This is a genomic window from Chishuiella changwenlii, assembly GCF_900142565.1.
GTDB classification, from domain to species: domain Bacteria; phylum Bacteroidota; class Bacteroidia; order Flavobacteriales; family Weeksellaceae; genus Empedobacter; species Empedobacter changwenlii.
This window is the reverse complement of sequence record NZ_FRBH01000010.1, coordinates 1-56,803: the sequence shown is the minus strand read 5'-3', so window position 1 is coordinate 56,803 and position 56,803 is coordinate 1. Positions and strand designations below refer to the sequence as shown.

Annotated in this window: 62 protein-coding genes, 1 rRNA gene and 1 pseudogene (1 of these 64 cut by a window edge); 36 read left to right on the top strand and 28 right to left on the bottom strand. The window is 28.8% G+C overall.

The features are described from left to right. On the top strand, positions 1-318 hold the 3' portion of the coding sequence (locus tag BUA86_RS12845; RefSeq protein ID WP_072933279.1) for a thiol-disulfide oxidoreductase DCC family protein. The gene continues 84 nt to the left of window position 1, outside the view; the window shows 318 of its 402 coding nt (coding positions 85-402); the start codon falls outside the window, past its left edge; the stop codon is at positions 316-318. A gap of 47 nt (positions 319-365) precedes the next feature. Here BUA86_RS12845 and BUA86_RS12840 read toward each other — a convergent pair whose 3' ends face one another. Both BUA86_RS12840 and hisE read right to left on the bottom strand, forming a co-directional pair. Beyond that, entirely contained in the window at positions 366-794 is a 429-nt protein-coding gene (locus BUA86_RS12840; RefSeq protein WP_072933277.1) for a hypothetical protein, read from the bottom strand. A gap of 185 nt (positions 795-979) precedes the next feature. Continuing rightward, the gene (gene hisE / locus BUA86_RS12835; RefSeq protein ID WP_072933276.1) at positions 980-1,303 is read right to left on the bottom strand and encodes a phosphoribosyl-ATP diphosphatase; all 324 of its coding nucleotides are present in this window, start codon (positions 1,301-1,303) and stop codon (positions 980-982) included. Between the two features lie 206 nt (positions 1,304-1,509). Between hisE and gcvP the strand changes: the two genes are divergently transcribed. The 3 genes from gcvP (at position 1,510) to BUA86_RS12820 (ending at position 5,397) form a co-directional block, all read left to right on the top strand. Next, a complete protein-coding gene (gene gcvP / locus BUA86_RS12830; RefSeq protein WP_072933274.1) occupies positions 1,510-4,365 on the top strand; it encodes an aminomethyl-transferring glycine dehydrogenase in 2,856 nt (951 codons plus the stop codon). A 232-nt stretch (positions 4,366-4,597) separates the two neighbouring features. Next, positions 4,598-4,996 carry a hypothetical protein gene (locus tag BUA86_RS12825; protein ID WP_143147328.1) on the top strand — a complete coding sequence of 133 codons (399 nt, stop codon included), beginning with the start codon at positions 4,598-4,600 and terminating at the stop codon, positions 4,994-4,996. A gap of 2 nt (positions 4,997-4,998) precedes the next feature. Then, positions 4,999-5,397: a hypothetical protein gene (locus tag BUA86_RS12820; RefSeq protein WP_072933270.1), complete on the top strand. Its 399-nt coding sequence runs from the start codon at positions 4,999-5,001 to the stop codon at positions 5,395-5,397. Between the two features lie 79 nt (positions 5,398-5,476). Here the strand turns inward: BUA86_RS12820 and BUA86_RS12815 are convergent, their stop codons facing one another. After that, the gene (locus tag BUA86_RS12815; protein WP_072933268.1) at positions 5,477-6,658 is read right to left on the bottom strand and encodes a pyridoxal phosphate-dependent aminotransferase; all 1,182 of its coding nucleotides are present in this window, start codon (positions 6,656-6,658) and stop codon (positions 5,477-5,479) included. Between the two features lie 113 nt (positions 6,659-6,771). Here BUA86_RS12815 and tpx point away from each other — a divergent pair, with 113 nt between their 5' ends. Next, entirely contained in the window at positions 6,772-7,272 is a 501-nt protein-coding gene (gene tpx / locus BUA86_RS12810) for a thiol peroxidase (protein WP_072933266.1), read from the top strand. 59 nt (positions 7,273-7,331) lie between these two features. On the opposite strand, the gene BUA86_RS12805 is transcribed toward tpx, so the two are convergent. The 3 genes from BUA86_RS12805 to BUA86_RS12795 form a co-directional block, all read right to left on the bottom strand. Next, complete coding sequence (locus BUA86_RS12805) at positions 7,332-8,222, bottom strand: 3-hydroxyacyl-CoA dehydrogenase family protein (RefSeq protein ID WP_072933264.1); 891 nt, start codon at positions 8,220-8,222, stop codon at positions 7,332-7,334. Next, complete coding sequence (locus tag BUA86_RS12800) at positions 8,219-8,539, bottom strand: hypothetical protein (protein ID WP_072933263.1); 321 nt, start codon at positions 8,537-8,539, stop codon at positions 8,219-8,221. Before BUA86_RS12800 ends, BUA86_RS12805 begins: the two co-directional genes overlap by 4 nt. A 270-nt stretch (positions 8,540-8,809) precedes the next feature. Continuing rightward, positions 8,810-9,814 carry a Gfo/Idh/MocA family protein gene (locus tag BUA86_RS12795; protein ID WP_072933261.1) on the bottom strand — a complete coding sequence of 335 codons (1,005 nt, stop codon included), beginning with the start codon at positions 9,812-9,814 and terminating at the stop codon, positions 8,810-8,812. A gap of 71 nt (positions 9,815-9,885) precedes the next feature. Between BUA86_RS12795 and BUA86_RS12790 the strand changes: the two genes are divergently transcribed. The 4 genes from BUA86_RS12790 (at position 9,886) to BUA86_RS12775 (ending at position 12,709) form a co-directional block, all read left to right on the top strand. Beyond that, a complete protein-coding gene (locus tag BUA86_RS12790) occupies positions 9,886-10,533 on the top strand; it encodes a protein-L-isoaspartate(D-aspartate) O-methyltransferase (RefSeq protein ID WP_072933259.1) in 648 nt (215 codons plus the stop codon). Between the two features lie 123 nt (positions 10,534-10,656). After that, positions 10,657-11,238 carry a GDP-mannose pyrophosphatase NudK gene (gene nudK, locus BUA86_RS12785; RefSeq protein ID WP_072933257.1) on the top strand — a complete coding sequence of 194 codons (582 nt, stop codon included), beginning with the start codon at positions 10,657-10,659 and terminating at the stop codon, positions 11,236-11,238. Positions 11,239-11,250: 12 nt separating this feature from the next. After that, positions 11,251-11,961, top strand: a complete 711-nt coding sequence (locus BUA86_RS12780) for a DUF2071 domain-containing protein (protein WP_072933255.1) — start codon at positions 11,251-11,253, stop codon at positions 11,959-11,961. A gap of 37 nt (positions 11,962-11,998) precedes the next feature. Continuing rightward, a complete protein-coding gene (locus BUA86_RS12775; RefSeq protein ID WP_072933253.1) occupies positions 11,999-12,709 on the top strand; it encodes a hypothetical protein in 711 nt (236 codons plus the stop codon). A gap of 39 nt (positions 12,710-12,748) precedes the next feature. Here BUA86_RS12775 and BUA86_RS12770 read toward each other — a convergent pair whose 3' ends face one another. From BUA86_RS12770 to BUA86_RS12760, 3 genes are all read right to left on the bottom strand, one after another. Beyond that, positions 12,749-13,177 (bottom strand): PepSY-like domain-containing protein, encoded by a 429-nt coding sequence (locus tag BUA86_RS12770; RefSeq protein WP_072933251.1) that lies wholly within the window; start codon positions 13,175-13,177, stop codon positions 12,749-12,751. Positions 13,178-13,241: 64 nt separating this feature from the next. After that, the gene (locus tag BUA86_RS12765; RefSeq protein WP_072933249.1) at positions 13,242-14,519 is read right to left on the bottom strand and encodes a sensor histidine kinase; all 1,278 of its coding nucleotides are present in this window, start codon (positions 14,517-14,519) and stop codon (positions 13,242-13,244) included. 1 nt (position 14,520) lies between these two features. Then, on the bottom strand, positions 14,521-15,192 hold the full coding sequence (locus tag BUA86_RS12760; RefSeq protein ID WP_072933247.1) for a response regulator transcription factor: 672 nt from the start codon (positions 15,190-15,192) through the stop codon (positions 14,521-14,523). A gap of 97 nt (positions 15,193-15,289) precedes the next feature. Between BUA86_RS12760 and BUA86_RS12755 the strand changes: the two genes are divergently transcribed. Continuing rightward, entirely contained in the window at positions 15,290-16,315 is a 1,026-nt protein-coding gene (locus BUA86_RS12755) for a threonine aldolase family protein (RefSeq protein WP_072933245.1), read from the top strand. 66 nt (positions 16,316-16,381) lie between these two features. Here the strand turns inward: BUA86_RS12755 and BUA86_RS12750 are convergent, their stop codons facing one another. Both BUA86_RS12750 and BUA86_RS12745 read right to left on the bottom strand, forming a co-directional pair. Continuing rightward, positions 16,382-16,759, bottom strand: coding sequence for a VOC family protein (locus BUA86_RS12750; protein WP_072933243.1), 378 nt, complete (start codon positions 16,757-16,759; stop codon positions 16,382-16,384). A gap of 82 nt (positions 16,760-16,841) precedes the next feature. Further along, positions 16,842-18,014, bottom strand: coding sequence for a trans-sulfuration enzyme family protein (locus tag BUA86_RS12745; RefSeq protein WP_072933241.1), 1,173 nt, complete (start codon positions 18,012-18,014; stop codon positions 16,842-16,844). Between the two features lie 236 nt (positions 18,015-18,250). On the opposite strand from BUA86_RS12745, the gene BUA86_RS12740 reads away from it, so the two are divergent. After that, the gene (locus tag BUA86_RS12740; RefSeq protein WP_072933239.1) at positions 18,251-19,393 is read left to right on the top strand and encodes a DEAD/DEAH box helicase; all 1,143 of its coding nucleotides are present in this window, start codon (positions 18,251-18,253) and stop codon (positions 19,391-19,393) included. Between the two features lie 81 nt (positions 19,394-19,474). Beyond that, positions 19,475-20,683, top strand: coding sequence for an acyltransferase family protein (locus BUA86_RS12735; protein WP_072933238.1), 1,209 nt, complete (start codon positions 19,475-19,477; stop codon positions 20,681-20,683). Positions 20,684-20,750: 67 nt separating this feature from the next. On the opposite strand, the gene BUA86_RS12730 is transcribed toward BUA86_RS12735, so the two are convergent. Then, entirely contained in the window at positions 20,751-21,431 is a 681-nt protein-coding gene (locus BUA86_RS12730; RefSeq protein ID WP_229731825.1) for a helix-turn-helix domain-containing protein, read from the bottom strand. Between the two features lie 76 nt (positions 21,432-21,507). Here BUA86_RS12730 and BUA86_RS12725 point away from each other — a divergent pair, with 76 nt between their 5' ends. The 9 genes from BUA86_RS12725 to BUA86_RS12685 all read left to right on the top strand — a co-directional run bounded on the left by BUA86_RS12725 (position 21,508) and on the right by BUA86_RS12685 (position 32,544). Beyond that, positions 21,508-21,900: a type III secretion system chaperone family protein gene (locus tag BUA86_RS12725; protein ID WP_072933237.1), complete on the top strand. Its 393-nt coding sequence runs from the start codon at positions 21,508-21,510 to the stop codon at positions 21,898-21,900. Between the two features lie 11 nt (positions 21,901-21,911). Continuing rightward, complete coding sequence (locus BUA86_RS12720) at positions 21,912-22,613, top strand: PspA/IM30 family protein (RefSeq protein WP_072933236.1); 702 nt, start codon at positions 21,912-21,914, stop codon at positions 22,611-22,613. An 82-nt stretch (positions 22,614-22,695) separates the two neighbouring features. Beyond that, on the top strand, positions 22,696-23,376 hold the full coding sequence (locus tag BUA86_RS12715; RefSeq protein WP_072933235.1) for an OB-fold-containig protein: 681 nt from the start codon (positions 22,696-22,698) through the stop codon (positions 23,374-23,376). A gap of 118 nt (positions 23,377-23,494) precedes the next feature. Then, the gene (locus BUA86_RS12710; protein ID WP_072933234.1) at positions 23,495-25,579 is read left to right on the top strand and encodes a flotillin; all 2,085 of its coding nucleotides are present in this window, start codon (positions 23,495-23,497) and stop codon (positions 25,577-25,579) included. A gap of 72 nt (positions 25,580-25,651) precedes the next feature. Next, positions 25,652-30,484, top strand: coding sequence for a DNA repair ATPase (locus tag BUA86_RS12705; protein WP_072933233.1), 4,833 nt, complete (start codon positions 25,652-25,654; stop codon positions 30,482-30,484). After that, entirely contained in the window at positions 30,484-30,681 is a 198-nt protein-coding gene (locus BUA86_RS16075; RefSeq protein WP_072933232.1) for a GldL-related protein, read from the top strand. Before BUA86_RS12705 ends, BUA86_RS16075 begins: the two co-directional genes overlap by 1 nt. Before the next feature lie 248 nt (positions 30,682-30,929). Then, a complete protein-coding gene (locus tag BUA86_RS16070) occupies positions 30,930-31,520 on the top strand; it encodes a hypothetical protein (RefSeq protein WP_143147326.1) in 591 nt (196 codons plus the stop codon). A gap of 63 nt (positions 31,521-31,583) precedes the next feature. Further along, on the top strand, positions 31,584-31,793 hold the full coding sequence (locus BUA86_RS12690) for a hypothetical protein (RefSeq protein WP_143147325.1): 210 nt from the start codon (positions 31,584-31,586) through the stop codon (positions 31,791-31,793). A gap of 157 nt (positions 31,794-31,950) precedes the next feature. Continuing rightward, the gene (locus tag BUA86_RS12685; protein ID WP_072933229.1) at positions 31,951-32,544 is read left to right on the top strand and encodes a hypothetical protein; all 594 of its coding nucleotides are present in this window, start codon (positions 31,951-31,953) and stop codon (positions 32,542-32,544) included. Positions 32,545-32,777: 233 nt separating this feature from the next. Here BUA86_RS12685 and BUA86_RS16295 read toward each other — a convergent pair whose 3' ends face one another. Next, a complete protein-coding gene (locus BUA86_RS16295; RefSeq protein ID WP_229731822.1) occupies positions 32,778-33,350 on the bottom strand; it encodes a helix-turn-helix domain-containing protein in 573 nt (190 codons plus the stop codon). Positions 33,351-33,753: 403 nt separating this feature from the next. Here BUA86_RS16295 and BUA86_RS12670 point away from each other — a divergent pair, with 403 nt between their 5' ends. Continuing rightward, complete coding sequence (locus tag BUA86_RS12670) at positions 33,754-33,951, top strand: hypothetical protein (protein WP_072933226.1); 198 nt, start codon at positions 33,754-33,756, stop codon at positions 33,949-33,951. Positions 33,952-34,035: 84 nt separating this feature from the next. Here BUA86_RS12670 and prfH read toward each other — a convergent pair whose 3' ends face one another. Beyond that, positions 34,036-34,653: a peptide chain release factor H gene (gene prfH, locus BUA86_RS12665; RefSeq protein ID WP_072933224.1), complete on the bottom strand. Its 618-nt coding sequence runs from the start codon at positions 34,651-34,653 to the stop codon at positions 34,036-34,038. 6 nt (positions 34,654-34,659) lie between these two features. Then, positions 34,660-36,051, bottom strand: a complete 1,392-nt coding sequence (locus BUA86_RS12660; protein ID WP_072933222.1) for an RtcB family protein — start codon at positions 36,049-36,051, stop codon at positions 34,660-34,662. Positions 36,052-36,614: 563 nt separating this feature from the next. Between BUA86_RS12660 and BUA86_RS12655 the strand changes: the two genes are divergently transcribed. The 3 genes from BUA86_RS12655 to lepA all read left to right on the top strand — a co-directional run bounded on the left by BUA86_RS12655 (position 36,615) and on the right by lepA (position 39,438). Beyond that, the gene (locus BUA86_RS12655) at positions 36,615-37,028 is read left to right on the top strand and encodes a hypothetical protein (RefSeq protein ID WP_072933220.1); all 414 of its coding nucleotides are present in this window, start codon (positions 36,615-36,617) and stop codon (positions 37,026-37,028) included. Positions 37,029-37,100: 72 nt separating this feature from the next. Then, positions 37,101-37,538, top strand: coding sequence for a hypothetical protein (locus tag BUA86_RS12650; RefSeq protein ID WP_072933218.1), 438 nt, complete (start codon positions 37,101-37,103; stop codon positions 37,536-37,538). 103 nt (positions 37,539-37,641) lie between these two features. Continuing rightward, entirely contained in the window at positions 37,642-39,438 is a 1,797-nt protein-coding gene (gene lepA / locus BUA86_RS12645) for a translation elongation factor 4 (protein WP_072933216.1), read from the top strand. Between the two features lie 76 nt (positions 39,439-39,514). Here lepA and BUA86_RS12640 read toward each other — a convergent pair whose 3' ends face one another. Then, positions 39,515-39,967 carry a ferritin-like domain-containing protein gene (locus BUA86_RS12640; RefSeq protein ID WP_072933214.1) on the bottom strand — a complete coding sequence of 151 codons (453 nt, stop codon included), beginning with the start codon at positions 39,965-39,967 and terminating at the stop codon, positions 39,515-39,517. A 152-nt stretch (positions 39,968-40,119) separates the two neighbouring features. Between BUA86_RS12640 and BUA86_RS12635 the strand changes: the two genes are divergently transcribed. The 3 genes and pseudogenes from BUA86_RS12635 to BUA86_RS12625 all read left to right on the top strand — a co-directional run bounded on the left by BUA86_RS12635 (position 40,120) and on the right by BUA86_RS12625 (position 41,854). After that, entirely contained in the window at positions 40,120-40,905 is a 786-nt protein-coding gene (locus BUA86_RS12635; RefSeq protein ID WP_072933212.1) for an alpha/beta fold hydrolase, read from the top strand. A 224-nt stretch (positions 40,906-41,129) separates the two neighbouring features. Next, positions 41,130-41,489, top strand: a pseudogene (locus BUA86_RS16405) (TPM domain-containing protein); the annotation flags it as partial. 5 nt (positions 41,490-41,494) lie between these two features. Next, on the top strand, positions 41,495-41,854 hold the full coding sequence (locus BUA86_RS12625; protein WP_072933452.1) for a bleomycin resistance protein: 360 nt from the start codon (positions 41,495-41,497) through the stop codon (positions 41,852-41,854). A 10-nt stretch (positions 41,855-41,864) separates the two neighbouring features. Here the strand turns inward: BUA86_RS12625 and BUA86_RS12620 are convergent, their stop codons facing one another. After that, entirely contained in the window at positions 41,865-42,203 is a 339-nt protein-coding gene (locus tag BUA86_RS12620) for a winged helix-turn-helix transcriptional regulator (RefSeq protein WP_072933211.1), read from the bottom strand. Positions 42,204-42,366: 163 nt separating this feature from the next. Between BUA86_RS12620 and BUA86_RS12615 the strand changes: the two genes are divergently transcribed. From BUA86_RS12615 to BUA86_RS12585, 7 genes are all read left to right on the top strand, one after another. Then, the gene (locus BUA86_RS12615; RefSeq protein WP_072933209.1) at positions 42,367-42,999 is read left to right on the top strand and encodes a redoxin domain-containing protein; all 633 of its coding nucleotides are present in this window, start codon (positions 42,367-42,369) and stop codon (positions 42,997-42,999) included. Positions 43,000-43,003: 4 nt separating this feature from the next. Then, positions 43,004-43,798 carry a DNA alkylation repair protein gene (locus BUA86_RS12610; RefSeq protein ID WP_072933207.1) on the top strand — a complete coding sequence of 265 codons (795 nt, stop codon included), beginning with the start codon at positions 43,004-43,006 and terminating at the stop codon, positions 43,796-43,798. Positions 43,799-43,877: 79 nt separating this feature from the next. Further along, entirely contained in the window at positions 43,878-45,299 is a 1,422-nt protein-coding gene (locus BUA86_RS12605) for a S41 family peptidase (RefSeq protein ID WP_072933205.1), read from the top strand. 114 nt (positions 45,300-45,413) lie between these two features. Continuing rightward, the gene (locus BUA86_RS12600) at positions 45,414-45,746 is read left to right on the top strand and encodes a DMT family transporter (protein WP_072933203.1); all 333 of its coding nucleotides are present in this window, start codon (positions 45,414-45,416) and stop codon (positions 45,744-45,746) included. A gap of 17 nt (positions 45,747-45,763) precedes the next feature. Further along, positions 45,764-46,417: a VOC family protein gene (locus BUA86_RS12595; RefSeq protein ID WP_072933201.1), complete on the top strand. Its 654-nt coding sequence runs from the start codon at positions 45,764-45,766 to the stop codon at positions 46,415-46,417. A gap of 1 nt (position 46,418) precedes the next feature. Then, positions 46,419-46,814, top strand: coding sequence for a VOC family protein (locus BUA86_RS12590; RefSeq protein WP_072933200.1), 396 nt, complete (start codon positions 46,419-46,421; stop codon positions 46,812-46,814). A gap of 64 nt (positions 46,815-46,878) precedes the next feature. Beyond that, positions 46,879-47,511 carry a CatA-like O-acetyltransferase gene (locus tag BUA86_RS12585; protein ID WP_072933198.1) on the top strand — a complete coding sequence of 211 codons (633 nt, stop codon included), beginning with the start codon at positions 46,879-46,881 and terminating at the stop codon, positions 47,509-47,511. 60 nt (positions 47,512-47,571) lie between these two features. Here the strand turns inward: BUA86_RS12585 and BUA86_RS12580 are convergent, their stop codons facing one another. From BUA86_RS12580 to BUA86_RS12560, 5 genes are all read right to left on the bottom strand, one after another. Further along, a complete protein-coding gene (locus tag BUA86_RS12580) occupies positions 47,572-48,213 on the bottom strand; it encodes a DUF2306 domain-containing protein (RefSeq protein WP_072933196.1) in 642 nt (213 codons plus the stop codon). 179 nt (positions 48,214-48,392) lie between these two features. After that, positions 48,393-48,893, bottom strand: coding sequence for a regulatory protein RecX (locus tag BUA86_RS12575; RefSeq protein WP_072933194.1), 501 nt, complete (start codon positions 48,891-48,893; stop codon positions 48,393-48,395). 158 nt (positions 48,894-49,051) lie between these two features. Next, complete coding sequence (gene rpe / locus BUA86_RS12570) at positions 49,052-49,699, bottom strand: ribulose-phosphate 3-epimerase (protein WP_072933192.1); 648 nt, start codon at positions 49,697-49,699, stop codon at positions 49,052-49,054. A gap of 103 nt (positions 49,700-49,802) precedes the next feature. Beyond that, positions 49,803-50,399 carry a hypothetical protein gene (locus BUA86_RS12565; protein ID WP_072933190.1) on the bottom strand — a complete coding sequence of 199 codons (597 nt, stop codon included), beginning with the start codon at positions 50,397-50,399 and terminating at the stop codon, positions 49,803-49,805. Between the two features lie 35 nt (positions 50,400-50,434). Beyond that, positions 50,435-50,821 carry a hypothetical protein gene (locus BUA86_RS12560; RefSeq protein ID WP_072933188.1) on the bottom strand — a complete coding sequence of 129 codons (387 nt, stop codon included), beginning with the start codon at positions 50,819-50,821 and terminating at the stop codon, positions 50,435-50,437. 83 nt (positions 50,822-50,904) lie between these two features. Between BUA86_RS12560 and mgtE the strand changes: the two genes are divergently transcribed. Further along, positions 50,905-52,242, top strand: coding sequence for a magnesium transporter (mgtE, locus tag BUA86_RS12555; protein WP_262891208.1), 1,338 nt, complete (start codon positions 50,905-50,907; stop codon positions 52,240-52,242). 36 nt (positions 52,243-52,278) lie between these two features. Here mgtE and BUA86_RS12550 read toward each other — a convergent pair whose 3' ends face one another. From BUA86_RS12550 to rrf, 6 genes are all read right to left on the bottom strand, one after another. Further along, positions 52,279-53,124: a lipocalin family protein gene (locus BUA86_RS12550; protein WP_072933184.1), complete on the bottom strand. Its 846-nt coding sequence runs from the start codon at positions 53,122-53,124 to the stop codon at positions 52,279-52,281. A gap of 58 nt (positions 53,125-53,182) precedes the next feature. After that, a complete protein-coding gene (locus BUA86_RS12545) occupies positions 53,183-54,049 on the bottom strand; it encodes a sigma-70 family RNA polymerase sigma factor (protein ID WP_072933183.1) in 867 nt (288 codons plus the stop codon). A gap of 124 nt (positions 54,050-54,173) precedes the next feature. Beyond that, the gene (gene hutG / locus BUA86_RS12540; RefSeq protein ID WP_072933181.1) at positions 54,174-55,115 is read right to left on the bottom strand and encodes a formimidoylglutamase; all 942 of its coding nucleotides are present in this window, start codon (positions 55,113-55,115) and stop codon (positions 54,174-54,176) included. Then, complete coding sequence (locus tag BUA86_RS12535; RefSeq protein ID WP_072933179.1) at positions 55,115-55,723, bottom strand: trimeric intracellular cation channel family protein; 609 nt, start codon at positions 55,721-55,723, stop codon at positions 55,115-55,117. The genes hutG and BUA86_RS12535 overlap by 1 nt, the downstream gene beginning before the upstream one ends. A gap of 57 nt (positions 55,724-55,780) precedes the next feature. Next, the gene (locus BUA86_RS12530) at positions 55,781-56,389 is read right to left on the bottom strand and encodes a trimeric intracellular cation channel family protein (RefSeq protein WP_072933177.1); all 609 of its coding nucleotides are present in this window, start codon (positions 56,387-56,389) and stop codon (positions 55,781-55,783) included. Positions 56,390-56,715: 326 nt separating this feature from the next. Next, a 5S ribosomal RNA gene (gene rrf, locus BUA86_RS12525) occupies positions 56,716-56,803 on the bottom strand; the annotation flags it as partial.

The following is a 56,803-nucleotide window of genomic DNA, read 5'->3' as shown; positions in this document are numbered from 1 at the left end:
CAAAAACAGTTTTTATTTGCTTCACTACAATCTAATTATGGTCAAAATTTTTTAAAAGAAAATAATTTTGATACTACAAATTTTGATTCGATGGTGTATGTTGAAAATGAAAAAATTTTCACAAAATCTTCTGCTCCATTAAATATTGCAAAACATTTGAGTGCTAAATTTTCTTGGTTAGGTATTTTTTTAATTGTTCCGAAACCAATACGAGATGTTATTTATAAATTTATTTCTAAAAATCGTTACAAATGGTTTGGAAAACAAGAAAGTTGTTGGTTACCAACTCCAGAATTAAAAGCTAGGTTTTTAGAGTAAAGTTCGATTACAAGATGTAAGACATAGCTTAATTCTTTTTTTTTATTCTAATTGAAGAACCATCCAAACATTGTACTAACACCAACAAGAATAGAAAACAATAGAAACATTAGAATAAATATACAGCCATACAGCGCCAAATTATCACTAAATTTCGTGTTTTGCTGACCTTCAATATCTTTTTGTTTATCTACTATTTGTTCTACATAATTAATAAATACTTCACTGTTTTCATCAATCCAATTTTCTTTATCAAACCAAATATCATTTTCGTTATTATCTGGTAAAGTATCCTCTAAATCTCTCGCTATTTTTAAAAGGCGTAAAGCATATAATTCCAGCCCATCTTTATTAGCTTTTATATAATTTTCGCTTGAATCTCCACCATATGTAAAAATTCCAAAAACTCCATTTTCTTTTAATTGATCTTCATCAAATTGATCTATCCTATTTTGTAATTCTTTTTTAGTGGACATTATAATTCATTAAAATAAACCATTCATAATAAAGTTATATGATTGTAAAAATTTAAATATTGTTTATATGTTTTTGATTTTAATTGAGAAAATTTCAGATTTATTAAAGTAAGTTCAGAAAGAATTTTGTCTTACATTTCGACAAGCTAAATGTGACAGAAAACACAACCTCTAACCTCTCAATCCTATTTATGTCTTTTTTTCAAGATTTCTAAAACATCTTTCAATTCATAACCGCGGTCATGTAAAGCCATTAAATAATAAAAGAATACATCTGCTGACTCTTCTAAAAAATTAATATCATTATCTTGTTCAGAGGCAATTACCATTTCAACTGCTTCTTCTCCCATTTTCTTCGCTATTTGAGAACTTCCTTTTTTATGAACACGCTTCATTTTTGTCTTTTTGGCGTCTTCTTGCTTAGCGTCCTCAATCATAATCTCCAATTTCTTTAAGAAAGGAAATTTTCTCTCTTTTTTTACGTCTGAAGCGTTGTTATTAAATTCCATAAAATATTTTCTTAGCTAGTTCCTTTTGAAATTCAGAATAAATATATAAAATTCTGTTGAATTAATATAACTCAAATTTTTGACCAAATTAGTTAATCTTTAAAAAATATTAACTAATAAACTTGTTTAATTATACTGAGCGTAACTATTTTATATTATGATAAATTTCCGTATTTTTACGCGAAAATAAACACAGCGCAAACACAATGAACACAAACGATTTTTCCATAAGACATATAGGAAACAACACACAGCAAGTAGAAGAAATGCTTTCTGTAATTGGGAAAGATTCTATTGATACATTAATTGAAGCTACAGTTCCTCAGAACATTAGATTAAAAGATGCTTTAGATTTACCGGAAGCTTTATCAGAATTTGAAACAACAAATCATTTAGCTGAAATCGCATCTTTAAATAAAAAAGTAAAAAATTATTTAGGTTACGGGTATTACGGAACTATTTTACCTGCTCCTATTCAACGTAATGTTTTAGAAAATGCAGGTTGGTATACAGCTTATACACCTTACCAAGCAGAAATTGCACAAGGTCGTTTAGAAGCTTTATTAAATTTCCAGACAGTTATTTCTGACTTAACTGGTTTACCAATCGCAAACGCTTCTTTATTAGACGAAGGTACTGCATGTGGAGAAGCTATGCACATGTTATTAGAATCTCGTTCTAGAGAACAAAAGAAAAATAATGTAATTAAATTCTTTGTTGCTGATAATTTATTTCCACAATCTATTGCTGTTTTAGAAACAAAAGCAGAAGGATTAGGAATTGAATTAGTTATTGGAGATTTTGAAACTGTTGAATTAACAGAAGATTTCTTTGGAGCAATTGTTCAATACATAGGGAAAGGTGGACAAATTAACAACTACAGATCTTTTGTTGAAAAAGCAAATACTGTAGGAGCTAAAGTTGCTGTTGCAACAGATTTATTAGCTTTAACATTATTAACACCTCCTGGTGAGTGGGGAGCTGATATTGCAATTGGTACTTCTCAACGTTTTGGTGTTCCAATGGGATACGGAGGACCTCATGCTGCTTTCCTTTCTTGTACAGAAGAATATAAACGTGTAATTCCTGGACGTATTATTGGGGTTTCTCAAGATCGTTTAGGTAATCGTGCTTTACGTATGGCTTTACAAACACGTGAGCAACATATTAAAAGAGAAAAAGCTACATCTAACATTTGTACTGCACAGGTATTATTAGCTGTTATGGCTTCTTTTTATGCTGTTTACCATGGTAAAGATGGTTTACAATATATCGCAAACGAAATTCATACAAAAGCTGGAATTTTACAAGCTGGTGTTCAACATTTAGGTTTTAAAACTACAAATACTGTATTTTTTGATACAGTACAAATAGAGGTTGAAAACACAGAAGAAGTTGTTAAGATTTTTGCTGAAGAAGAAATTAATGTAAATGGTTTCGAAAACGGAAAAATTTCTATCACAATAGATGAAATGGTATCTGAAGAAGATATCTTCGAAATTTTAAGTGTTTTTGCAACAATTAAAAATACAGAAGAAGGTTTCGAATTTGAAGTTGAGGATAACTATTTACCACAAGATTTAGTTAGAACTTCTGATTTCTTAACACACGAAAACTTCAATTTATATCATACAGAAACTGAATTGATGCGTTACATCAAACGTTTAGAGCGTAAAGATTTAGCTTTAAATCAATCGATGATTGCATTAGGTTCTTGTACAATGAAATTGAATGCTGCAACAGAATTATTACACTTATCTTGGGAAAGAATGGGGAATGTTCATCCATTTACTCCAAAAGAACAAGTAGAAGGATACCAAACATTAATTAAAAATTTAGAAGATTACTTAGCTGTTATCACTGGATTTGACGCAACTTCTTTACAACCAAATTCTGGTGCACAAGGAGAATATGCTGGATTAATGGTTATTCGTTCTTATTTCCAATCGAAAGGAGAAGGACACCGTAATGTTGTTTTAATTCCACAATCTGCTCACGGAACAAATCCTGCATCTGCTGCAATGGCAGGAATGCAAGTTGTTGTTGTGAAAAACTTAGAATCTGGTGAAACAGATTTAGTAGATTTAAAAGATAAATGTGAAAAATACAAAGACAACTTAGCTGCATTAATGATTACTTATCCATCTACTTATGGAGCTTTTGATAGCAATATCGAAGAAGTAACAACAATGATTCACGAATATGGAGGACAAGTTTATATGGACGGTGCAAATATGAATGCGCAAGTTGGATTAACTTCTCCAGGAAATATTGGTGCAGACGTTTGTCACTTAAATTTACATAAAACATTCGCTATTCCTCATGGAGGTGGTGGACCTGGTGTTGGACCAATTTGTGTTAAAGCACATTTAGCTCCATTCTTAGGTACTTCTCCATTAATTGATATGGGAGGAAAAGAAGCTAAAAATACATTTGCTGCAGCTCCTTACGGTTCAGCTTTCATTTTACCTATTTCTTATTCTTACATTTTAATGTTAGGTGCAGAAGGTTTATTAAAAGCAACACAAGGTGCTATTTTAAATGCAAATTATATGAAAGCTCGTTTAGAAGAACATTTCGATATTTTATATACAAATGCAAATAATGTTGTTGCACATGAGTTTATTTTAGATTGTCGTCCATTTAAGAAATTGGGAATCGAAGTAACTGATATTGCAAAACGTTTAATTGATTATGGATTCCACGCTCCTACTGTTTCTTTCCCAGTTGCGGGAACTTTAATGGTAGAACCAACAGAGTCTGAAAACAAGCCTGAATTAGATCGTTTTTGTGATGCATTAATTTCTATTCGTCAAGAGATTGATGAAGTAGCAAACGGAGATTATCCAGCAGAAAACAATGTTTTACATAATGCTCCACACCCTCAGCATTTATTAACAGCAGATGAATGGGAATATCCTTATACTCGTTCTAAAGCTGCATTCCCATTAGAATGGGTACGCGAACGTAAGTTCTTTGCTTCTGTATCTCGTATTGATGATGCTTATGGAGATCGTAACTTAATTTGTACATGTGCTCCTATTGAAGCGTACATGGATTAATTTAAATTAATTAACTGCATATAAAAGCCGAATGAATAATAATTCATTCGGCTTTATTTTTTATATAATTTCAATTTTTGTCTCAAATAGATAAACAACTATTCAGTTATAAAACAAACATTTAACAAACACATTATAAGACAATTAGAAGTAGATTAAAATTTAATTAGATATGGATTTATCATTTTTTTCTCTGAAAAAATCTGATAGTTTTACAAAAAATCAAAAGCCTATGAAACCAATCCTTATTATTCTTTCATCATTATTTATATTTTCATCTTGTCATAATGATGATAACAATAACATTCAAAATGAAATTCCTGTTGATTATTTTTTTGCCGTAGATACAATCTATGGATCTAAAAATGATGAAGAAAGGATAGTAGAATTTGAAATTGATGGCATTAGACATAGAGATACAGCTCCATGTTTTTGGCATCATAGAAAATTTACATCATCAATAGAAAGTAATATAAAAGTAAATATTATTAAGAAAAAAGGTACTCATGTTTACTTTAAAGTGAGAAAAAATATAATGCTTGATAATAATGGAAATATAATAACTAATGGAAAATTAATTACAAATACAAGCTTTCGAGACCAATTAGATACAATTATAAAAATTAAATAAAAATGAAACCAATCTTTATTACCCTTATCTCATTATTCATTTTTTCATCTTGTACTAATGATGATAATAATAATGTCCAAAAAGAAATTCCTATCAACTATTATTTTAGTGTAAGTAGTGTTTTAGATGCAGAAACTGAAGAAGAAAAAATAGTAGAATTTGAAATTGATGGTATTAAACATATTGATATTGCACCATGTAGTTGGTCTTACAGAAAGTTTACAACCGAAAAAGAGACACACATTAAAGTAAAAACTAACAGTCCTCGTGCTAGAGGTGGGATTTATGAAATTAGAAAAAATCAAATCTATAATGATGGAGGATATTTAACTGATCCTGGTAGTTACATAACATCTGGAAATTTTACAGAGAATTTAGATACAATTGTAAAAATTAAATAATAATCCTATTACATAAAAAAGCCAGATGAATAGCTATTCATCTGGCTTTTGTTTTTATATTGATTTTTAGAATTTCAGCTTAAGCTAATGCTTCTCTAATTCTTGTCATTGCTTCTTTTAATTCTTCTACAGAAGCAGCATAAGACATACGAATACAGTTTTTAGAACCAAATGCAGAACCAGAAACTACTGCAACTTGTGCATATTCTAATAAATACAATGCTAAATCATCTGCATTATTAATTGTTACACCTTTATATGTATTACCAAAAGTTGCTGTAACATCTGGAAATAAATAGAAAGCTCCTTTTGGTTCGTTTACTTTAAATGTTGGAATTTCTTTTGCCCAACCTAACATTAATTCTCTTCTTTCAGCAAAAGCATCAATCATGTACTGAATAGAACTTGGATCTGCTTCTAATGCTGTAATTGCAGCACGCTGTGCGATAGAAGTTGCTCCAGAAGTAACTTGACCTTGTAATGTTTCACAAGCTTTTGCTAACCAAGCTGGCGCTCCAATATATCCAATTCTCCAACCTGTCATAGCAAATGCTTTTGCTAAACCGTTAATTGTAACTGTTTGATTATATACTTCAGGAAAAGATGCAATTGATACGTTCTTATCTCCGTAAACAATATGCTCATAAATTTCATCAGAAATAATAATGATATTTGGATGCTTTGCTAAAACTTCAGCTAATCCTTTTAATTCTTCTTTTGTATAAACAGATCCAGAAGGGTTACAAGGAGATGAATAAATAATTGCTCGTGTTTTATCTGTAATTGCAGCTTCTAATTGTGCAGGTGTAATTTTAAAATCTGCTTCAATCGTTCCTTCTACAAAAACTGGTGTTCCTCCAGATAATTCTACAATATCTGAATAAGAAACCCAATAAGGTGTAGGAACAATTACTTCCATTCCTTCATCTATTATAGATTGTAAAACATTGTAAATAGATTGTTTTGCACCAGTAGACACAACTATTTGGTTTGCTGTATATTCTATATTATTATCGCGTTTAAACTTCTTGATGATTGCTTCCTTTAATTCTAGGTAACCAGCAATAGGAGGATAACCTGAATAATTTTCATCAATTGCTTTTTTAGCAGCTTCTTTAATAAAATCTGGAGTATTAAAATCTGGCTCACCAATACTCAAACTGATTACATCAATTCCTTGTGATTTTAATTCTCGCGCTTTAGCAGACATCGCAATAGTTGCAGATGGCTTTAAGTTTTGTAAACGTCTTGAAAGTTGCATGTTATATGTGTGTTATGTGTAATCTAATAATTAATTCTTGCGAAGATACTTTTTTCTTGGTATAATTTTAGTACTTTTAAGTATTAAAAATCAAAAAAATAAATCAAAATATTATGTCTGAAATTACATTTAAAGGAAATCCTACACATACAAGTGGTGTTTTACCAACTATTGGAGAAAAAGCGCCAAGTTTTGCATTAACTGCAAGCGACTTGAGTCAAAAAACATTAGCCGATTATGCTGGTAAAAATGTTGTATTAAATATTTTTCCTAGCGTAGATACAGGTGTTTGTGCACAATCTGTACGTACGTTTAATAAAGAAGTCTCTTCTGCAGAAAATACTGTTGTTTTATGTATTTCTAAAGATTTACCATTTGCTTTATCTCGTTTTTGTGCAGCAGAAGGATTGGATAACGTAGTAACTTTATCTGATTTTAAAACAGAAGAGTTTGCAAATGCTTATGGAGTAAAAATGATTGACGGACCATTAAATGGTTTATTATCTCGTGCAGTAGTTGTAATTAATCCTAACGGAGAAGTTGTCTACACAGAACAAGTTCCAGAAATTGGTCAAGAACCAGATTATAAAGATGCTTTATCTGCTATTAAATAATAACAAAAAAAGCGTTACTCAAAAATGGGTAACGCTTTTTGTTTTATTGAAGTTATCTCTTATTTCTGAAACTGAGCTGCTAATTTCTCTGCTTTCTTCGATTCTGAATAATCATAAAATCCTTCTCCAGATTTTACTCCTTTTTTACCTGCAGTTACCATATTTACTAATAATGGACAAGGTGCATATTTTGGATTTTTAAATCCATCGTACAGTACTTCAAGGATAGATAAACAAACATCTAAACCAATAAAATCTGCTAATTGTAATGGTCCCATCGGATGAGCCATTCCCAATTTCATTACCTCATCTATTTGCTTTACACCAGCAACACCTTCATATAATGAATAGATTGCTTCGTTTATCATTGGCATTAAAATACGATTGGCAATAAATCCTGGATAATCATTCACTTCAACTGGAATTTTACCTAATTTCTCAGACATTTCCATAATACTTTTAGTTATCTCATTTGTTGTATCATAACCTCTAATAATCTCTACCAACTTCATCATCGGAACTGGATTCATAAAGTGCATTCCTATTACTTGCTTTGGGCGATTAGTAACAGACGCTATTTTAGTAATTGAGATTGAAGATGTATTAGATGCTAAAATTGTATTTGCAGGAGCATGCTCATCTATTTCTTTGAAAATTTTTAATTTTAAATCTAAATTTTCTGTTGCAGCTTCTACAACTAAATCAGCATTTTTTACAGCTTCTGAAATCGAAGTAAAAGTTGTAATATTATTTAATGTTGATGTTTTTTCTGCTTCTGTAATTTTTTCTTTAGCAAGCATTCTATCTAAATTCCCAGCAATTGTTTTTAGACCTCTGTCTAAACTTTCTTGCGAAATATCAACTAAATTAACTGGAAATCCTGATTGAGCAAAAACATGAGCAATTCCATTCCCCATTGTTCCTGCTCCAATAACTGTAATATTTTTCATTTTTGTGTGTTTTTTATTTTTTCAATATCATTTCCTGCTGTTTCTACGAAAATCTCATCAATAAAATCTCTAGAATGTGATACACCAATTCCTCCTTCAGGATTAAGTATAAAACCGTTTTCTAAAATTAAATTATAATTTAAATGTTCTTTATTAGAGATGCCTACTTTATCAAATTGATTTAAAATTATTTCTTTGTAATTATGGTAGTTTTCATTTGGAGTCAAATATCCTGTTAAAACGCCCATATATTCATCTGTAATCTTTAAATTAACAGTTCCTATAATTGTTTCATCAATAAATAACTTAGCTTTCATTAGCTCAATTTTTCTACTTAAAAATCTGTCATTTCGAGTAAAATTCGATTAGAATTTTGTATCGAGAAATAAGTAAAGATTTTTAGCTATTTAGTTACTTACTTCAAATTATTTGTCTAAGTTCTCGATACAATTTTTATTCATTTCATTTCTAAAAATCACTCGAACTGACAAATTAGAAATTATTAATTAAAAATTGATAAAATTCTGAAACTACATTTCGACAAGCTTAATGTGACAGCAACCTCTAACCTCTAACCTCTAACAAGATTACTCTTTCTCTATATTCTGATTTTTTATTGCTTGTTGTTCTCTTTCGAAATAAGCAATAATTTCTAATGCTACTTTTAAAGCATTTCGACCATCTTGTAAAGAAACTTTAATAGGTGTATTATTCTCAATAGAATCTGCAAAGCTTTCTAACTCATCCAAAATAGCATTATTTGGTAAAACTTCTGGATGTTCAAAACAAATTTCTCTACGATCACCTTTATCATTTTCCAAAATCATTGCAAATTCGCTTGGATTTTCTGGTGCTTTATGCATCTTTATAATTTCCGTTTTCTTTGTTAAGAAATCTATAGAAATATAAGCATTTCGCTGAAAAACACGCATTTTACGCATATTTTTCATTGACATTCTAGACGTTGAAACATTTACAACACAACCATTCTCAAACTCAATTCTTGCATTCGCAATATCAGGCGTTTCACTAATAACAGAAACTCCAGAAGAATGAATTGATTTTATTTCTGATTTTACGATAGATAAAATAACATCTAAATCATGAATCATTAGGTCTAATACCACAGGAACATCTGTTCCTCTAGGATTAAATTCTGCCAAACGATGTGTTTCAATAAATAATGGCTCATCTATAAATGGTGCAGCAGCTGTAAAAGCAGGATTAAAACGTTCCACATGACCAACTTGTGCCATAAGACCTTTTTCATTTGTTAATGCTAACAAATGATCTGCTTCTTCTAATGTATGTGTAATTGGCTTCTCTATAAAAAAATGTTTATTTTGAGCAATTACTTTTAAAGCGACTTCGTAATGAGATAAAGTTGGCGTAACAATATCTACTACATCTACTTGAGCTATTAACTCTTCCATAGAAGAGAAATATTTATACCCGAATTCCGCTTCAACTTTTTTTCCATTTTCTTCAAATGAATCAAAAAAGCCAATTAATTCGTATTTTTCGGATTGATTTAATAACTTTAAATGGATTTTCCCAAGGTGTCCAGCACCGATAACTCCTACTTTTAACATTTGGTAGATTTTGTCGTTAAAATTAATGAGAATTAGTTGTATTTAATGCATTTTTGTAAAAATTTTGGAATATGTCTGTAGACGATTTTAAACACAGAGGTCGACGTAAAATGTTGGTCGATTTGTTACGAACGAAAGGAATTGAAGATGAAAAGGTTTTGGAAGCTATTAATTTAGTACCAAGACATTTATTTTTAGATAGCGCTTTTATTGAATATGCTTACAAAGACGAAGCATTTCCTATTGCTGCAGGACAAACTATTTCTCATCCATTTACAGTTGCTTTTCAGACACAATTGTTAGACATACATCCAAACGAGAAAGTTTTAGAAATTGGAACTGGTTCTGGTTATCAAACTGCTGTTTTAGTTGGTTTAGGTGCTGAGGTTTTTACAATTGAACGTCAGAAAGATTTATTTGATTTTTCTAAAATCATGCTCAAAAAAATAAACTTCGAGCCTCGTTATCAAACATATGGCGATGGTTATAAAGGATTACCTTCTTTTGCTCCTTTTGATAAAATTATTGTTACTGCGGGTGCTCCAGAAATTCCGAACGAATTATTAAACCAATTAAAAGTTGGAGGAATAATGGTTATTCCTGTTGGCGAAGAATCTCAACAAATGTTGGTTATCATAAAGTTGTCAGAGAATCAATATGAGCATTACGAATTTGGGAATTTTAAATTCGTGCCAATGTTAGAGAGAAGAGATAAGTAAATTTCATAACAGAAAATTTAGATAAATTTTATTAAAACTTTACCTTTTTTATCTCCACTCTTACGAATATTTTCTATTAATTTTAACTCAAGATAATTTATTCAACAATTAACGTAAAACGCCATGAATAACGAAAGAGTAAAAATAAAAGAAACGGAAATATTATCTGATAATTGGTATACTTTGAATAAAGTAACATTCGATTATCAAAAACAAAACGGAGAATGGGAAACTCAATCTCGTGAAGCTTACGACAGAGGAAATGGTTCTACTATTCTACTTTATAACAAAGAAAGCAGAAAAGTTATTCTTACGAAACAATTCAGATTACCAACTTATATAAATGGTAACGAATCTGGAATGATGATAGAAGCTTGTGCTGGTTTATTGGATAAGAATAATCCCGAAGATTGTATAAGAAGAGAAACCGAGGAAGAAACTGGATATAAAATAAACAAGGTGAAGAAAATTTTTGAAGCCTATATGTCTCCAGGTTCTGTAACCGAAATATTATACTTTTTTATTGCTGAATACGACCAAAGCATGAAAGTTAATGAAGGTGGTGGATTAGTTGAAGAACAAGAGAACATAGAAGTTTTAGAATTAAATTTTGACGATGCTTATCAAATGATTGAGGATGGAAAAATTAAAGATGGTAAAACAATTATGTTATTACAATATGCTAAAATTAATCAACTTGTATAAAAAACTTCAAATATGAAAATACCTATAATACACGGATATATTGAAAGAAGAATTTTAATAAATTTTACAGCTGATCCTAAAGTTGTAGAAAAAATTATTCCTTTCCCATTCAGGCCAAAACTTTATAAAGATAAAGCGATTGTTGGAATTTGCTTAATTAGACTTAAAGATATAAAACCAAAAGGACTTCCTAATTTTGTGGGAGCAAATTCCGAAAATGGAGCTCACAGAATTGCTGTTGAATGGGAAGAAAATGGTGAAACTAAATCTGGAGTTTATATACCACGTAGAGATAGTTCATCTAAACTAAATACAATTATTGGAGGAAGAGTATTTCCTGGTAAACATTATCATGCAAAATTTAATGTTGAAGAAAATAATGGAAATTATCATGTTGATTTCACAAGCTCGGATAATACAGAAATATTAATTGACGCTAAAGAAGTAACGTCATTTAATAATAATTCTATTTTTGAAACTTTAGAGAATGTTTCAGATTTTTTTGAAAGTGGAGACTTGGGCTATTCGCCAAATAATGAAAAATTTGAAGGACTTCGTTTAAATGCCTATACTTGGAAAGTTCGTCCGTTAGAAATTAAAAATGTAAAATCTTCTTTCTTTGAAAATGAAGAAATTTTCCCAAAAGGATCTATCAATTTTGACAATGCATTATTAATGACTGATATTGAACATGAATGGTTAAGCGTTGATAATAAAATATAAAATTTTTCTTAAATTTATATTTCACAATTCATTCATTATGAGATTATCTGTTAGTATACTATTTGTTGTTTTTTCTTTATTTTCTTGTGAAAAACAAACCAAGAATAATTTAATTGCCGAAAACAATGTTACCTCTACAAAAGATTGTAAATGTTTTGACGGTATTGGATCTTCAAAAAATGATGAGCCAGTATTAACATATCAATTTGACAACAATAAATCTGTAAATGTTTGCGGATTTGTGGATAAAGAAATGTCTCAAGAATATCCGATTGTTTCGGAATTTGATGTTTTTGATTGCGAAACTGGAAAATCTTATGTGCGATTTGGTGCATTGGAAATTTGTAGACTCAAACAAAATAAAAACGAATTAGTAATTCAACAATTAAGATATCTACCTATTGGAACGAATTGGAATTGGGAATTGATACAAATCGGTGAACAAACTATAACACCAAAAGGAAATCAACTAAAAGTTTCTGATTTAAAACCAAAAGTAGATGCATATACCATTAATACGACACAAGCAGAGAAGTTTTTAAATTCATTGGAAAATGAAAAAAGTTTCGAAACAAATTGGGAAGAAAATATTGGGAAATTAGAAGCGCTTTCGATTATTGGTAATAAAAAGGCCTGGGATAAATTAGTTAATCTAGAAACTATAACAGGATTAAAATTTGATGGTGCGTTATCCGAAGCATGGAAAAGTGCGATTGAAAATGTAAAATGGATAAAAAAATATAAATAAACTGGAATTTTATATTCAACTCCAGTTTATAGTTTATTATTAATCATCAATTTTTACAAAATTACCTTTTCCATCAAAATCAATATCCAAACCATTTGATAACTCGACTTCATAAGAATACTTATTCTTCTCTATTTTAATGATACTTGTTTGTGGAAAACTCTTCTTAACGTATGCTACAATTTTATCTGGTGCAAATCCTGTCGGAATTGTATTACGTTTTCCGTCCACTTCTGTCCAATTACCGCTTCCGTCAAATTCTATTTTTGTTCCATTTTTCAGAATAACTTCATAATCTTTAGAAAAGTAATCTTTATCTAACGTTACAGCAGAAACATTTTTAGAATTAAAATAAGTGTTAATAAACTTCTGCCCTTTTTGTGGTAATTGATTAAAAGAAATCATTTGATCTTGTGCAAATGTAAAAGCACTTAATCCTAATAAAACGATACTTAAAATATTTTTCATTTTGTCTATTTTTAAATTTTATAAGACAAAGTTGATAAATGAATTAGGAAAGAATTAGGAACAATTATTTTTTAAGAATAAATTGATGCAAACCATCTTTGTATTGATAATCGATTTGTATTGTTTCTTGATTTTTTAAAATTGTATCAACAATAGAAAGTCCTAAACCATTACTTTCTATATGAAAACCTTGCTTGTAGAAACGATTATAAATTTCGCTCGTATTTAAGGCAAACAAATCACTCGTATTCGAAATAGAAAGTTCATTCTCATGATTAATTTTAATCAGAATCAGCTTTTCTTTATTGTTGTGTTTTATTGCATTACGAATTAAATTTGAAATTAAGATATTCGCTAAATCTTTATTAAATAACGTTTTAAACTCAGCATTAAATTCAGTAATAATTTTTATTTCTTCAGTTTCGAAAATAGCTTCATAATCATCTAATGTTTCTTGAATAAGTTGATTAAAATTAACTTCTTCTTTTATATTGTATTGATGATTTTCAATTTTAGATAACATTAATAGTGATCGATTAAGACTAACCATTCGCCACAACGAATTTTTAGCTTCAGCTAATTGGATATAATCTTTTTCTTCGAAATTATCTTGTTCCAATAATAAGTCTAATTTATTAATTGCAATTGCCAAAGGTGTTTGTAATTCATGAGAAGCATTTCCTATAAATACTTTTTGATTATAGAAAACCTGTTCATTTCTATTAATCATAGAAGCAATTTCTGATTGAAGAAGTTCAAATTCTATCACATTTGTTTCAATTGGTTTTAATTCTTTAGATTGTCCAAAACGATAACTTTGTAATTGTTTCAGAATTTTATCAAATGGTTGATAAGCCTTTTTTAACGCAAAGTGATTAACAAGTAAAATACTTATTAAGATGAAAAAATATAATGCAAAAAGCGCCATTGATAAATCATAGATTAAATCATCTTCTTCAACTGTAGATGTTCTAATTTCTAATGCATAAGGCTTTCCATCTTTTCCATAAAATCCAGTTCTTAAATAACGATAAGGTTCATCTTCTCCATCATAAGGCATAAAAACCATTTCATTAGTTAAACGGTTCATTTCGTTATATTCTTCTGGTTTTACAGGCAGAATACGAAACTGATTTAAACCAAATTTATTTGTTTTGATAACTTCTGGATCAACATAAGATTGTCTTATGATTTCTATTTTCTGATTTTTTAATCCATCATCAACATTGTCATAAACCTCATCTAAAATAAAAGAACGAAACAGAATAGCCCAAATAGCAAGAACTGCTAAAAGTGAAATTGTTAAATATCGAAATGTATAATTCTTAAGAGATGTTTTCATATTAAACCAATTTATATCCTACTCCATATACCGCTTGTATATCTGCTTCGGCATGTGCTTCTTTTAATTTTTTTCTAAGGTTTTTTATCTGAGAATAAATAAAATCTAAACTATCAACTAATTCTATATGATCTCCCCAAACACTTTCTGCCAACGTTGTTTTCTGAAAAACCTTTTCTGGTCTCAACATAAAATAATATAAAAGATCATATTCTTTTCTATTTAATTTCACCTCATTATTATCGATTAATACCCGACGATCTTCTGGATTTAATACAATATTTTTATACGAAATATTTTGTTCTCCATTCTGATGATTTTTTCTAAAAACAACTTTTATACGTGCTAATAATTCAGCAAAATGAAAAGGTTTTGCCAAGTAATCATCCGCTCCAACCAAAAGACCTTCTACTTTATCATCTACAGAATCTTTTGCCGACAAAATGATAACTGCCGATTTTTTATTCATTTTTTTTAATTCTTTCAACAAAGAAATTCCATCACCATCAGGCAACATTATATCCAATAAAATACAGTCGTAATCAAAAGAAATAAGTTTATCTATTCCTTCCGAAAAAGTACTTGCAGTCTCTACAATAAACTTTTCGTTTTCTAGAAATTGAACAATTGTTTGTTGCAATTGTATTTCATCTTCTACTACTAATATTTTCATCGATTTGTTTTTTAAAAATTTGAGCAATTTAACGTTCAAATTAGGAAAGAAATAGGAAAAACTATCTAAATTTAGACTCTAATTTAAGTATTCTATTTTGAAAAAGTATAGTTTTAAAAACGATTATAGCGAAGGCGCTCACCCATCTATCTTAGAAAGATTAATTAACACCAACTTAGAACAGGCTATTGGCTACGGAGAAGATGAGTTTTGTAACGAAGCTAGAGCTTCTATTAAAGAAAAAATAAAAAAAGAAGCTGCGATTCACTTCGTTTCTGGAGGAACACAAGCGAATCAAATTGTTATATCATCTATCTTAAGACCTCACGAATCTGTAATTGCCGCAGAATCTGGACATATTGCAGTACATGAAACTGGAGCAATAGAAGCTACAGGTCATAAAATAAATACAGTATCAACTTCCAATGGAAAATTAACGCCTAAAGAAGTACAACATGTTTTAGACACACATACGGACGAACACATGGTTAAGCCAAAATTGGTTTATATTTCTAACTCTACCGAAATAGGAAGTGTTTATACAAAAGAAGAATTAACAACTTTGTATACTTTTTGTAAAGAAAAGAATCTCTATTTATTTGTAGATGGTGCTCGTTTAGCTTCTGCTTTAACTTCTTCTAAAAGTGATGTAACATTAGAAGATATGGCAAATTTATCTGATGTTTTTTATATTGGAGGAACAAAAAATGGAGCCTTAATAGGAGAAGCAATTGTTATTAATGATCTAAAACTAGATGAAGATTTTCGTTATAATATCAAACAAAAAGGTGGAATGTTAGCGAAAGGAAGATTAATAGGAATTCAGTTTGCTGAATTATTTAAAAATGATTTATTTTTTGAACTTGGAAAGTATGCGAATAATATAGCTCAAAAACTTGCTGAAGGATTATCTAATAAAGGATATCAATTCTTAACAGAACCATCTTCTAATCAGATTTTTCCTATTTTACCAAATCAATTAATTGAAAAATTACAGAATGATTTCGAATTCTATGTTTGGTCAAAAATAGATGAGAATAATTCGTCTATACGCTTGGTTACATCTTGGTCTACACCAGAAGAAAAAATAAATGAATTTCTAGAAAAAATAAACAAAATATAATTTAAAAAAATGAAAAGAGCTTGTTTATAAACAAGCTCTTTTTTATGTTGAATGATAAAATAAGAATTATTCTTGAGCAGAATATGTCACAATATCAATTCCAATACCATTTGGATCTTGTATAGCAAAATGTCTATCGCCCCATGGTTCATCACGAAGCTCTATCTTTATATCTATATTTTTTTCTTTTATCTCCTTGTACAAGTTATCAACATTATCTACTTCTATTGTTAAATACATTCCTTTTCCATTAAATGGTTGATGAAATAGAGATTGTTGACTAGGATGATTTGGAAGTAAGAAACTAATTTCAGCCTCTTGTTTTGGCGTATGTAACAATAAATAAAATTCGTTTTCAAACGTAACTCCAAAATTTAGAACATCTGTATAAAACTGTTTCGTTTCTTCTAATTTTTCTGTAATAATTCCAGCATTTAATTTCATAATAGTGGTTTTAATTAAAAACAAATTAATATAAAAAAATCCAACAATTGTTGGATTTCCTTATTAAACTATATTTAAGCTTTTACTTTGTTGCTTCCAACGCTTGTAAGATATCATCAATAATATCTTGTTTATCTTCTAAACCAACAGATAAACGAATCGTTCCTGGCATAATTCCTAAATCAGCTCTTTCATCATCTGTTAACTTTGCATGAGTTGTAGTTGCAGGATGTGTAGCTATGGTTCTAGAATCTCCTAAATTAGATGTATACAAAATCATTTCTAGTTTATCTATGAATTTAAAAGCACGTTCCTTTCCTCCTTTTACTTCAAATGTTACAATTCCTCCTCCAGCTTTCATTTGCTTTTTAGCAAGTTCATGTTGCGGATGAGAAGGTAAAAATGGATATTTTACCTCAACAATTTCGTTATTCTTTTCTAATGCTTCTGCCAATGCTAAAGCATTTTCACAATGACGGTCCATTCTTAGTCCTAATGTTTCTAAACTTTTAGAAATTGTCCAAGCATTAAATGGTGACATTGCAGGTCCTGTATGACGAATAAAAAACATCATTTCGTTTATTAATTCTTCATTTCCAACAACCACACCTCCCAAAACACGACCTTGCCCATCCATGTATTTTGTTGCTGAATGTATAGATAAATCAAATCCGAATTTTAATGGCTGTTGTAAATATGGTGTAGCAAAACAGTTATCTATTGCAAAAATAATTTGTGGATATTTCTCTTTCAATTTTGCCAACGCTTCTAAATCAAACAATTCTAATCCAGGATTAGATGGAGATTCTAAAAAGACAATTTTTGTGTTTTCCTGAATTGCTTTTTCCCAATCTGCAACATCCGAAGAATCAACATACGTATAAGTTACTCCCCAACGAGGAAATAATTGTGTAATTAATTGGTGTGTAGAACCAAAAATTGCTCGACTTGAAACAATGTGGTCTCCATTTTTTATAAATGATGCAAAAGAGGCGAAAACTCCTGCCATTCCAGATGCAAATGCTAATCCTGCTTCTGCATTTTCTAATGCACAAACTCTGTTAATAAATTCTGTTGTATTTGGATTAGCATAACGAGAATACACCATTCCTTGCTCCTCTTCAGCAAAAATTGCTCTTCCTTGTTCTGCGCTATCAAAAATAAAACTTGATGTTAAATATAATGGTACTGAATGTTCGCGTGTTGCTGACCTTGGTGCTTGTTCGCGAATTAGCTTAGACTGATCTTTTTTCATATAAATCAAATTTAATAATAGTTTTATTAAGCAAAAAGAAATTTCATAAGTTTTAAACCGAATTTTTTTCTAATATTTAATATACCCATATAATTTGATTACTATTTTGATTGAATTCCTAGAAATATTTAAAATATATAGAATCTCATCTGATTTTCAATTTCTCCTAAAAGGATTAAACCTCGTTAAAAAATCATTCAAATTTAATCTCTACCTTTGTGGTCTTAACAATATTTATGTCATTCGAAAATTTAGGATTATCTCCATATATTTCAAAAGCAATTGCTGAACTTGGTTTTTTAAAACCATTCGAAATTCAGACCGAAACTATTCCACACATTTTAAAAGGAAAAGATGTAATGGGAATTGCAAAAACAGGTTCTGGAAAAACATTATGTTTTGTTGCTCCATTGTTACAAAAAATTCAACACCAGTCGTACGAAAAATCTCGTTTTATAAAAGCATTAATTATTGTCCCTACACGAGAATTAGCTGTACAGATAGAACAAACTTTTGTTGGTTTACAAAAAGCATTACGCCGAGAAGTTAAAACACAAGCTGTTTTTGGAGGAACTTCTATTAATCCACAAATGAAAAATTTATATGGAACAGAAATTCTAATTGCAACACCAGGACGTTTATTAGATTTAATGGATCATAATGCTCTTTCATTAGAACAATTAAACTATTTAGTGATTGATGAAGCTGATAAATTATTTCAGTTAGGTTTTGGAGATGAAATGGCTCGTATTTTAAAAGCTATTCCTAAAAAGAAACAAACTGTTCTTTTTTCTGCCACTTTAAATGATAAAGTAGATGAAATAAAAACAACACTGAATATTAAACCAGAAATTGTTGAGGTAAAAAATACAGAAGTTGAAATTGATTCTATTGAACAAATTGCCTACAAAGTAGATGCTGAGAACAAAGGTCCTTTTTTAAGATATTTAATAAAATCTGAAAATTTAGAACAAGTTCTAGTTTTTGTTTCTTCTACAAGAACTGCCGATAATTTAGTTGATAAATTAAAAAAGAATAAAATTTCTGCTATGGCTATTCATAGTAAGAAATCACAAGGAGCTCGTTTAGATAATTTGGAAGATTTTAAATTGGGTGATGTACAAGTTTTAGTTGCAACTGATTTAATTGGACGAGGAATACATATAGAAGGTTTACCAACTGTTATTAATTACGAATTACCTCGCTCTCCTTTAGATTATGTACACAGAATTGGACGTACAGGTCGTGCAAATGCTACAGGAAAAGCAATTAGTTTAATTACAGAAGAAGATTTACATCATTTTAAAATTATTCAGAAAAAAATGGGTAAAAAAGTAGAATTACTTTCTACTGACGATGTCAACTTACATGGTTACTAAATTATCTCTTAAAATATATTTACAATCCACTCTGTCATTAGAGTGGATTTTTTTATATTTAGAATATTATTTTTTTAGACAATGAAACCAGCACGTTATTATTCATTAGATGTTTTTCGTGGAGCAACAGTTGCTCTTATGATTTTGGTTAACAATCCCGGAACATGGGCATATATGTTTCCACCACTAAAACACGCCGAATGGAATGGATGTACACCGACTGATTTGGTTTTTCCTTTTTTCTTATTTGCAGTTGGTAATGCGATGGCATTTGTTATTCCTCGTTTTCAACAACAACCGACAACCGAATTTTGGAAAAAAATAATAAAACGTAGTATTCTCATTTTTCTAATTGGCTTATTCATTAATTGGTGGCCATTCTTTAAATGGGAAAACAATGAATTAATTTTAAAAACGTGGACTGGTTCAGATGAAAATGGAATTAGAATAATGGGCGTTTTACAACGAATTGCAATTGCTTATTTCTTTGCCTCTATTATTGCATTTTATTTTAAACAAAAAACAGTCTTATGGATCTCGTTTAGTATACTAATAATTTATTGGTTACTTACAAAATACTTCGGAGGCATTGATCCTTATTCTATAGATGGTTTTATTGGAACAAAAATAGATTATCAAATTTTAGGAATAAAGCACATTTACAAAGGAGAATCTATCCCATTCGATCCAGAAGGTCTTTACAGTACAATTCCTGCAATTGCTCAAGTTTTATTTGGTTACTTAATTGGTATTTTTATTAGTAAACAAGGAAATATAAAATGGTTTAACAGAGAACTTCCAACCACAGATCAGCAAAACTATAAGTTAGTAGCTGGTTTATTTGTAATTGGAACATTAGCATTAATCATAGGTTATTTTTGGCAATTAGAATTTCCATACAATAAAAAAATATGGAGTAGTTCGTATGTTATTCACACAACTGGTTTGTCTATTTTAGCAATAGGTGTAATGATTTGGTTTATCGAGATTCTTACCATTAAAAATGGATTTACAAAATTCTTTGATGTCTTTGGAAAAAATCCTCTTTTTATTTTTGTTTTAAGTGGTTTATTCCCAAGAATATTAGGACTAATACGAATAGAAAATGGTTTTAACGATCAAAACGAACTTACTTACACTTCGCCATTGGGATGGTTTTATCAGAATATTTGTGCAAAAATTCCTAGTTCGCCCGAAATAGGTTCATTTGTCTATTCATTAATATTCTTAACCTTTTTCTGGTTTTTAGCTTATTTATTAGATAAAAGAAAAATCTATATTAAAGTTTAAGAACATTGTTTGTAGATAATAAAGATATAAATAAAACGAGCTTCGTAATTCCGAAGCTCGTTTTATTTTATACTTTATTATAAACTGAATACAGTTGGTAATAATTCTGAATATCGTCTACATTAAAAATAATTTCTTTCCATTGATTTAATTCTAAGATTAAATCTTTTCCCGATTGTTTAAACTTTCCAATAAAGGCATCATCATCCACAAAATATAAACCAAATTTTTCTTCAGTTAAATGCAGCTTCTCTACTTCTAATTGTTCAAAAAATAATATAGTAGGTTCTTCATAAGGAAAATCTAATGGTGCAGGAATACTTGAGTCATTATATTCTAATGCGATAAATTGATGAGAATTATTAATAGGAAAATAAATTGATGGGTATATCAACAAGTTTTTGTGCATGTCTTTTTTACCTTGTAAAATCTCTCTTGAAAGAAAAGGTATTTTGCTCAAATTTTTAACATTTTTCAATGTATCACCTTCCTCAAAATAGTTATCAAAATTTAAAATTTCATTTACTGTTAAGTTTTTTTCGATCAAATGACCTATTGGAATGCTAAAATATTTAGCAATTTTATAAATTGTTTCAATTTTAGGCTCCGCACGCTTTTCTTCATAAGATGAGATATTTCCTCTACTAACTTCAAATAAATCAGCAAAAGATTGTTGAGTTAAGTTCTTAACTTGTCTTAATTTCTTTATATTTTCACCTATTTTAGTCATTAATTGAAATTTTAACATTTTTGTTTGCTAAATATTTTAGCAAATTGTTTAATTTTACACCAGCAAATTACAAAAAATAACGAACAACAACAAAATGAATTATTTTTCGAAGGTTGAAAATTTTATTCAAAACATAGATTACACCATTACTTATAAGAGTAAAGATGAAGGTGTTTTTATGGTTGAGAATTTATTAGACGGTATACAAAATTTAATTATTGGAGTTGCTCCTCCAATAATCATTTTTGAATTGTATTTATTTACAATTACAAATGAAAATCTTGATATGTACAAAGCTTTATTGATGAAGAATCGCGATATTATTCATGGAGCATTTGCTATTACAGAAGACGGTAAAAAAGTAATTTTTCGTTACACACTTCAAATCTCAAACTTAGATCAAAATGAGTTCGAAGCAACGTTAAATTCTTTGAGTTTATTGATGAGTGAATACTCTGTTCAATTAATTAAATTTTCAAAACAATAAAACAATAAAAAATGAACATTTTCAAACGCATATTTAGAATCGGACAAGCAGAAATACATTCTGTTGTTGAGAAAATGGAGGATCCAATTAAAATGACTGAACAAGGTATTCGTGAAATGCGCGAAGACTTAAATCATTCATTGGAGGCATATGCAAAAGTAAAAGCGATGGCCATTAGAACTCAGAATCTAATTAATTCCAAAAATAAAGAAGCTGAAGAGTATGAACATAAAGCATTATTACTTTTAGAAAAAGCTAAACGTAACGAAATAACGATAGAACAAGCAGAAAACCTGGCAAAAGAAGCTTTAACTATAAAAAAACAACTTTCTGACGAAGTAATAGAATTAGAAGAGCAAGTAATTATTCATGAAAAGTCTGCTAATGAAGTTCATAAAAGTGTTGAAATATTAAAATTTAATATCAACAAATGGGAAAATGAATTAGCTACTTTAAAAGCTAGAATACGTGTTGCTAATGCTACAAAATTAGTAAACAAACAAATGGCAAAAATAGATTCTAATAGCACTATAAGTATGTTAGAAAGAATGAAAGAAAAGGTTGCCGAAGATGAAGCACTAGCTAATGCATACGGAGATTTAGCTAAAAACTCTAAATCGACAACAGATGAAATAAATGATGTCTTAAAAAAAGATCTTATAGAGGATGAATTAGAAGCTCTAAAATTAAAAATTCAAGATAAAAATAACTAACATATTATTTCCGTTAATACTATAATTACTTATGTAATTAAGCAGTTTAAACTAATTTAATATTAAAACTAAACAACTATAAATGACAGATATAATTAATTTATTATTCTATCCTCTTCCAAGTGGGATTATGACAATCTTAATGGGATTCTCTCTTGTTTATTGGGTGTTTCAATTATTAGCAGGAGATGGAATTGACTTTGGTGGCGATTCTGACTTCCATTTTGGAGATATAAATGACGTTGATGTTGATTCTGATTTAGATCACGATGCGGATGCACAAGCTGAGCCATCCTTCTTTTCTAAATGTTTAGATTTTATAAATATTGGAAAAGTACCCTTAATGGTTATCGTTACTTTATTCAAGTTTATTAGTTGGGTTATTACAATTCTTTCATCTCTCATTTTTGGATTAGGAAAACTAGGTATTTATTCTGTATTCATTTTAATTCCGATTTTTATTGTTGTTTATTTCATTATGCATTGGATAACAAAACCACTTGTAAAAATGTACAAAGAGTTAGGCTATCATGGTGAAGAAGCGACAGATTTTATTGGAAGAATTGGAAGAACTAAATCTACGATAGACGGAGAAAAAATTGGTTCAGCAGAATTTTTAATAAATCAAGACATTATTACATTAAACATTAAAAGCCACACGGGAGAAAAAATTGAATTTGGCGATACAATTATTATCACAGACGAAGCTCCTTCTAAACATTATTATTACGTAACAAAACAAATAACATTAGATAACTTATAAAACAATAAAATATGATACTAATTTTTTACAGTCTTTCTTTTCTTATAGAAGAAACAATTTCTACACTAATTAATTTATTTTAAAACAATCTTAACCTATAAAATTTAAATAATATAAAATGACTCAATTCATTCTTATAGCTGTTGGTGTTATCATTTTCATCATAGCTGCATTCATCATAGCTCTTAGCGTTTTTTACAAAAAGATTCCTCAAGGAAAAGCAATTGTAAGAACAGGTGTGGGAGGATCTCATGTTGCCTTTAATAAGGGTATGTACGTTATTCCTGTATTTCACAAAATGGAAATAATGGATATTTCAGTAAAGAAAATAGATATTGCTCGTCAACAAAACGATGGTTTGATTTGTAGAGATAATATCCGTGCCGATATAAAGGTTGCCTTTTTTATTCGCGTTAATAAATCTGTAAACGATGTAATAAACGTGGCACAAAACTTAGGTACTGAAAGAGCATCAGATCCAGAAACATTAAAAAGCATATTCGAAGCAAAATTCTCTGAAGCATTAAAAACTGTTGGAAAGAAATTCGACTTTATAGAATTATACGAAGCAAGACGAGAGTTTAGAGATGAGATTTTAAATATCATCGGAACAGATCTTAATGGATATATTTTAGATGACTGTGCTATTGATTATTTAGAACAAACAGAATTAAAATTCTTAAGCCCTGATAATATATTAGATTCTGAAGGTATTAAGAAAATTACCGAATTAACGGCTCAACAAAATATGAATGCCAATTTAATTCGTAGAGAAGAGGAAAAAGTAATTAAAAAACAAAATGTTGAAGCACGTGAAGCTATTTTAGAATTAGAACGTCAGTTGGCAGAAAAAGAAGAACGTCAACGTCGTGAAATTGATAATATAAAAGCTCGTGAAGATGCAGAGATTACAAAAGTACGAGAAGAGGAACGTTTAAAATCTGAATCTGTTCGTATAACTACTGAAGAGCAATTAGCAATTCAGGAAGAAAATAAACTACGTCAAATCATCATTGCAGAAAAAAGTAAATTACGTACAGATGCAATCGAGACAGAACGTGTAGAAAAAGACCGTGCTTTAGAACAAACAGAGCGTGAGCGTATTGTAACACTTGCACAAATAGACAAAGAACGCTCTATAGAAACAGAGAAAAAGAATATCCAAAACGTTATAAAAGAGCGTGTTCAACTTGAAAAAGGAGTTATTGAAGAACAACAAAGCGTGAAAGACGTTGAGGTTTATCGTGAAGTAGAACGTCAAAAGCAAGCTGGTATTATTGCAGCTTCTCAAGAAGCAGAAGAGCGATTAATTGAAACTGTAAAAGCAGCAGAAGCAGCTAAAATTGCAGCAGAACAAGAAGCAGCTCGTCAAGTCATAGAAGCAGATGCTGAAAAGCAAGTTGCTGAACGTAAAGCACAAGAATTATTAATTGATGCTGAAGCTAAAAAAGAAGCATCAACAAAAGAGGCAGAAGCAAGAAAAATAATTGCAGAAGCACAAGCGAAAGAAGAAGCTGCAATTGGTTTATCTGAAGCGGAAGTTATGATTGCAAAAGCAGAAGCAGAAGAAAGACAAGGTATTGTTGAAGCTACAATTATAGAGAAAAAAGCAGAAGCTTTACGTAAAGAAGGTTTAGCACAAGCTGAAATTGTAAAAGAAAAAGCACTTGCAGAAGCAAAAGGTATCGAAGAAAAAGCTGCTGCAATGAAACAATTAGACGGTGTTGGAAAAGAACACGAAGAGTTTAAATTACAATTACAAAAAGAGAAAGATATCGAATTGGCACAAATCAACATTCAGAAAGATATTGCCAGTGCACAAGCTGAGGTATTATCTAATGCATTAAAATCTGCTAAGATTGATATTGTTGGTGGTGAAACAATGTTCTTCGAGAATATTGTGAAACAAGTTTCTAATGCAAAAGGATTTGATCATTTAATCAACAACTCTGCGCATGCTACAGATATTAAAAATGCTTTAATAGATCCAAATGAAGATGGAGATTTAGCCGGAAGAATTAGAGGTATTGCAGATAAATATGGTATTTCTTCTAACGATATTAAAAACTTAACGATTACTGCTGCTTTAATAAAATTACAACAAGCAACAACAGCTGCTGGTAATCAAGAAGACACAGGATTTATCAACTCACTTTTCGGAATTGCAAATCAATTAGGAATTGCGAATAGAAAATTAGGATAACCCCATTTTATTCCCCTACTCTACATTTTGGTAGGGGAATAAATTTTAATTAAATAGTAAGAATTTTAATTGATGCAAGAAGAAAACGTACACATTACTGAAACATTAGACGCCGGAGCCTACGAAATCATTCGAAAAAGACTCCTTACTCAAAAAGATATTCTCTCTGAAAGATTATTAAAATTAAACGAAGCAAGAAAAGAAGTTTTTAATTCGAGTAATTTTATATTAAACGCAAATCAAAGAATTACAACAGAAAATACATGTGTTGCTCGTGGGATTATCGCATTCGATCAGTTATGTATTTTTGGTTACAATGTTCATTTTGGATTACGCACAGACATACAATTAAGCGATGTTTTTAGTATTTATTTATTTCAAGAAAATCAATTTATACCTCAAAACCTTCAATTAATTGACGATCAAAATTTCTTTACAGATTTTCAAAATTTATATAAATACTACAGAGATTCTATCTTTTCTAAATTTAGAAGAACAGACAACTATCTTTATATGGTTTTCCAAACCAGTAAGAATGCGCAAGATTTAAAAGCATTTAAGTGGTTAATAAAAGATGGTCAGTTAATTTATCAAGACGATAGAAGTATTCATGAAGTACAAAAAGCAGATCAGTTTGATTTTGAATGGACAAAAACTGGCTTAGAAGATAGAAGATTAGGTAAATTCCCTCATATTTCTATTCTCGATAAAGTTTTTATTGAAGCTATTGGAGGAGACATCACCTTTAAAATAGAAGATAATACAGATTCTGGAAAAGGTATTTATACTGAAAAAGTAACAAATATTGATCAACAACTAGATGATGCTGAATATTATTATGCTGATTTAGGTAATCTAATTACTGTTAGAATTAAACCTTTTCAAGAGGATTTTAGATCATATATTTTTAATGTCCGTACAAAAGAAGTGGTAAATGTACCTGCGTTATTAGATGCAGCCGTTCTACTTCCAGATAATCAAGGTTTAATTTTTTCTAATGGATATTATCTCCAAAATGGGACTTATCATTTATTTGATAATAACCTTGAAAATTTTCAATTTTTCCGTCGCATAAATTCTCCTAATGGAGAAGATTTTATGTACATTTTTAATCAAGACGAAACAAACACATATATTCTACTTTCTTATAATATTATTCAACAAACAGTAGAAACACCTATTATATGTAATGGTTTTACAATTTTTAAAGATGGACATTTAATTTATTTCCGAACAGAAGAAGAAGCAACAAGACATCATCAAGTTCAAATTTGGGAAACACCTTATGTTGAGCAATTGATTGAGAATAAAGAAAAAACAAATCATCCACTTTATAAAATCGGAAACAAAGACATTGTGAAAGCAATGGCAGAATCTCAAGAAATTATTCAATTAATTAATAAAGAAGATTCTTACGAAGGGCTTTATGAAGACATTGTAAAAAAATCGAATAGCTTATTAGATAGTTATTTTTGGATAAATTCAGAAGATACATTTCAGTTAGATATTCCTTTGTTAGATGTAAAAAGCATTGCTAATACAGCTATTGATGAATTTGCTAAAGTACAAGTACAGAAAAAATTTGCTTTAGAATCGTTAGAAAAAACAGAAGAAGTAATAAATGATATTGTCTTCAAAATTAATAGCTCAACGTATAATCAGCTCGATTTATTAGTTGAGCATTTAGCAGAAGCTAGAAAGCTACAAGGAAGAATTATCGACTTAAAATCTGTTCGATACATTCAGCTTGAACGTGTACAAGCTTTAGAAGAGCAACTGAATCAAATCACAGTAGATTTATCTGAAAAAACAATCGCTTTCTTATTATTAGACGAAGCTTTAATTCCGTATGAAGAGAAAGTTGCGGAACAAAAAGTACTCGTTGAGAATATACAGAAAGCTATTGATGCAAAAGAAATAGAAGAAGCTTGTTTAAAAATAGCATCAGAATTAGAACTATTAATTGATATTTTAAATAGTTTAAAAATTGAGGACGCTACACAGACAACAAAAATTATAGAAAAAATTTCTTTCATTTTTGCGTTGTTAAACGAAGTCCGCGCACAATTAACACGTAAAATAAGTTCTTTAAGAAGTAAAGAATCTGTTGCAGAGTTTTCTGCTCAAATGACTTTATTAGAACAAAGTATTGTTAACTTTTTAGAACTTTCTACAACAGAAGAAAAAACAGAAGAATACAACACAAAGCTTATCGTCCAATTAGAAGAATTAGATAGTAAATTTTCTGACTTTGAAGAATTTTCTATTAAAATTGCAGATAAAAGAGATGAGATTATAAAAGCGTTTAATACAAAACGTGAACAAATAATAGAACAAAAAAATAAGCGCACTAATTCATTAGAACAAATTGGATTACGTGTTCTTAAAAATATCGAAAATAAAGCAGCTTCATTTTCTTCAAAAGAAGACATTCTTGCTTTTTATTCTTCGGATTTAATGATAGATAAGATTCGTCAATTAATTCAGGAATTAAAAGATTTAGAAGATGTCTCTAAAGCAGAAAATTTAGAAAATCTTCTTAAGAAATCTCAAGAAGATACTTTAAGAGTTTTGCGTGATAAAACTGAGCTTTTTGTTGATGGTGAAAATATAATTGCACTTGGAACGAATAAATTTGCTGTAAATAATCAGCGATTAGCTCTAACCTTATTAAACAGAAATAATGAATTATTTTTTCATTTAACAGGAACTAGTTTCTATCAAAAAGTAAAAAATGAAGAAATTTACAATTATCAAGCTATTTGGAATCAAGAGTTTATTTCTGAAAACCAACTTGTATATCGAGCAGAATTTTTAGTCTATCAAGCCATATTAGCTAGTGACACGAAAGATTTTGACGCAGAATTATTCATCAACCAAACAATAGAACAAAATTATACAGAAGGTTACATAAAAGGTGTTCATAATTTTGATGCATTACGTATTTATCAAGAAATTAATAAGACAGCGGCAAAGCTAGATCTTTTAAAATTTGATAAACAAACACGAATTACAGCTCAATTTTTCTGGAATAGTTTAGATGAAAAAACACGAGATAAATTAAAAGCGCTTTTAAATTCAGCTCAATTTATTCTAAAAAGTTTTCCAAATTCTAAAAGGTTCGATAATATTATAAAAGAACTTATTGAACAATATGATAAATGGATTACAACATGGGATAAATCTATTACAACAAGTAATAAAGTTGCAGGTTATATCTTTCAGACATTTACTAAATATCAAACTTTTTCCATAAATGAAGAAGCGAATCTATTTAAAAATAATTTTATTTCTCAACTAAAAGACAATAGAACTATTGCTGATTTTGAATCGTTAATTAACGACGACAACTTCTCTTCTATCGAGAAATTTTATCTTGTCGAAAACTGGATAAATTCTTGGTTAGATGAAAATGAGGACAGTAAAAATTCTAGAAATTATGTTGATGAAGTTGCAATGATTATTTTATTTTCAGAAGAAAAATATCATTACAATTCTGGAAATACTTTATTAAAGATTGAAGATTTAAAAGGTAATCATACTGTTATTTCAGAAGGAATTTACGAACATCATTATCATGATATCATGAATAAATTAGAGCATTTCTCAACGATTGACGTTCCAAACTTTAATGCTTTTAAAAATTTGAAAGATGATATTTCTAAAAATTATGAAAAGGAATTAAAAATTAAAGAATTTGAACCTAAAGTTTTAACATCATTTGTTCGTAATAAATTAATTAACGAAGTCTATTTTCCTTTAATCGGAAATAACTTAGCAAAACAACTTGGTGCTGCAGGCGATAACAAAAGAACTGCGCGCATGGGAATGTTATTATTAATTTCTCCACCAGGTTATGGTAAAACCACTCTTATGGAATACCTAGCAAAAACAATGGGTTTACATTTTGTAAAAGTTAACGGACCAACAATAGGACATTCTATAACATCTATAGATCCCGTTGAAGCTAAAACTTCTGGAGAAAGAGAGGAATTAAAAAAGATAAATCTTTCGTTTGAAATGGCAGATAATGTAATGCTTTATCTTGATGATATTCAACATTTAAGTTCTGAGTTTTTACAAAAGTTTATTTCATTAGCCGATGGTCAACGTAAAATTGACGGTATTTTTGATGGCGAAAGTAAAACCTACGACTTAAGAGGAAAACGTTTTTGTATTGTTATGGCTGGAAATCCATATACAGAAAGCGGTTCTAAATTTCAGATCCCAGATATGTTAGCCAATCGTGCAGATGTTTATAATTTAGGTGATGTAATTGGAGATACGGAAACTTTATTCAACTTAAGTTTAATAGAAAATGCAACAAGTGACAATCCTTACTTAGATAAGATAGCATCAAAAAGTTTAGATGATTTTTATAAGTTAACAAATTTCGTAACCGAAAATCTAGAACAATTGCCAAATTTAGAAGGTAATTATTTAAGCCAAGAAATTGATGATTTTGTAACCGTATTAAAACATGTTATTAAAATTAGAAATATTGTTGTAAAAGTTAATCAGAATTACATTTTAAGCGCGGCAATGCAGGACGATTATAGAACAGAACCTCCTTTTAAAATGCAAGGTTCTTACCGAAATATGTCTAAACTAGTTGGAAGAATTGTCCCTATGATGAATGACAAAGAAATTGATGATACTATTTTAGCTCATTACGAAAGCGAGTCGCAAACGTTAACTGCTGACACAGAATCAAATTTATTAAAACTAAAAGAAATAGCTGGTTTAATAACTCCTCAAGAAAAAGAAAGATGGGAAACTATAAAAGCTACTTTCTTTAAAAATAATAAACATGGAGGTTTATCTAAAGATGATAAAGTTTTTTCTCAGTTAGTAGAATTTAATGAGAATCTAGAAGGTATAATCAATGCTATCCTAAAGAAGTAATGAAAATCAAACATACATTAATCATCCTAGCTATAGGAATTATTATTTGGATTATAGGTGCATTAATGAAAATTACACATCTTCCTAATGCAAATATGGTTTTATTTATTTCAACGATTATAGAAATTATAGGAGTAATATTATTCTTATATAAAATCATAAGAAACAAAAGCTTAAAAGACTTTCTTAATTCCTAAAGCAAAAATAGCTTCAATCAGATAGATTGAAGCTATTTTATTATCTGAAATTGTTTTTTTCAAAAAACTAAATTCTAATTGTCCTAAAACAATAAAATTGTTATTTTTTTCTATTATGTATTTAAAAATATTTAAAAAAAATATTTGCCATAATTTAGCATGAAAGAAAAAACAAGTTATTTATTTACACTGATAACACGTTAAATAACAAACAAAAAGAAGAAAACCAACCTACAATTCTACCACCTATGAACAAAGAAAAGAGAATCCTGACTCTCTTGAACGAATTAGATGAAAAAAGAGTTTTGACTCTCTTGAACGAATTAAATACAGAGGAACGGAAAAATATTTTGAGGCAATTGACCCAACCAAGCTTAAATACTCAAATAGATAATAAATTCGATTTTATTAAATCTATATTCGGTATAGCAATTGTTTTTTTAAGTGCTTTATTACCTTTCGTTGATAATTTTTTAGAATTACTATTTCCCAATATAAATGAAGTAATTAAAGTACCATATTTTGCAAATTTCTTAGCTGCGACTTGGACTTTTTGTATTTCTTTTGCTCCTTTACTTATTATTTTTAGTTTATTTCTATCAGTAAATAAAATAATGTATATTTTCCCTATGATTAGCGGATTAGTAACTTCTATCGCTGTAATCATAAATAGCATGGGTTACTATATTACAGGTAAAATGCAATTTTATATTGTTATGACGCTTATAAGTATTGCAGTAATACTATTATTTAAAAAAGTATATAATTTTCTATTAATCAAAAAGCTTTCTGAAGAGCTTAAAATGAAATTAATAAACTTAGTTCTTAAAGAAGATTAAGAGATCTCACATTTAAAAAAAATATTTATTATAATTTAAACAAAAATGAAAATGAAAATGAAAATGAAAAAACAAGTTATTTTATCCGTATCTGTAATATGCGGACTACTATTATTTAGTTGTAACGATGACGACTTAAATAATAAACAAAACGAAGAAATTAAAACAACAACTCTTTCACCTAGAACTTATGAACAAAAAAAAGAGAACTTTGACTCTATTCAAAAAACCAGAACAGTTGATCCAGATCGACACACGCCACCACAACACTAAGATTTCCAAAATAAATACAAAACTGAATTAATGAAAAAATAAGTTACTTTATCCGTATTTATAACATGAGGACTATTATTATTTAGTTACAATAACGACGACTTAAATAACCAACAAAAAGAAGATACACAACCTACCACTCTTACTCCTAGAACCTATGAATAAAGAAAAGAGAATTTTAACTCTATTCAAAGAATTAAATCAAGAAGAACAATGCTATGTCTTGAAACAATTGACACAGATAAAATCAGACGAGCTCAACACTAAGATTTCCAAAATAAATACAAAAACTGCATTTTTATCATTTTTTTTACTATTTACTAGTGGACTATCACCTTTTATTGATAATTTTTTATATCTTATTTTAAAATTATTTGGAGTTTCAATAGATGATTTAGAAGTCTATTATTTTATTGATATATATGCTTTTATATGGACAATTGGAGTCATTCTGTCTCCAATATTAATAATTGTCTCAACATATTTTCGTCCATCTAAAATATTATATATATTTCCTTTATTTGCATATCTAACAATGCTTATAGCTGCAATATTAAATTTTTCTGGTTTTTTCATTTCTGGACTTACTCAATTTTATGCTTTTATTATACTTATATCTATTTGTTCTTTTTATTTATTAAAAAGAATACGACAATTTATAAAAACAGCAATTTTATCTGATTCTATCAAAATTGAAGTTATAGAGAATGTTCTTAAAGAATTAAATAATAATAAATCTAATGAAGTATAATTATAATAACATAATGATACAGAAATTAAGATTAAGAAGTTTAGAATTATTTAAAAGTGAAAAAATTTCATGGATTGAACATAATCTGAATTTAATAGAAATGTCGAAATCACTTGATAAAATGTTAGTTGATGAACACAACTATATGTTTATTACTAATATGATTAATAATTATGAGAGCGATGACATTAGAGAACTAATAAAAAACATAAGATTGCAGAGTTACTAAATAATTATTTAGTAAAAGTTTTTGTAGGATCTATATTGTGCTCATTTGTTTCTAAAGACTTAAGAAATTCTAAAATTTTTGATTCAGCTAATATATTATTAAATATATCATGCTGAGTTTCTTGTTTAGTTTCAACATCTTCAATAAGTAGATAAATATCTTGAAGAGTAAACTTTTTCATATTTTTCTTAACATCCCCAAATATTCTGTTTTCTACTTCTAATAAAGCTTGTTTATTAGAAGTAGAAACATTATCTATCTTTTCTTTAAGCGCTTTATTTTGAATAAAAATTGCTTTCAATTTTTCTTCTATAGAAAGGTTTTCAAATGAGTTTTTTTCTAAATTAACTATTTCACTTTCTTGTTTAAGCATTTCTCCTTTTCCAGTTAAAAGCCATTCGAAATTTATTTCGAAATTATTTGCGATTTTTTCTAAAATATTGAATTTAGGTTCTGTTTTAGATATATAATTTCTAACATTAGCTTCACTTATTCCTAATTTACTTGCGAATAAACTATTATTCCCATTAGCAAAAAATAAAACCAAATCTTTTATCCTGTCATTTATATTACTCATAACCAAATTTATATATTTTTCATCTACAATTATCCGAATAATTATTCGAATAATTGTTTTATAATTCGAAATATATTTCGATATTTATAAAACAATTACACATTAAGTATAAAGTCAACGAAAGTGTAATTCTGTAAAAATAGATAAAAATACCTATTAAAAATTTATTTCCGTCAAGAAATTGATGATTTTTTTATGGTATTTAAATATGTTATTAAAATTAGAAATGTTGTTATTAAAATTAAAAGAAATAGCAGATTAATAGCCCTTAAAAAAAAGAAGAAGGGAAGCTGTAAAAGCTAGTTAAAAATAAACATAGAGGTTTATCTAAAGATGATCAATTCGTAGAATTTAATGAGAATCTAAAAAGTATAATCGATGCTATTTTAAAGAAGTAATAAAAGTGAAAATCAAACATACATACATTATCCTAGCTTTAGGAGTTATTATTTGGATTATTGGTGCTTTAATGGAATTAACACACCATCCTAATGCAAATATGGTTTTATTTATTTCAACTATTGTAGAAGTTATAGGAGTAATATTATTCTTATATAAAATTACAAGAAATAGAAATTTAAAAGACTTTTTTAATTCCTAAATCAAAAATAGCTTCAATCATCTGATTGAAGCTATTTTAAAAAAGTAATATTCCAAAATACCATTATATAAAATGGCTCTTATATTATAAGAATTTATCTCCTTTATAAATTTTTATTGGATTACCTCTTTCTACTGAAGTTTGATTTATCCATCTTTCTTGAATAGAATTCTTTAGTTTTTGATCGTTATCATCTTGCAACTTTAATAACAATCTAGTTGTAGCAATTTTTTTATTCTGATGCTGTGATCGAGAATCCATTGAAACTACAGAAATACCAGATGGTAGATGTGTAGCTCTAACAGCAGAATTAACTTTGTTCACATTTTGTCCACCATTTCCAGAACTTCTCATCGTTTGATAAACAATTTCCTTCGAATTGATTTTATTCTCCTTTGGTAATTCTAATTCAAAACAACCTATAAACCAATTCTTACGTTGATGAAATTTTCTAAATGGACTTTTCCCAATCCAAAGAATTGTACCTAACCATTCTTTAATAAAAACATCTAACTGCTTTCCTTTTAATTCTAATGTTACAGAGCAAACTAAATTAAAATCCTTATCTATTTCTCTTTCTATAACAGCATACTCAATGTTGTTTATTTCACACGCTTCTGTAAAACGTTTAAATACATTTGTTACAACAAAATTGCATTCAGCAGGACCTCTTCCAGATGTAATTTGAATAATTTTTATCATAGCATATTATTTATCCATTCTTACAATCTTTGGAGAAAATGTACCTAACACTTTTACCAATTCTGTTTGTAAACTCATCACTTTTTTTATGTCCTTATAAGCAAATGGTGACTCATCAACACTACCTCCAATTAATTCTATACTTGCATCTTTTATTTGTGCATTCATAAAACTTTTCGTAATTGTAGATTTACATTTTGCTCTAGACATTTTACGACCCGCTCCATGTGAGGCAGAGTTAATACTCAATTCATTTCCTAATCCTTCAACGATATAACCTGGTGCTGTCATAGATCCTGGTATTATTCCTAAAACACCTTTTCCTGCTGGAGTTGCTCCTTTTCTATGAACAATTCTTTCTTCTCCATCAACCAATTCTTTCCAAGCGAAATTATGATGGTTTTCAATATTAAATACGATTCTTTTTCCTAAAGATTTAGCTATTCTGCGGTGAATATCATCATGACAAGCTTTCGCATATTCACCTGCTAAATTCATAGCCATCCAATACTCTTGTCCATCATGCGTATTTAAATCTAACCAAGCTAAGTGTTGTACATGCTTTGGTAATGGACATTGTTTTGTTGCTAAATAAGTATAATGCTTTGCTATATTCGCACCAAAACCTCTAGATCCACTATGTGATAAAATGGCTAAATACTCACCTGGAATTAAATTCCACTCAGGTTTAACTTCCTCTAATTTTATAATTCCAAACTCAACAAAATGGTTTCCTCCACCAGAAGAGCCTAATTGTTGGTAGGCTTTAGTTTTCAAACTTTTTAAAAGAGGAATTTCATTAAAAATTGTTCTATCAAAAATTTCATGATCCGCCTTTACCTTATGAGTTTCATACATTCCAAACTTCGTTTGATCTTGTAGAATTTGAACTAACTGATGAGACTTCCCTTTTAAAAAATTAGCTGGTAAGTCAAACACAGATAAACTCATTCTACAACCTATATCCACACCTACTCCATAAGGAATAACAGCATTATTGGTAGCTAATACTCCACCTATAGGTAAACCATAACCAGAATGAGCATCTGGCATTAATGCTCCTTTTACGGCTATTGGTAATTTTAAAGCATCGTAAAGTTGATATTTAGCTTCTTCGTCTATCTCATTTTCTCCAAAAATAGAGAAAGGGGAACGAGTATTTTTTAATTGTTGTAAACGTATCTCGACGGGTTTTATTAAACCTTCAGCAACTTTACCCCAAATTCCATGACCAATATATTTTTCTGGTTCTAGTAAAACTTCTTTTGCTTCGTTAAGTATTGTTTGTTTATTTTCTTTTTTTCTGTATCGATGAATTTGTCCTAAAACAATATTAATCGAATTATTATTTGGAAAGCCTAATTTTATAAAGTCCTTTCCAGAGATTTTATTTCCCATGATTTTCTAATTAATTTAAAAAACCGCTTTGATTGAACACAAAGGATTTTGATGAGAGCTAATTATTTATTAGTTCTTATCCATCTTTTTTTCGGGAAATTTTAAGCAAAAAAAACCCGAAGAGAATTTCTTCGGGCTGAGATATAATAGAATTTATTTTCTAAAAAGTTGATGCACGAAGAATACTCACTGCAAAATAATTTGCAATAGCTAAAATTTGATATGTGAAATCTTTGAACATTTTATTTCTTCGTTATTAAATTTGTTAAACTTTATAAACTTAATCGGCGACAAAGTTAAAAACTTTTTTATGAGATAAAAAAATATTTTTAGCTTTTTCATATTTAACATAAAATTTAAAACACCTATTTACATTAAATAAAAACAGATAAAATTAAAAAAATAGATAAAAATTAATTAAACCTTTTTATCTATAAAATATTTTTCTAAATCAGCTATTTCACTATCATATACATCGGATAAGCATCAAAAATATTTAACAATTTAATTAATTAATTTGTTTTATAATATACTACTTTTGCAAAGTATTTGTATTAAAAATCATGAAAAATATTTACATTTTTTTGTTACTTATACCAACCCTAACTCTCGCACAAGACAGATATACATTCGCAATTTTTCCTGAATGTCCTATTTCAGAAAAAAATGAAGAAATGAAAAATTGCTTTATAACAAGCCTATCTGAAAAACTAAAATCTAATTTAGATCCTACTATTTTATCTTTAATCAAAGAGAAAAATATTAAGCAATTAATTATTTATTTTAATGTAGAAAAAGATGGAAAGCTAAGTAGCTTTAAAACTCCTTCTTATTCTGAAGTTTCTATTGCAAAATATTTTAATGAAAGATTTGTTCAGTATTCTGAATATTTAGACAATAGCGAGCAACATATTATTCCAGCTATGTTTAATGAAATTCCAGGAAAAATTGAATTAAGTGCAAAATTAGAATTTTAGAATTTTTTATACTTAAAATTTAGATAGATTAAGATTGTTAAAGTACTTTTACTCAATCTTAATCTATTTATAATGATAAACATAAAAAAAGTATTATCTTTTGTAATACTATTAATTTCATTCTTATGCTATTCTCAAAAGAGTATTAAACATCCTATTTTTCCTGGATGTAATAAACTCAAAACAAACGAAGAATTAGGAAAATGTTTTTCTGAAAAACTTTGGTACGAATTAAACGACCAAACACAGTACTCTGCTGAAGATTTTTTTAAAGAAGACAAATTAAATAATGATATAACATTATTTTTTACTGTAAAAAAAGATGGTAAAGTAACTGATTTTAGCTTTTCTAAAGATAGTGATCCTGTCGTTTCTACAGCTTATCTTAAACGTATTTCAAAAGTCTTCAAATATTATGAAAAAAAAGGAAAAAAAATTATTCCTGCTTTTGAAAACAATCAATATGTAGACTATAAAATTGTATTTAAAGTTGAGTCTCGTGTCAATTAAAATTTCCGCAACTTAAAAGAAGTTTATTATTAAACTTTATTTTTTCAAAAAGCTTGTAGTCTTAGCGGAAAAGATTATTTTTGCCTATTCGAGTAAATAGAATATGAAAAACATCCGTAATTTCTGTATTATCGCCCATATTGACCATGGTAAAAGTACCTTGGCCGATCGTCTATTACAAGTAACAAATACGATTTCTGATCGTGAGTTACAAAATCAAACATTAGACGATATGGATTTGGAACGCGAGCGCGGAATCACAATTAAATCGCACGCCATCCAAATGGAATATGAAAAAGATGGTGAAAAATATATTTTAAATCTAATTGACACTCCAGGTCACGTAGACTTTTCGTACGAGGTTTCTCGTTCAATTGCTGCTTGTGAGGGAGCTTTGTTAATTGTAGATGCAGCACAGAGTATTCAAGCTCAAACTATTTCTAACCTTTATTTAGCGTTAGAGAATGATTTGGAAATTATTCCTGTATTAAATAAAATCGATTTACCTTCTGCTAACCCAGAAGAAGTAACTGATGATATTGTTGATCTTTTAGGATGTGATCCTGAAGATGTTCTACGTTGTTCTGGAAAAACAGGAGAAGGTGTTTTAGAATTATTACACACTATCATCGAGAAAATTCCAGCTCCACAAGGAGATCCTGAAGCTCCATTACAAGCCTTAATTTTTGACTCTGTTTACAATCCATTCCGTGGAATTGAAGCTTTTTATAAAGTTGTAAATGGAGAAATAAAGAAAGGGCAACAAGTAAAATTCATGGCTACAAATAAAAAATATTTTGCCGATGAAATTGGAACTTTAAAGCTAAATCAAGTTGAAAAACCTGTTATTAAAACAGGAGATGTAGGTTATATTATTTCTGGAATTAAAGATGCTGCCGAAGTAAAAGTTGGTGACACAATTACGCTAGTTGATAATCCTGCTGTTGAAGCTATTGATGGTTTTGAAGAAGTGAAACCAATGGTATTCGCTGGTATTTATCCTGTAGATACAGAAGATTATGAAGATTTACGTTCATCTATAGAAAAGCTTAGATTAAATGATGCTTCATTAACTTTTGAAGCTGAGTCTTCAGCTGCTTTAGGTTTTGGTTTCCGTTGTGGATTCTTAGGAATGTTACACTTAGAAATTGTACAAGAACGTTTAGAGCGTGAGTTTAATATGACTGTTATTACAACAGTTCCTAACGTATCTTACGAAGCTTATTTGGAAAAAGATCCAGATAAAATGGTTCCTGTTCATAACCCATCAGAATTACCAGATCCATCAGGTTTAAATCGTGTAGAAGAGCCATACATTCGTGCGGCAATTATTACAAAATCTGAATTTGTTGGACCAGTAATGAGTTTATGTATAGAAAAACGTGGTGAATTACAGTCTCAAAATTATTTAACTCAGCACCGTGTAGAAATGATTTTTAATATGCCTTTGGCAGAGGTTGTTTTTGATTTCTATGATCGTTTAAAATCTATCTCTAAAGGTTATGCTTCTTTCGATTATGCTCCTTCTGGAATGAAAGCATCGAAATTAGTAAAAGTAGATATCATGATTAATGGTGAAGTAGTTGATGCTTTATCAGCTTTAATCCATGTGGATAATGCTTATAACATTGGTAAAAAAATGTGTGAGAAATTACGTGAATTAATTCCTCGTCAACAATTTGATATTCCAATTCAGGCTGCTATTGGTGCAAAAATTATTGCGCGTGAAACAATTAAAGCCTTACGTAAAGATGTAACTGCAAAATGTTATGGTGGAGATATTTCTCGTAAACGTAAATTATTAGAAAAACAAAAAGCTGGTAAGAAGAAAATGCGTCAAATTGGACGTGTAGAAGTTCCTCAATCTGCCTTTTTAGCTGTTTTAAAACTGAATGATTAAAAAATCAAACATTATAAAAAAATCTCCAAAGAACTAGATTCTTTGGAGATTTTTTATGAACTGAATTGTGATAATTCTATCTTTTCAATTCATCAAGGTTTTTAAATTTCTCGTAAGATAATTTTAAATGATGTAATTGGTTTTGAACAACTCTTGTACTCCCAGGACATAAATCTCCACTTTCTAATGCATTTTCATAAGCATCAATGGCAGATTGTTCACCAAAAACTACATTTCCTAAAGTAGACGAAGCTGAATCTCCAGAAAATGAATCTTTAATGTCAATCCAAGCTCTGTGTAAAGAACCTACTGCTGAACCTGTTTCATCTGGTACTCCTCCTCTCTCCACAATCAATTGTGATAATTCTGTTTTCATAGTTTGAGACTCAGAAACCATACGATCATAATCATTTTTTAATTGTGGATAAGCATTCCATACCTTATCTTCGACTTTTAAAAACCCTTTTATTCTATCGTTTGTAATATTCAGTAAATCGTTTAATACTGAAACTGTTGCTGCATTTTCCATAATTTTTTGTTTTTTGTATTGTTTACTTATAAAGGTCAAATAACATACCTTAAAAGCCTTATGAAATCACAATACGTAGTTAAGAAAAGTTAATCCGTTATTTTAACAGTTCCAATGAAAGAATTATATTTACTACTCAATAAAAATAAAAAATGTTATTAAATAAAACCATCAATATAAAAGGACAAGAGCTTTATTTTGAACACTATAATTCTTTTGAAAATCGTCCAACACTTGTTTTTCTTCATGATAGTTTAGGGAGTGTACAACTTTGGAGAGATTTTCCTCAGAAAATAGCAGAAGCTACACAATGCAATCTTTTTATGTATGATAGATTAGGTTATGGAAAATCTGCTTCTATGATGACTTCTAAAAGAGATGTAAACTACATGGAATTAGAAGCTGATGTTTTGAATAATTTATTAATTGAATTAAATATTGATGATGCCATTCTATTTGGGCATAGCGATGGAGGAACAATTGCTTTACTTATGGCAAGTAAATATCCCAAAAATATAAATGCAACTATTGTAGAAGCAGCACATATTTTTGTTGAAGAGGTTACTCTTGCTGGAATTCACGAAGCCATGGACGCTTATAAAAACACGAATTTAGCTGAACGTTTAGCAAAGTATCATGGAGATAAAGTAGATCTTTTATTTAAAGCTTGGACAGAAACATGGACTAGTAAAGAATACAGAAATTGGTCTATAGAATCTTTATTAACAAATATTACTTCTCCTTTACTTTTTATACAAGGTGAAAAAGATGAATATGGAACATTAGAACAAGTGGAAAAAACAATTGATAAAGTGAAAGGAGAAGCTGAAAAATTTATTATTCCATCAGTTGGTCATACACCACATAAACAAGTTCCGGAAATAGTAATAGAAAAAGTAACAAATTATATTATTCAACATCTTGAAAATCAATTTTGATCAATAAAATATATTTGTAAAAAATCTTTTATTAAATTTAGACACAACCAACCGTACTTTTATGCAAAAAATATTAACCTTATTATTTGTTTTAATTTTTTACTCCTGTCTTCCCCAATCGAAATCTGACTGCGTCAGTAAAATTGTTACTGATATTAATAAAAATAATAGTTTAAATGGGTCTTTTGAATATGCTATAGATTTAACTTCTTTTTTTAGATCATACTAGCATTGAAAAATTAGAATTAAAATTAAAAAATTACAATACAAGCCCAACTAATCAAATTTATCTTTTTATAGTAGATTTTAATGAAACTAATGAAGAACCTTTCGACCTTTTTGCTGTAAATCTTTCTAATTCATTCGTACCAAATAACAGTAAAAAAGTTAATAACTTAACCATCATAATTAGTCCAAAGATTAGAAAATTAAGAATTAGTACATCAAATGAAGCTCAAAAAGTATTGACAGATGAAATTTGTAAAAAAATAATAGATTCAACTATAGTTCCTGAATTTAAAGAAGCAAACTATTATGAAGGTCTTGATAAAGGAATTGATGAAATAATAAGATTATGGAAATAAAAAAAATGCTAACAGAAATACATCCAAAATTACCAATGCGTAATAAGCTTAGAACTAAGGATTATTATATTAATCAATTAGGTTTCGAAATCTTTGGAAATATCGACCATGATGGATATTTAATGGTGATAAAAGACAATATTCAGATTCATTTTTTTGAGTTCAAAGAATTAGATATAATCGATAATTATGGTCAAGTTTATATCCGTACAAATGATATCGATACTTTGTATCAAACTATGTTAGATAATAATGTTGATATTCATCTAAACGGAAAGTTAGAAACTAAACCTTGGGGACAAAGAGAATTTTCTTTACTTGACCCCGATCATAATTTACTAACATTTGGAGAATCTATTATGTAAAAGAGAGTTCTTACTTCTCTTTCTCTTCTAATAAACGTTCTCCCCAATTATTTAATTTCCACAACACTTGTACTAATTCCTCACCTAGTGGTGTTAAGGAGTATTCTACGCGTGGTGGTAATTCTGGATAGGATGTTTTAAACAATATTCCACTTTGTTCCATTTCCTTTAATTGTTGATTCAATACTCGTCTATCTACTTTTCCTATTCCTTTCAGAAATTCTGATGGACGTTTCTTTCCTTCATTTATTTGCCAAACTATAGGAATTTTCCATTTCCCACTTATTGCATTCACTGCAAATTCTAACGGACAAATTTTATCTTCTATAAGTTGTTCTTTTGTTCTCATTAATCTGTTTTCTTATAAACACTCTAAAAAAAATCTATTATTTTCTTCTCTCAATACTAGTAATAAAATAATATTGACTTTTTTATCCCTATGGGATAATATTATGCGATATTGTTTAGCTCGAAACTGTTCTCAATATTTGTATAAAATTAAACAAATCTTTATGGATATTTTAGCACAACAGATAACAGAATTAAATAAACAACTATCTACTCAATTACCAATAGAAACTTTACAGGCTTTTCAAAAATCTATTCAAGATTTAATCGAAAGAAAAATAGAAAATAATAGTTTAACTAATGGAGATATATTTCCTTCTTTTAGTTTAAAAAATCAACATCACACAACGATAACATTAGAAGATTCATTAGACCATGAAAAATTAATTATTGCGTTTCTTCGTGGAAGTTGGTGTCCGTATTGTAATTTAGAATTAAAAGCTTTGGTTGAGGAAATAGAAAAAAATGATGCTATACGATTTATTTTTATAACACCTCAAAATGAAAATGCTAATTTAGAATGGGCATCGGAATATAAAACATCGAGTTTTATTTTATCTGATAAAGAAAATAAACTTGCTAAAGAAGTAGGTATCGAATTTGAATTACAAGATCATGTAATTGATCATTATAAGAATTTAGGTATAGATTTACTAAAAATAAATACCACTAATAACTACACTCTACCGATACCTGCCGTTTATGTATTAGATAAAAATGCTACAATTATATATAATTTTGTAAATGCTAACTACATGCAAAGAATTAATATTGATGAACTAAAACAGTATATATAAATTTATGAAACGTAAAGGAGCACGTTCTACAAAAGATATTCCCACTACTATTTTAGAACAATTAAATAATGGAGAAATAGAAACTGTAAATTTAGTTGAATGGTTAGCTGTTGATCAGCAATTATTGCTTAAAAATTTATTGAAACAACATAATAGAAGCAACTACTTAAAACCTATTCTAAGTAGAATTAATCAATTAAAGAAACAAACAGTTAATACAATAAATGAAGCTATTGGCTTAGAAATTTTTGAATTAACTAACGCTCATAATGATAAAGAATTCTTGAATATCTTATCTCAACATAAAGCTGATTTAATAAGATGTTGGGCAACTTATACAATTGGTAAAAATGAACAGTTAAATATTACAGATACACTTATACAACTTCAGCCATTTGCAGCTGACCATCATTTTGGTGTAAGAGAAATAAGTTGGATGGTTACAAGAGAAAAAATTATTCATAATCTCGAAGAAAGTATTAAAATATTAACTGACTGGGCAACCAATGAAGATGAAAACATAAGACGGTTTGCAACAGAATCTACTCGCCCTCGTGGGGTATGGTGCGAACATATTGAAGAATTAAAACAACAACCCGTTTTTGCTTTACCTATTTTGGAGTCTTTAAAATCGGACACATCAAAATATGTTCAAGACAGTGTTGGGAATTGGCTAAATGATGCGAGTAAAACTCAGCCTGAATTTGTAAAGAATTTATGTTTAAGATGGGAAAATGAAAGTAATACGAAAGAAACTAAATATATTATAAAGAAAGCCTTAAGAACATTGAATAAATAAATAAATATTTCACAAACAAAACAGTACTTTGTATTGCATAGTATTTTAATAAATTTTACATTTGTTAAAATACTTACACATGACATCTATAAAAATTTTATTTGCAATACCTCTACTTTTACTTTTATCAACAATAAATGCACAACTAACATCTACAAAATTTTCTAAAAAGGAACTAAATGAAGATTTCTCTTTTTTAATTTCATCAATTGAGGGAACTCATCCAAATCCTTACACAGTTATTTCTAAAGCAAAATTTGAAAAGCAAGTTAAAAAAGTGAAGGAGAATTTTAAAGATTCTCTGACATTAAAAGAATATTATCGACTTGTTTCACCACTCGTTGCTTCGTTACAAGATGGTCATACAAGACTATTATTTCCTGGTAAGAAAATTCTTAATCAAGATGATTATCTATTTCCTTTCATTGTTAAATCTTCTATTGATGAACCCTATTTAAAAATCACAGAACATATTGATTCTGCTTACAACAAAATACCTGTTGGAGCAGAAATTTTAAGTATCAATAAATTATCGAGTAAAAATATTATCCATAAAATTATTGAAAATACAAGTGGAGAAAGTAATTCCTACAGATTAAAAATGGGAACTGATTTTAGTATGTTTTCAATTTTATTGAGTGCTTATTATGATTTCAATCAAAATGATTTTGATATTGTTTATAGATATAATGGTAAAGCAAGTCTTATAAAAGTTGATGCTATTACAATTCCAGAAATGAATGAGATATTTAAGAAAAAAGCAAATACTCAAACGAAAAAAGAAGAAGTTAAAGATTATGACTTTCATTTAAAACCAGAAATAAAAACTGCTATTATAACTTTTAATTATATGACTGATCAAAAGAATTTTCAAGAATTTTTAAAAGATAGCTTTCTAAAAATAAAAGAGAATAATATTGAAAATCTAATTATTGATATAAGAGAGAATGGCGGAGGAAATTCTGCATTAGGAAATGATTTATTACAATATATAAGTCCTGTATCTTTTTCTCAATACAAAGAGACCGTTATAAAATACAGTCAATTACAGAAAGATTTCTATAAACTTTATTGTGAAAAAGATTCTAATAATTGTAATACTTACAATTATATAAAAAATAAGTCTAACGGAACTTTTGATACAATAGCAGATATCAGCACAACTACTCCAAATCCTATTAATAATCGTTTTATTGGTGACATTTATTTACTTACTAGTACTAAAACTTATTCATCTGCAATGAATTTTGCACAAACATTTAAACATTACAAAATAGGTGAAATTATTGGTGAAGAAACTGGAGGATGGATTGTTTCTTATGGAGATTATATTCCGACAGAACTTCCGAATACAAAATTGAAACTGAATATTTCTACTAAAAAATTCTATACCATTGGTACTACAAATAAAGATTTACATGGTGTTATTCCAGATGAAAAAGTACCTGCGAAAGATGCATTAACAAACGTTTTAAATAAAATTAAAAACAAGAAGTCATAGAAAAAAAATTATAAGAGAATAGTTTTTTCATATTCTCTTTGTTTCTTCAATTCATAAAACTATTCTACCTTAACGGAAATAATATTTATTTAAATTTTTGAAGAAAATAGTCTTATGAAAAGTTATTTATTTCTTGCTGGAGCAATTATTTGCGAAACATTTGCATCTTCTATCCTTAAGAAAACAGAACAATTTACGAAGCCATTACCAACAATACTTTTTATTATTGGTATAACTGCTTCTTTTTATCTTTTATCATTTGCATTAAAAACTATTCCTATTGGAATTGCCTATGCTATTTGGTCTGCATTTGGTATTGTTCTTATTTCCACAGTTGCTTATTTTGTTTATCAACAAACCTTAGATTTTCCGGCAATACTCGGTATTATATTTATTATAATAGGAGTTGTTATTATTAATCTTTTTTCAAAATCTGGTGCTCATTAATTTTAATTTAACAAACAATGAAAATAAATCATATAAAAATAGAAACTCCTAATCTAGAAAATACAATCGCATTTTATAAAGAAAAACTTGATTTAGAAGTTATAGAAGTAACAAATGAAACAGCAACTATCCAAGTTGGAGAATCATTGTTAACTTTTATTCAAAATAAAAACAATCAACCAGTTTATCATTTGGCATTTAATATTCCAGCTAATCAATTAAAAGAAGCTATTAATTGGAGTAAAAATAGATTAGATTTAATCCATAAAGAAAATGATTTGGTGGTTTCTAATTTTGAAACTTGGAAAGCAAATTCTGTTTACTTCTTTGACAATAATGGTAATTTACTTGAATTTATTACTAGAAAAGATTTAAAAAATGAAACTGAGAAGCCTTTTAATTCTCAACAAATTTTAAATATTAGCGAAATAGGTATTGTAACGGAAAAACCAGACGAATTAGGAAAAGCTTTAATAGAAAAATATCAGTTAGAATTATTTGATAAAAATGATAACAGCGAAGTTTTTACAGCTATTGGCGATGATGAAGGTCTTTTAATTATAGTAAAAGAAAATAGAAACTGGTTTCCTACAGAAATCCCAGCACAAGCATTTACAACAGAAATAAAAGTAATAGATAAGAATAATATTCATACAATTAATTTAAACTAATATGATTAAGTTTCAGTACACAATTTTATATGTTGAAGATGTAACAAAATCTATCGAATTTTACGAAAATTCGTTTGGATTCGAAGGTAAGTTTATTACGCCAGAAAATGACTATGGAGAATTAAACACAGGAGAAACAACAATTTCTTTTGCTTCTAAAACACTTGCTACTTCTAATTTGAAAAATGGGTTTGTAGAAAGTAATATCTCTCAAAAACCTTTTGCTATAGAATTAGGTTTAGTAACAGATGATGTAGAAAAATACATTAATCAAGCTATTCAAAACGGAGCTATAATAGAACAAGAGGCAAAACAAAAGCCATGGGGACAGACTGTTGCTTATATTCGAGATATTGATGGATTTCTTATCGAACTATGTACACCAATGCATGGATAAAATATTTTAAAAATAATCATTTTACAACCTTCGGATTTTATTTCGAAGGTTTTATTTTTGCAGCATGAAACGAGTTTTTAATCCTGAAGGTTGGAACCGACAAGAACATTACAATATGTTCTCTAATATGGATAATCCCTATGTCGGAATTGTAGCAGAAGTTGAGTGTTCTAAAGCTTATGCATTTGCAAAAGCACATAAAAAATCTTTTTTTGCCATTTACTTATTTAGTTCTATGCAAGCAGAAAACCGTGTAGAAGAGTTTAAATATCGCATAGAAGATGAGGAAATATTTGTTTATGATCATTTAGATTGTGGTACAACAATCGGAAGAAAAGATGGAACATTTGGGTTTGCCTTGATGAATTTCACAGAAGATTTCGAAACTTTTAATCTACAATTACAAGAACAAATTGCAAGCGTAGAAAGCTGTGTTGGTTTGCATATTAAAAATGAAGAAATAACGGTTGGTTTAGTTCGTCATTCTACTTTTCCTTGGTCTAGATTTACAGGGTTAGTTCAGCCAACAAATTATGGAACAAAAGAATCTATTCCTCGTATTATTTTTGGAAAAGCGCATCAAGAAGGAGATAAAATGTATATGCCTGTTTCTGTAGAAGCCAATCATGGTTTTGTAGACGGTTTACATCTTGCTAAATACTTAGAAGAATTAGAAAAGGAGTTAGGAAAATATTAAAATTAAAGCTTTACAGAAATCTGTAAAGCTTTATATATTTTTACGTGAATTGAAGTTGCCTTAAGCTACTTTTCTATTTAATTTTCTTCCCCAAGCAATAATGTAAACTGTTCCTATTACAGATGGTAAAATCCAAGCATACATGTTACTCCCGAATCCTGCTCCCGCAACTAAAAATGCTGTAACAGAAGCAATATAAGCTCCTACCATTTTTCCTACATGGGACATTAACCACTTTTTATGATTCTCTAAATTAGCATAAAATTTAAAATCTTTATAAGACATAAATAATCCTAATGCTCCGAAAAGTAATAACAAAATAGGAAAACTATCATTTACTATTTTTTGGTAAAATGTAAGTCCAATCATTACTATTCCTGTTAGGAACATACTACCTGAGATTACTTTATCTAATTTATTTTGATATGATTTTTTCTTGTAATTCAAAACACGGTTTCCTATCAATATCATGTAGATTGTAAAAATCCCAATCATGAATAAAAATGAATTATGGTGATTTGGAAATAAACAGATAAATAATGATAAAATAGAGCTTACCATCATTCCTACAGAGAATATTTTACCAAGTTGTTTATGTAATTTATTTCCTTTTTTAGAGAACATTAATACTGTTCCTGCTAATAAACCTATACCTCCGAAGAATGCATGAATGTAAATGATGATTTTTATAAAGTTTTCCATGTGTGTTAATTTTAGATAAAACTAAACATAGAAATAAATATTTTAAAAACTATTTTACCGAGTTGTCGATTTTTACGGATGAATTGTTAGTTTAAGATATAAGATTGTAAGACATAAGATATAAGGAGTGAAGAATTGCGAAGCTAGAAGTTCATTATTGCGTTTAGTTTATTAAAAAACTATTTGATATTAAGTAGAACAATTGCTTCATTAATTAAATCGAACTCATAACCTTTGTAGGCTAAGAATGATTTTATTTTATTTATTTTCTTAAAAGAGTCTCGCTCACTATACAATGCATCGTATTTTTTTTGAGATAGCTTAACCAAATTATTCCAATATTTTTCAGGATCAATTTCTTCTTTAAGAGCTGTATCTATTAATTTTGAATCTATTTGTCTAAGTTTTAATTCTTGTTTAAGACGATTTTTTCCCCACAATTTTTGATTCACTTTTCCTCTTACGAAGTTATGTACAAATCGTTCTTCATTTAGAAAACCATAGTGAAGGAGTTTAAAAATAATTTCGTCTTTTGCTTCTGGAATTAAATCAAATTCACGTAGTTTTTTTTCTACTTCCCAATGACAACGATCTTGATAAAGGCAATATTTTGCCATTTTATCTTTTATTTCGTCTATTGTGTATATTTTTTTAGAATTGTCTTTTTGGGAAAAACTCATGAATTGGTTTTCTAATTTATTACTAAAAATGATATAAAATTCGACAGGGATTGTAGTGGAAATCCTTTTTGCTGATACTCGTCTTACTAATTTTAGCAAAAAGATTGTAGCAAAAAACCCGCCCGGTCGCCCTAAAAATTATTTTTATAGTATAAAAATTATGCTTTTTTAAGTTCTGAAATATAAGAGGTTGGATTTTCGGCATTAAAAATTGCTGAACCTGCAACCAAAGCATCTGCTCCTACTTCTACTAATTTTGAAGCATTAATATTATTCACTCCTCCGTCAACTTCTATTATAACATTTGCATTAGCAGTTGTAATCATCTTTTTAAGTTTAGAGATTTTATTATAGGTATTCTCTATAAATTTTTGTCCTCCAAAACCTGGATTAACACTCATAATTAGTACCAAATCTAAATCGTTAATTACTTCTTCTAAAACAGATACTGGTGTATGTGGATTAAGAGCTACTCCTGCTTTCATTCCTTCTGCTTTTATAGCTTGTATTGTTCTATGCAAGTGTGTACAAGCTTCGTAATGTACTGTAAGAATGTCTGCACCAACTTGTTTAAAAGTCGAAATATAGCGATCTGGATCTACTATCATTAAATGTACATCTAAAACTTTATCTGTTAAAGCGTTTATTTTTTCTATGATAGGCATTCCGTACGAAATGTTGGGTACAAAAACACCATCCATAACATCTAAATGAAACCATTCTGCTTCAGAGTTATTTATCATTTCGATGTCTTTTGCTAAATTTCCGAAATCTGCTGCTAAAATTGAAGGTGCTATAATAGGCATTTTTTTATGTTTTGTTTAGTGAAATACAAAGATAATGAAATAAAAAAATCGTTGAAAGTTTAAACTACTTTCAACGATTTATATTTTATAATAATCTGTTATTTTAGAAATTATATCCCACTCTAAAACCTAAATCTAACATAATTCCTTTATCTACTTTCTTACTTATTCTTCGGTATTCTGTTTGCGTTTCATAATTAAAATCATAATAATAATTTTTATCCTGATAGAAGGCAATTCCTAAACCTGTATAAAATTCATAGAAAAAGTTTTTAGAAAAAGATCTTTTTAATCCGTAATTTATAACAACAGAACCTTGTGGATCAACAGTTTTATTATCACTAGCTGATGTAAAAAGATCTGGTATGTAAATCCCTTTTAAAGCGATATAATTGGCTGAATTATTTTTTGTGTTTTTTCCTTTTGAAATTCGTCTATCAAAATTATAATAGTATCTACCTTCTAAATTTAAACTAGTTGTAAAAATATAATTAAGATCCCCTTCCCCATTCCAATCTGTAGTGTAAGAAAAACCTCCTATATAGTCTATAGTTCCTACTGCAGTAAAATTATCGCTTAAACTTTTTTCGTACTGTATACCAATTCCTATAAATTTAATATTTGCATTAAATAAATCTGTTGCTTTTTCTTGAGCAAATAAACAAGAAGCAAGTAAAAATGGTAGAATAGTGTATTTCATATAATGTTAAATTAGCGGTAAATATAAATAATATTCTAATCTAACAACATTCTAAAATCGATAAAATTATAGGGTTCTTCTTCTTGCAATTTTTCATTAATAATGAAATGAATGGAGTCTTTAGAAAGAAATAAAAAAGTGTAATGATCGGCTTGTTCATCAGATTCTCTAAATTCATAATAATCTTGATTGTTTACACCCCAATAACCTTTATCTTCTAAAAATGTTACAGTATCATCTTGATGGATCGTTTTAAATGTAACACTAAATGTTCCATCTAATCTTCTATTAACCGTCCAACTATTCGTTTCTCCCTTAAAAAACTTACCATGATCTGTACCTGACCAATTGCCTACAAATCTTTTATCTGGGTTTGTAGACTTTAATAAAGCAATTATATTTTTACTTTGATTATCATTCATTTTCTAAACATTCATTAAAATTAGCTTAAAATTGCTAGGTTTTTCTTTTCTTTAGCTAAAAGAACTTACTTTTGCGCAATGGAATAAAAAACTACAAATGTATGGAAAATAATATGTTAAATCAACATCCTGCAGATATAGCAGAACAATTAACAGAATTAGACGTAAAAAACAGAAATATTGCTTTTTATACGCTTCCTCATCAAACAAAAATTGATGTGTTTTCCTACTTCGACTCCAGTATTCAACAAGAAATTGTAAAAAGCTTGACTGATAAAGATTTGGCAGATGTACTTAATAATCTTGATCCTGATGATAGAACCGAATTATTAGAGAACTTTCCAGATGAATTAATTAAACATTCTATCAACCTTCTTAATCCAGAAGAAAGATCTATTGCCTTAAATTTAATTGGCTATAAGGAAGATTCTATTGCTCGTTTAATGACACCTAATTATGTACAAGTAAAGGAACATTACACCGTAAAAGAAGTTTTAGCACACATAAAAAAATATGGTAAAAAAGCTGAAACATTAAATTATATTTTTATTGTTGATGGAAAAAATCGTTTAATTGACGATTTAAAAATTGGTGAAATTTTATTAGCAGATAAACATACAACGATGGGAGAATTAATGGATCACAATTTTGTGTCTATTAAAACAACTGCTCCAATAGAAGAAGCTTTAGAAGTTTTTGATAAATACGATCGTGCTGCAATTCCTATTATTACTGAAAACGATGTTTTGGTAGGAATAGTAACTTTTGATGATATTTTAGATCAGGTTAAAATGCGTGATACAGAAGATATTCAGAAGTTTGGAGGTATGGAAGAATTAGATGTTTCCTATACTAAAACACCAATTGTAGAATTAATTAAAAAACGAGCTGGTTGGTTAGTTATACTTTTTGTTGGAGAAATGTTTACTGCATCTGCAATGAGTTATTATGACGAAGAAATTGCAAAAGCAGTAGTGTTAGCTTTGTTTGTTCCTTTAATTATTTCTAGTGGAGGAAATTCTGGTTCGCAAGCTGCTTCTCTTATTATTCGTGCAATGGCATTGGGCGAATTAAAAATAAAAGATTGGTGGTATGTTATGAAAAAAGAATTTACTTCTGGTTTAATATTAGGAGGAATACTTGGGTTAGTTGGTTTTACTAGAATTGCCATTTGGCAACAATTAGGGTTTTATGATTATGGAGAATACTGGTTTTCTATTGGGCTTACCGTTGCATTATCTCTAATTATAATTGTTTTATGGGGAACATTATCTGGATCTTTAGTTCCTTTTATTCTAAGAAAAATTGGTTTTGATCCTGCTACAGCTTCATCTCCTTTTGTTGCTACATTAGTTGATGTTTCTGGTTTAATTATTTACTTTTCTATTTCTGCTGTCATATTAAGTGGAAAATTATTATAAATAAAAAAACAGCTTTTTAAAAAGCTGTTTTTTTTATTATTTCTTTCTTGTATCTATAAATTCGTAATTGGATTTATTTTGATCCACAGATAAATTATATTCTTTAAATTTTATTTGATTATCATTTAAAACTTCGAAAGTATATACATCTGTCATTTCAGAATCTTCATGGTATTCGTAAAATTTATTATCCTTTACCCACCATTTTCCTTTCTCTATATGACTTTGCATTTTTTTACCTTTAGATTTAACTCTAAAATCTAAAACAAACGTTCCATCTGTATTTCTTGTCATTTCCCATTCCTTAGATGTGCCTTCCATCTGATTATCTTTTTCAGAACCTGTCCATACACCAACTAATCTAGCATCTTGTGTACCATCTAATTCATCGTAAGAAAAGCCATTCATCTTGTCTTCCATTTCAAAAGTCTTTTGCAATGTTTTTGCCGAAAAGACAGAATATTTTTCTTCATAATAATCTGACTGATCTTTTGCTTTTACCTCTGAATACTTAACTGTTTTAAAACCTTGAGGAAATCTATTTTTTATTAATCTAAAATCAACTTTATTACCATCGGTTTTATATGTATAAATGTCTCCATATTCCACATCTCCTGCTTCATAATAATTTCCATTTTCCGTCCACCATCTTCCTTTTTGTTTTGCGTAAATAGTATCATTATTATTTAGTATTTCTAAATACATGGCAAAAGTACCGTCAGCTTTTCTATTAATTAACCACTTCCCTTCTATTGGATCTTCTTTTGTTTTGGAGATTATAGAAGACCAGAAGCCAACTAATTTTTTATCAATTGATTGTTGCGCTAATAATAAAGTAGAAAAAAATAAGCAGAAAAGTAATGTATAAATTCTTTGTTTCATATAAGATTAAAAATATTATGATATAAAAAAAGCAGCTTTATCAGCTGCTTAGTATTATTTATCGTCCGATATAAGTTTTCAAGATTTTAGATCTTGATGTATGCTTTAATCGACGAATTGCTTTTTCTTTAATTTGACGAACACGCTCACGTGTTAAATCAAATGTTTCTCCAATTTCTTCTAAAGTCATTGGGTGTTGTCCATTTAAACCAAAGTATAAACGAATTAAATCTGCTTCACGAGGAGTTAATGTTTGTAAAGCTCTTTCTATCTCTACACGTAAAGATTCAATCATTAATTGAATATCTGGTGATGGAGATTCTCCGATATTTAATACATCATATAAATTAGAATCTTCTCCTTCTACTAATGGAGCATCCATAGAGACGTGACGACCAGAGTTTTTCATAGACTCTTTTACATCACCTTCTGACATATCCAATACTTCAGAAATTTCTTCTGCAGATGGGGCACGTTCATGTTCTTGCTCTAATAAAGCATATGCTTTATTAATTTTATTGATAGACCCGATTTTATTTAATGGTAAACGTACAATACGAGATTGTTCTGCTAATGCTTGTAAGATAGATTGACGAATCCACCAAACAGCATAAGAAATGAATTTGAAACCACGAGTTTCATCAAAACGTTGTGCCGCTTTAATTAAACCTAAATTTCCTTCGTTAATTAAATCTGGTAAACTTAATCCTTGGTTTTGATATTGTTTTGCAACAGAAACCACAAAACGTAAGTTTGCTTTTGTTAATTTTTCTAAGGCAACACGATCTCCCGCTTTTATACGTTGTGCTAGCTCTACTTCCTCTTCTGCAGTAATTAAATCTACCTTACCAATTTCTTGTAAGTATTTATCTAATGACGCAGTCTCACGATTTGTTACCTGCTTTGTAATTTTAAGCTGTCTCATTTAACTAAAAACCCTCTTATTTGTTAATATATCAATTTTCTACAAGTTTTAAAAATAAAGCCTGTATATATGTATACGCATAAAAACAAAAAATGTTACAAAAAATATGAAAATTACTTTAAAATTAACTTCTCAGCACTTCATAAATCATCTGTGCAGAAAGTTTTGAAGTCATATTATCTCTATCGAAGTTTGAATTATACTCAACAATATCAAATAATTTTACTTTTTCAGACTTCATCAATAACTTTAAAATGTATTTTACTTGAAAAGGAGTTAATCCATTTACAGTAGTCGCACTGACACCTGGAGCAAAAGCTGCATCGAAAACATCCATATCTAATGAAATGTAAAGTGCATCATATTGTTGAATTTCTCTTTTTAGTTTATCTAAAATATTATTTAGATTAAGATGAACTTCATCTGCTGTTATATATTCAACATTTAAATCTTCTGCTCTTTTAAATAATGCTTTTGTATTTCCCAATTCTTGAATACCAATTGGAATATAATTGAAATTTAAATTATTTGCTTCACAATACTTCGACATTTCGTAAAAAGGAGTACCAGAAGTCGATTTAGGATTTGGAGTTCTTAAATCAAAATGTGCATCGATATTAATAATTCCTACATTTTTATAGGTTTTTATTAAAGCTAAGAAATTTCCCAAAGCCGTTTCATGCCCACCACCAATTACAATTGGAAAATGATTATTCTTTATAATTTTATCAACAGTATTAATCTGCTCTTCTCTAGCTTCTTCTAAATTATCATCATCACAGATAATATTACCTGCATCAAATAAAAATTGATCATTAGAAAAATGAAATGGTAAGTTTGCTAACGATTTTCTTATATGATCTGGAGATTCTTTTGCTCCTAATCTTCCTTTATTTCGCTCTACACCTTCGTCCGAACAAAAGCCTATAATAACTTTTGGTTGCGTATTAGATTCTCTGAAATGAGTATAATCCTGAATAATCTGGTGCAATCTTAACCCCAGTTCTTTATCTTCAGCATCTACTCTTCCTGTCCACAGTTCACTATTAAAAGGCGATTTTTTCATTATTTATAAAATTTAGGTAATGATAAATTAAATTTAACTGTAATAATTCTTATAACTGCTATAATACTACCAGAAACAATAAAATTTATATTTCTATCTACACCAAAACTATCCAAAATAAGATAACAGATACCTCCAATAATACAAGCAGTTGCATATATTTCTTCTACAAATATTGTAGGTGTTTTATTAATTAAAACATCACGTAGAACTCCTCCGAATACAGCAGTAAACATTCCCATAATTACTGCAATAAAATTATTTACTCCTAAAGATTGTGCTTTTTCTAATCCTACAATAGTAAATAAGGCAATTCCTAATGTATCGAATAACATAAAAGTTGTACGTAAACGAGAAAAGTATTTATAAAATAATCCTGCTAATAGAATACCTGCTAAAACAGCATAAATAACATTCATATCGTCTATCCAAACTAATGGATAACTATTTAAACATAAATCTCTTAGTGTTCCACCACCTATTGCTGTAATAAATGCAAAGAAAGCAATTCCAAACCAATCATGTTTTTGTCTTTCATCCGCAGCCAAAGCTCCTGAAATTGCAAAAACAACTGTTCCAAATAACTCAAAAATATATTGTATTTCCATCTTAGTATAACGTCATTAAAAATAGTTTGCAAAGATATTCAAATACTCAACATATTATTAATGACTTTTAAATTTAGGTAATGATAAATTATATTTAATTGCAGCCAATCTAAATGCTACAATAATACCTCCAGATACAAAGAAATTAATATTTCTTGTAACGCCTAATTTCCATAGAACCATATAAATTACAGCTCCACAAAGACAAGCAAAAGCATAAATTTCTTTCTTAAAAATAATTGGAACTTCATTTAACATCATATCACGTATAATAGAACCAAAAACTGCTGTAAACATTCCCATTACTGGTGCTATGATTGGATGAATTCCTAAATTAAGCGCTTTCTCCATTCCTACAATTGTAAATAAGGCAATACCTAAAGTATCAAAAAGCATAAATGTTTTTCTCAATTTTAATAATGGTTTGTAAAAAAGAGCCGCTAAAATAACGCCACAAGCTACTGCATAAATAAAGTTAACATCTTGTATCCAAATAATTTTTACAGAAAGTAAAATATCACGAATTGTCCCTCCTCCAATAGAAGTTAAAAACGCTATAAAAGTTACTCCAAACCAGTCATTACTAGATTTTTCATCTGCTGCTAGAGCACCTGAAATACCAAAAAATAATGTACCAAATAATTCAAAAAAGTACTGAATTTCCATTTGTAGATTTATAAAATTGAATGATTGTTAAATTACGAAATTAATTTATAATTCACTTAACAATAAATATGCCTACAGTATTTTTCTGAGATTAGAATTTAGGTTTAAGATGTAAGATTATAAGGTGTAAGGGTTGTTAAGCTGCAAACTAGAAGCTAGAGATTAGTTTTAAGAAGTCTAAACTACTTTGTACTCTTTACATTATACATTTTACTTTGTACATTTTACTTTGTACTCTGTACAATAATCTCCTATCTAGTTTCTACTATCTTAAATCTATAAACACAAAAAAGCCTCAAGTTATTCACTTGAGGCTTTTAATTAAAAACTGGCGACGACCTACTCTCCCGTAGTAACAGTACCATCGGCGCAGGCAGGCTTAACTTCTCTGTTCGGAATGGGAAGAGGTGAGCC

What these genes read in the sequence shown, in the direction of transcription:
- BUA86_RS12745 (WP_072933241.1), bottom strand. Translation starts at nt 18,014, where the DNA reads ATGAAAAAAGATCAGTCTAAGCTAATTCGCGAACAAGCACCAAGGTCA.
- BUA86_RS12800 (WP_072933263.1), bottom strand. Translation starts at nt 8,539, where the DNA reads ATGAAAGCTAAGTTATTTATTGATGAAACAATTATAGGAACTGTTAAT.
- BUA86_RS12705 (WP_072933233.1), top strand. Translation starts at nt 25,652, where the DNA reads ATGCAAGAAGAAAACGTACACATTACTGAAACATTAGACGCCGGAGCC.
- BUA86_RS12790 (WP_072933259.1), top strand. Translation starts at nt 9,886, where the DNA reads ATGTCTGTAGACGATTTTAAACACAGAGGTCGACGTAAAATGTTGGTC.
- lepA (WP_072933216.1), top strand. Translation starts at nt 37,642, where the DNA reads ATGAAAAACATCCGTAATTTCTGTATTATCGCCCATATTGACCATGGT.
- gcvP (WP_072933274.1), top strand. Translation starts at nt 1,510, where the DNA reads ATGAACACAAACGATTTTTCCATAAGACATATAGGAAACAACACACAG.
- BUA86_RS12740 (WP_072933239.1), top strand. Translation starts at nt 18,251, where the DNA reads ATGTCATTCGAAAATTTAGGATTATCTCCATATATTTCAAAAGCAATT.
- BUA86_RS12590 (WP_072933200.1), top strand. Translation starts at nt 46,419, where the DNA reads ATGATTAAGTTTCAGTACACAATTTTATATGTTGAAGATGTAACAAAA.
- BUA86_RS12655 (WP_072933220.1), top strand. Translation starts at nt 36,615, where the DNA reads ATGAAAAATATTTACATTTTTTTGTTACTTATACCAACCCTAACTCTC.
- BUA86_RS12600 (WP_072933203.1), top strand. Translation starts at nt 45,414, where the DNA reads ATGAAAAGTTATTTATTTCTTGCTGGAGCAATTATTTGCGAAACATTT.
- BUA86_RS12815 (WP_072933268.1), bottom strand. Translation starts at nt 6,658, where the DNA reads ATGCAACTTTCAAGACGTTTACAAAACTTAAAGCCATCTGCAACTATT.
- BUA86_RS12575 (WP_072933194.1), bottom strand. Translation starts at nt 48,893, where the DNA reads ATGAGTTTTTCCCAAAAAGACAATTCTAAAAAAATATACACAATAGAC.
- BUA86_RS12820 (WP_072933270.1), top strand. Translation starts at nt 4,999, where the DNA reads ATGAAACCAATCTTTATTACCCTTATCTCATTATTCATTTTTTCATCT.
- BUA86_RS12545 (WP_072933183.1), bottom strand. Translation starts at nt 54,049, where the DNA reads ATGAGACAGCTTAAAATTACAAAGCAGGTAACAAATCGTGAGACTGCG.
- BUA86_RS12805 (WP_072933264.1), bottom strand. Translation starts at nt 8,222, where the DNA reads ATGAAAAATATTACAGTTATTGGAGCAGGAACAATGGGGAATGGAATT.
- BUA86_RS12580 (WP_072933196.1), bottom strand. Translation starts at nt 48,213, where the DNA reads ATGGAAAACTTTATAAAAATCATCATTTACATTCATGCATTCTTCGGA.
- BUA86_RS12730 (WP_229731825.1), bottom strand. Translation starts at nt 21,431, where the DNA reads ATGTTAAAATTTCAATTAATGACTAAAATAGGTGAAAATATAAAGAAA.
- hutG (WP_072933181.1), bottom strand. Translation starts at nt 55,115, where the DNA reads ATGAAAAAATCGCCTTTTAATAGTGAACTGTGGACAGGAAGAGTAGAT.
- BUA86_RS12720 (WP_072933236.1), top strand. Translation starts at nt 21,912, where the DNA reads ATGAACATTTTCAAACGCATATTTAGAATCGGACAAGCAGAAATACAT.
- BUA86_RS12715 (WP_072933235.1), top strand. Translation starts at nt 22,696, where the DNA reads ATGACAGATATAATTAATTTATTATTCTATCCTCTTCCAAGTGGGATT.
- BUA86_RS12760 (WP_072933247.1), bottom strand. Translation starts at nt 15,192, where the DNA reads ATGAAAATATTAGTAGTAGAAGATGAAATACAATTGCAACAAACAATT.
- BUA86_RS12550 (WP_072933184.1), bottom strand. Translation starts at nt 53,124, where the DNA reads ATGAAACAAAGAATTTATACATTACTTTTCTGCTTATTTTTTTCTACT.
- BUA86_RS12795 (WP_072933261.1), bottom strand. Translation starts at nt 9,814, where the DNA reads ATGTTAAAAGTAGGAGTTATCGGTGCTGGACACCTTGGGAAAATCCAT.
- BUA86_RS16070 (WP_143147326.1), top strand. Translation starts at nt 30,930, where the DNA reads ATGAACAAAGAAAAGAGAATCCTGACTCTCTTGAACGAATTAGATGAA.
- BUA86_RS12685 (WP_072933229.1), top strand. Translation starts at nt 31,951, where the DNA reads ATGAATAAAGAAAAGAGAATTTTAACTCTATTCAAAGAATTAAATCAA.
- BUA86_RS12750 (WP_072933243.1), bottom strand. Translation starts at nt 16,759, where the DNA reads ATGAAATTAAATGCTGGAATTATTACAGAAAAATTAGAAGAAACGAAA.
- BUA86_RS12615 (WP_072933209.1), top strand. Translation starts at nt 42,367, where the DNA reads ATGGATATTTTAGCACAACAGATAACAGAATTAAATAAACAACTATCT.
- BUA86_RS12780 (WP_072933255.1), top strand. Translation starts at nt 11,251, where the DNA reads ATGAAAATACCTATAATACACGGATATATTGAAAGAAGAATTTTAATA.
- BUA86_RS12620 (WP_072933211.1), bottom strand. Translation starts at nt 42,203, where the DNA reads ATGAGAACAAAAGAACAACTTATAGAAGATAAAATTTGTCCGTTAGAA.
- BUA86_RS12770 (WP_072933251.1), bottom strand. Translation starts at nt 13,177, where the DNA reads ATGAAAAATATTTTAAGTATCGTTTTATTAGGATTAAGTGCTTTTACA.
- BUA86_RS12535 (WP_072933179.1), bottom strand. Translation starts at nt 55,723, where the DNA reads ATGGAAATACAATATATTTTTGAGTTATTTGGAACAGTTGTTTTTGCA.
- BUA86_RS16295 (WP_229731822.1), bottom strand. Translation starts at nt 33,350, where the DNA reads ATGAGTAATATAAATGACAGGATAAAAGATTTGGTTTTATTTTTTGCT.
- BUA86_RS12640 (WP_072933214.1), bottom strand. Translation starts at nt 39,967, where the DNA reads ATGGAAAATGCAGCAACAGTTTCAGTATTAAACGATTTACTGAATATT.
- BUA86_RS12625 (WP_072933452.1), top strand. Translation starts at nt 41,495, where the DNA reads ATGCTAACAGAAATACATCCAAAATTACCAATGCGTAATAAGCTTAGA.
- BUA86_RS12710 (WP_072933234.1), top strand. Translation starts at nt 23,495, where the DNA reads ATGACTCAATTCATTCTTATAGCTGTTGGTGTTATCATTTTCATCATA.
- BUA86_RS12595 (WP_072933201.1), top strand. Translation starts at nt 45,764, where the DNA reads ATGAAAATAAATCATATAAAAATAGAAACTCCTAATCTAGAAAATACA.
- BUA86_RS12735 (WP_072933238.1), top strand. Translation starts at nt 19,475, where the DNA reads ATGAAACCAGCACGTTATTATTCATTAGATGTTTTTCGTGGAGCAACA.
- hisE (WP_072933276.1), bottom strand. Translation starts at nt 1,303, where the DNA reads ATGGAATTTAATAACAACGCTTCAGACGTAAAAAAAGAGAGAAAATTT.
- BUA86_RS12560 (WP_072933188.1), bottom strand. Translation starts at nt 50,821, where the DNA reads ATGAATGATAATCAAAGTAAAAATATAATTGCTTTATTAAAGTCTACA.
- BUA86_RS12775 (WP_072933253.1), top strand. Translation starts at nt 11,999, where the DNA reads ATGAGATTATCTGTTAGTATACTATTTGTTGTTTTTTCTTTATTTTCT.
- BUA86_RS12565 (WP_072933190.1), bottom strand. Translation starts at nt 50,399, where the DNA reads ATGAAATACACTATTCTACCATTTTTACTTGCTTCTTGTTTATTTGCT.
- BUA86_RS12610 (WP_072933207.1), top strand. Translation starts at nt 43,004, where the DNA reads ATGAAACGTAAAGGAGCACGTTCTACAAAAGATATTCCCACTACTATT.
- BUA86_RS12825 (WP_143147328.1), top strand. Translation starts at nt 4,598, where the DNA reads ATGAAACCAATCCTTATTATTCTTTCATCATTATTTATATTTTCATCT.
- BUA86_RS12660 (WP_072933222.1), bottom strand. Translation starts at nt 36,051, where the DNA reads ATGGGAAATAAAATCTCTGGAAAGGACTTTATAAAATTAGGCTTTCCA.
- BUA86_RS12530 (WP_072933177.1), bottom strand. Translation starts at nt 56,389, where the DNA reads ATGGAAATTCAGTACTTTTTTGAATTATTTGGTACATTATTTTTTGGT.
- BUA86_RS12725 (WP_072933237.1), top strand. Translation starts at nt 21,508, where the DNA reads ATGAATTATTTTTCGAAGGTTGAAAATTTTATTCAAAACATAGATTAC.
- BUA86_RS12605 (WP_072933205.1), top strand. Translation starts at nt 43,878, where the DNA reads ATGACATCTATAAAAATTTTATTTGCAATACCTCTACTTTTACTTTTA.
- BUA86_RS12840 (WP_072933277.1), bottom strand. Translation starts at nt 794, where the DNA reads ATGTCCACTAAAAAAGAATTACAAAATAGGATAGATCAATTTGATGAA.
- BUA86_RS16075 (WP_072933232.1), top strand. Translation starts at nt 30,484, where the DNA reads ATGAAAATCAAACATACATTAATCATCCTAGCTATAGGAATTATTATT.
- nudK (WP_072933257.1), top strand. Translation starts at nt 10,657, where the DNA reads ATGAATAACGAAAGAGTAAAAATAAAAGAAACGGAAATATTATCTGAT.
- tpx (WP_072933266.1), top strand. Translation starts at nt 6,772, where the DNA reads ATGTCTGAAATTACATTTAAAGGAAATCCTACACATACAAGTGGTGTT.
- BUA86_RS12650 (WP_072933218.1), top strand. Translation starts at nt 37,101, where the DNA reads ATGATAAACATAAAAAAAGTATTATCTTTTGTAATACTATTAATTTCA.
- BUA86_RS12635 (WP_072933212.1), top strand. Translation starts at nt 40,120, where the DNA reads ATGTTATTAAATAAAACCATCAATATAAAAGGACAAGAGCTTTATTTT.
- BUA86_RS12585 (WP_072933198.1), top strand. Translation starts at nt 46,879, where the DNA reads ATGAAACGAGTTTTTAATCCTGAAGGTTGGAACCGACAAGAACATTAC.
- rpe (WP_072933192.1), bottom strand. Translation starts at nt 49,699, where the DNA reads ATGCCTATTATAGCACCTTCAATTTTAGCAGCAGATTTCGGAAATTTA.
- prfH (WP_072933224.1), bottom strand. Translation starts at nt 34,653, where the DNA reads ATGATAAAAATTATTCAAATTACATCTGGAAGAGGTCCTGCTGAATGC.
- BUA86_RS12765 (WP_072933249.1), bottom strand. Translation starts at nt 14,519, where the DNA reads ATGAAAACATCTCTTAAGAATTATACATTTCGATATTTAACAATTTCA.
- BUA86_RS12690 (WP_143147325.1), top strand. Translation starts at nt 31,584, where the DNA reads ATGAAAAAACAAGTTATTTTATCCGTATCTGTAATATGCGGACTACTA.